49 protein-coding genes (2 of these 49 cut by a window edge) are annotated in these 57671 nt (G+C 47.7%); 34 read left to right on the top strand and 15 right to left on the bottom strand.

The annotated features are described in order from the left end of the window. On the bottom strand, positions 1-2054 hold the 5' portion of the coding sequence (gene dinG / locus W04_RS11880) for an ATP-dependent DNA helicase DinG (RefSeq protein ID WP_053910973.1). 19 nt of this gene lie to the left of the window's left edge; 2054 of the gene's 2073 nt are visible here — the first part of the coding sequence; it begins with the start codon at positions 2052-2054; its stop codon lies off the left edge, out of view. Between the two features lie 147 nt (positions 2055-2201). Between dinG and W04_RS11875 the strand changes: the two genes are divergently transcribed. The 3 genes from W04_RS11875 (at position 2202) to W04_RS11865 (ending at position 9339) form a co-directional block, all read left to right on the top strand. Then, entirely contained in the window at positions 2202-4502 is a 2301-nt protein-coding gene (locus W04_RS11875; protein ID WP_231658128.1) for a DNA polymerase II, read from the top strand. A 245-nt stretch (positions 4503-4747) separates the two neighbouring features. After that, positions 4748-7609, top strand: a complete 2862-nt coding sequence (locus W04_RS11870) for a TonB-dependent receptor domain-containing protein (RefSeq protein WP_053910972.1) — start codon at positions 4748-4750, stop codon at positions 7607-7609. Positions 7610-7704: 95 nt separating this feature from the next. Continuing rightward, the gene (locus W04_RS11865; RefSeq protein WP_197275962.1) at positions 7705-9339 is read left to right on the top strand and encodes a sulfotransferase; all 1635 of its coding nucleotides are present in this window, start codon (positions 7705-7707) and stop codon (positions 9337-9339) included. Positions 9340-9345: 6 nt separating this feature from the next. Here W04_RS11865 and W04_RS11860 read toward each other — a convergent pair whose 3' ends face one another. Further along, positions 9346-11130 carry a putative 2OG-Fe(II) oxygenase gene (locus W04_RS11860; protein WP_053910970.1) on the bottom strand — a complete coding sequence of 595 codons (1785 nt, stop codon included), beginning with the start codon at positions 11128-11130 and terminating at the stop codon, positions 9346-9348. 58 nt (positions 11131-11188) lie between these two features. Beyond that, positions 11189-12394, bottom strand: a complete 1206-nt coding sequence (locus W04_RS11855; RefSeq protein ID WP_053910969.1) for a DUF547 domain-containing protein — start codon at positions 12392-12394, stop codon at positions 11189-11191. 439 nt (positions 12395-12833) lie between these two features. Between W04_RS11855 and W04_RS11850 the strand changes: the two genes are divergently transcribed. The 7 genes from W04_RS11850 to W04_RS11820 all read left to right on the top strand — a co-directional run bounded on the left by W04_RS11850 (position 12834) and on the right by W04_RS11820 (position 18871). Continuing rightward, positions 12834-13604 (top strand): DUF3450 domain-containing protein, encoded by a 771-nt coding sequence (locus W04_RS11850; protein WP_053910990.1) that lies wholly within the window; start codon positions 12834-12836, stop codon positions 13602-13604. Positions 13605-13610: 6 nt separating this feature from the next. Continuing rightward, entirely contained in the window at positions 13611-14975 is a 1365-nt protein-coding gene (locus W04_RS11845) for a MotA/TolQ/ExbB proton channel family protein (protein ID WP_022946737.1), read from the top strand. After that, a complete protein-coding gene (locus W04_RS11840) occupies positions 14975-15499 on the top strand; it encodes a MotA/TolQ/ExbB proton channel family protein (RefSeq protein WP_045979764.1) in 525 nt (174 codons plus the stop codon). The genes W04_RS11845 and W04_RS11840 overlap by 1 nt, the downstream gene beginning before the upstream one ends. Positions 15500-15513: 14 nt before the next feature. Then, positions 15514-15915 carry a biopolymer transporter ExbD gene (locus W04_RS11835; protein WP_053910968.1) on the top strand — a complete coding sequence of 134 codons (402 nt, stop codon included), beginning with the start codon at positions 15514-15516 and terminating at the stop codon, positions 15913-15915. Then, positions 15915-16532, top strand: a complete 618-nt coding sequence (locus W04_RS11830; protein ID WP_022946740.1) for an energy transducer TonB — start codon at positions 15915-15917, stop codon at positions 16530-16532. The genes W04_RS11835 and W04_RS11830 overlap by 1 nt, the downstream gene beginning before the upstream one ends. Before the next feature lie 12 nt (positions 16533-16544). Further along, entirely contained in the window at positions 16545-17810 is a 1266-nt protein-coding gene (locus tag W04_RS11825; RefSeq protein WP_022946741.1) for a lipopolysaccharide assembly protein LapB, read from the top strand. A gap of 80 nt (positions 17811-17890) precedes the next feature. Then, a complete protein-coding gene (locus W04_RS11820) occupies positions 17891-18871 on the top strand; it encodes a hypothetical protein (protein ID WP_053910967.1) in 981 nt (326 codons plus the stop codon). Here W04_RS11820 and W04_RS11815 read toward each other — a convergent pair. Together W04_RS11815 and W04_RS11810 are read right to left on the bottom strand one after the other, a co-directional pair. After that, a complete protein-coding gene (locus W04_RS11815) occupies positions 18840-19211 on the bottom strand; it encodes a TraR/DksA C4-type zinc finger protein (RefSeq protein ID WP_053910966.1) in 372 nt (123 codons plus the stop codon). The genes W04_RS11820 and W04_RS11815 overlap by 32 nt on opposite strands. Before the next feature lie 103 nt (positions 19212-19314). Beyond that, positions 19315-20271: a tRNA-dihydrouridine synthase gene (locus W04_RS11810; protein ID WP_053910965.1), complete on the bottom strand. Its 957-nt coding sequence runs from the start codon at positions 20269-20271 to the stop codon at positions 19315-19317. 188 nt (positions 20272-20459) lie between these two features. Between W04_RS11810 and W04_RS11805 the strand changes: the two genes are divergently transcribed. From W04_RS11805 to W04_RS18900, 4 genes are all read left to right on the top strand, one after another. Continuing rightward, entirely contained in the window at positions 20460-20984 is a 525-nt protein-coding gene (locus W04_RS11805) for a hypothetical protein (RefSeq protein ID WP_053910964.1), read from the top strand. 80 nt (positions 20985-21064) lie between these two features. Further along, the gene (locus W04_RS11800; RefSeq protein WP_053910963.1) at positions 21065-21910 is read left to right on the top strand and encodes a DUF692 domain-containing protein; all 846 of its coding nucleotides are present in this window, start codon (positions 21065-21067) and stop codon (positions 21908-21910) included. Positions 21911-21912: 2 nt separating this feature from the next. Beyond that, on the top strand, positions 21913-22656 hold the full coding sequence (locus W04_RS11795) for a DUF2063 domain-containing protein (RefSeq protein WP_053910962.1): 744 nt from the start codon (positions 21913-21915) through the stop codon (positions 22654-22656). 18 nt (positions 22657-22674) lie between these two features. Continuing rightward, entirely contained in the window at positions 22675-22836 is a 162-nt protein-coding gene (locus W04_RS18900) for a hypothetical protein (protein ID WP_022946748.1), read from the top strand. A 52-nt stretch (positions 22837-22888) separates the two neighbouring features. On the opposite strand, the gene W04_RS11790 is transcribed toward W04_RS18900, so the two are convergent. The 4 genes from W04_RS11790 to map form a co-directional block, all read right to left on the bottom strand. Continuing rightward, the gene (locus W04_RS11790) at positions 22889-23938 is read right to left on the bottom strand and encodes an LD-carboxypeptidase (protein ID WP_053910961.1); all 1050 of its coding nucleotides are present in this window, start codon (positions 23936-23938) and stop codon (positions 22889-22891) included. Between the two features lie 122 nt (positions 23939-24060). Then, positions 24061-24885, bottom strand: coding sequence for a 2,3,4,5-tetrahydropyridine-2,6-dicarboxylate N-succinyltransferase (gene dapD, locus W04_RS11785; protein WP_026111377.1), 825 nt, complete (start codon positions 24883-24885; stop codon positions 24061-24063). A gap of 22 nt (positions 24886-24907) precedes the next feature. Further along, entirely contained in the window at positions 24908-27538 is a 2631-nt protein-coding gene (gene glnD, locus W04_RS11780; protein ID WP_053910960.1) for a [protein-PII] uridylyltransferase, read from the bottom strand. A gap of 18 nt (positions 27539-27556) precedes the next feature. Beyond that, a complete protein-coding gene (map, locus tag W04_RS11775; RefSeq protein WP_022946752.1) occupies positions 27557-28345 on the bottom strand; it encodes a type I methionyl aminopeptidase in 789 nt (262 codons plus the stop codon). 304 nt (positions 28346-28649) lie between these two features. Here map and rpsB point away from each other — a divergent pair, with 304 nt between their 5' ends. From rpsB to lpxA, 13 genes are all read left to right on the top strand, one after another. Beyond that, on the top strand, positions 28650-29378 hold the full coding sequence (rpsB, locus tag W04_RS11770; protein WP_022946753.1) for a 30S ribosomal protein S2: 729 nt from the start codon (positions 28650-28652) through the stop codon (positions 29376-29378). A 111-nt stretch (positions 29379-29489) separates the two neighbouring features. Continuing rightward, positions 29490-30341, top strand: coding sequence for a translation elongation factor Ts (gene tsf / locus W04_RS11765; RefSeq protein WP_022946754.1), 852 nt, complete (start codon positions 29490-29492; stop codon positions 30339-30341). Positions 30342-30552: 211 nt separating this feature from the next. Then, a complete protein-coding gene (pyrH, locus tag W04_RS11760) occupies positions 30553-31299 on the top strand; it encodes a UMP kinase (protein ID WP_026111378.1) in 747 nt (248 codons plus the stop codon). A gap of 13 nt (positions 31300-31312) precedes the next feature. After that, entirely contained in the window at positions 31313-31870 is a 558-nt protein-coding gene (frr, locus tag W04_RS11755; protein ID WP_022946756.1) for a ribosome recycling factor, read from the top strand. 99 nt (positions 31871-31969) lie between these two features. Further along, the gene (gene uppS, locus W04_RS11750; protein ID WP_275441730.1) at positions 31970-32737 is read left to right on the top strand and encodes a polyprenyl diphosphate synthase; all 768 of its coding nucleotides are present in this window, start codon (positions 31970-31972) and stop codon (positions 32735-32737) included. A 16-nt stretch (positions 32738-32753) separates the two neighbouring features. Beyond that, a complete protein-coding gene (locus tag W04_RS11745) occupies positions 32754-33620 on the top strand; it encodes a phosphatidate cytidylyltransferase (protein ID WP_022946758.1) in 867 nt (288 codons plus the stop codon). Continuing rightward, positions 33617-34822 (top strand): 1-deoxy-D-xylulose-5-phosphate reductoisomerase, encoded by a 1206-nt coding sequence (gene ispC, locus W04_RS11740; RefSeq protein ID WP_053910959.1) that lies wholly within the window; start codon positions 33617-33619, stop codon positions 34820-34822. The genes W04_RS11745 and ispC overlap by 4 nt, the downstream gene beginning before the upstream one ends. Next, a complete protein-coding gene (rseP, locus tag W04_RS11735) occupies positions 34815-36167 on the top strand; it encodes a sigma E protease regulator RseP (protein WP_053910958.1) in 1353 nt (450 codons plus the stop codon). The genes ispC and rseP overlap by 8 nt, the downstream gene beginning before the upstream one ends. 202 nt (positions 36168-36369) lie before the next feature. Beyond that, entirely contained in the window at positions 36370-38841 is a 2472-nt protein-coding gene (gene bamA, locus W04_RS11725; protein ID WP_022946762.1) for an outer membrane protein assembly factor BamA, read from the top strand. A gap of 17 nt (positions 38842-38858) precedes the next feature. Then, positions 38859-39377, top strand: a complete 519-nt coding sequence (locus W04_RS11720; RefSeq protein ID WP_022946763.1) for an OmpH family outer membrane protein — start codon at positions 38859-38861, stop codon at positions 39375-39377. Then, positions 39377-40402 carry a UDP-3-O-(3-hydroxymyristoyl)glucosamine N-acyltransferase gene (lpxD, locus tag W04_RS11715; protein ID WP_197275964.1) on the top strand — a complete coding sequence of 342 codons (1026 nt, stop codon included), beginning with the start codon at positions 39377-39379 and terminating at the stop codon, positions 40400-40402. The genes W04_RS11720 and lpxD overlap by 1 nt, the downstream gene beginning before the upstream one ends. Positions 40403-40423: 21 nt before the next feature. Next, positions 40424-40876, top strand: a complete 453-nt coding sequence (gene fabZ / locus W04_RS11710) for a 3-hydroxyacyl-ACP dehydratase FabZ (protein WP_022946765.1) — start codon at positions 40424-40426, stop codon at positions 40874-40876. A gap of 2 nt (positions 40877-40878) precedes the next feature. After that, a complete protein-coding gene (gene lpxA / locus W04_RS11705; RefSeq protein WP_022946766.1) occupies positions 40879-41649 on the top strand; it encodes an acyl-ACP--UDP-N-acetylglucosamine O-acyltransferase in 771 nt (256 codons plus the stop codon). A 55-nt stretch (positions 41650-41704) separates the two neighbouring features. On the opposite strand, the gene cydC is transcribed toward lpxA, so the two are convergent. From cydC to W04_RS11680, 5 genes are read right to left on the bottom strand one after another with little or no spacing between them, the layout of a single operon-like run. After that, on the bottom strand, positions 41705-43417 hold the full coding sequence (gene cydC, locus W04_RS11700) for a thiol reductant ABC exporter subunit CydC (RefSeq protein WP_053910956.1): 1713 nt from the start codon (positions 43415-43417) through the stop codon (positions 41705-41707). Then, positions 43410-45176 carry a thiol reductant ABC exporter subunit CydD gene (cydD, locus tag W04_RS11695; protein WP_053910955.1) on the bottom strand — a complete coding sequence of 589 codons (1767 nt, stop codon included), beginning with the start codon at positions 45174-45176 and terminating at the stop codon, positions 43410-43412. Before cydD ends, cydC begins: the two co-directional genes overlap by 8 nt. Before the next feature lie 3 nt (positions 45177-45179). Then, complete coding sequence (gene cydX / locus W04_RS11690) at positions 45180-45305, bottom strand: cytochrome bd-I oxidase subunit CydX (RefSeq protein ID WP_022946769.1); 126 nt, start codon at positions 45303-45305, stop codon at positions 45180-45182. A 9-nt stretch (positions 45306-45314) separates the two neighbouring features. Next, a complete protein-coding gene (gene cydB, locus W04_RS11685; RefSeq protein ID WP_053910954.1) occupies positions 45315-46454 on the bottom strand; it encodes a cytochrome d ubiquinol oxidase subunit II in 1140 nt (379 codons plus the stop codon). Next, a complete protein-coding gene (locus tag W04_RS11680) occupies positions 46451-48025 on the bottom strand; it encodes a cytochrome ubiquinol oxidase subunit I (protein WP_053910953.1) in 1575 nt (524 codons plus the stop codon). Before W04_RS11680 ends, cydB begins: the two co-directional genes overlap by 4 nt. Positions 48026-48288: 263 nt before the next feature. On the opposite strand from W04_RS11680, the gene lpxB reads away from it, so the two are divergent. From lpxB to W04_RS18895, 6 genes are read left to right on the top strand one after another with little or no spacing between them, the layout of a single operon-like run. Then, positions 48289-49443 (top strand): lipid-A-disaccharide synthase, encoded by a 1155-nt coding sequence (gene lpxB, locus W04_RS11675; protein ID WP_022946772.1) that lies wholly within the window; start codon positions 48289-48291, stop codon positions 49441-49443. Next, the gene (rnhB, locus tag W04_RS11670) at positions 49433-50029 is read left to right on the top strand and encodes a ribonuclease HII (protein WP_053910952.1); all 597 of its coding nucleotides are present in this window, start codon (positions 49433-49435) and stop codon (positions 50027-50029) included. Before lpxB ends, rnhB begins: the two co-directional genes overlap by 11 nt. Further along, the gene (gene dnaE, locus W04_RS11665; RefSeq protein ID WP_053910951.1) at positions 50029-53520 is read left to right on the top strand and encodes a DNA polymerase III subunit alpha; all 3492 of its coding nucleotides are present in this window, start codon (positions 50029-50031) and stop codon (positions 53518-53520) included. The genes rnhB and dnaE overlap by 1 nt, the downstream gene beginning before the upstream one ends. 16 nt (positions 53521-53536) lie before the next feature. After that, positions 53537-54493 carry an acetyl-CoA carboxylase carboxyl transferase subunit alpha gene (gene accA, locus W04_RS11660; RefSeq protein ID WP_022946673.1) on the top strand — a complete coding sequence of 319 codons (957 nt, stop codon included), beginning with the start codon at positions 53537-53539 and terminating at the stop codon, positions 54491-54493. A gap of 48 nt (positions 54494-54541) precedes the next feature. Further along, positions 54542-55861 carry a tRNA lysidine(34) synthetase TilS gene (gene tilS, locus W04_RS11655; RefSeq protein WP_053910950.1) on the top strand — a complete coding sequence of 440 codons (1320 nt, stop codon included), beginning with the start codon at positions 54542-54544 and terminating at the stop codon, positions 55859-55861. Further along, positions 55834-56181: a hypothetical protein gene (locus tag W04_RS18895; RefSeq protein WP_157576425.1), complete on the top strand. Its 348-nt coding sequence runs from the start codon at positions 55834-55836 to the stop codon at positions 56179-56181. Before tilS ends, W04_RS18895 begins: the two co-directional genes overlap by 28 nt. Here W04_RS18895 and W04_RS11650 read toward each other — a convergent pair. Next, positions 56106-57083 carry a GGDEF domain-containing protein gene (locus W04_RS11650; protein ID WP_082342223.1) on the bottom strand — a complete coding sequence of 326 codons (978 nt, stop codon included), beginning with the start codon at positions 57081-57083 and terminating at the stop codon, positions 56106-56108. The genes W04_RS18895 and W04_RS11650 overlap by 76 nt on opposite strands. A 142-nt stretch (positions 57084-57225) precedes the next feature. On the opposite strand from W04_RS11650, the gene W04_RS11645 reads away from it, so the two are divergent. Beyond that, on the top strand, positions 57226-57671 hold the start of the coding sequence (locus W04_RS11645) for a monovalent cation:proton antiporter-2 (CPA2) family protein (RefSeq protein ID WP_053910949.1). 1522 nt of this gene lie beyond the right edge of the window; 446 of the gene's 1968 nt are visible here — the first part of the coding sequence; it begins with the start codon at positions 57226-57228; its stop codon lies off the right edge, out of view.

The following is a 57671-nucleotide window of genomic DNA, read 5'->3' as shown; positions in this document are numbered from 1 at the left end:
TTAAAGGGCGGCAAGGTATCGAGCATGGCTTTACCATAACGCTTGGTGATTAAGCGACGGTCGAAAATGGTAATCACACCACTGTCTCTTTCTTTGCGCAGCAGTCTACCACAGCTTTGTACTAATTTCTTGGCGGCGTCCGGTACGGTAATGGATAAAAATGGGTTGCCTCCTTTTTGCTCTACAAACTCTGCTTGCGCTTCTTCAATCGGTGAGGTGGGCACCGCAAACGGGATTTTTGTGATCACTAGATTAGTCAGGTAATCGCCTGGCAAATCGAGGCCTTCAGACAAACTTTGGGTGCCGAACAGCACACTGCCTTGGGCATCATCAATACGGCGCTTATGGCGTCGGATCAGTGTATCCCGAGATAGCTCGCCTTGCATTAAAATGTCCCACCCTTGTTTACGCAAACGTTCGGCGACATGGTGCATTTGCCAATAGGAAGCAAACAACACCAGATTGGCTTTGGATTTATCTAGGGTATTGGGCAATGCTTTGGCAAGGTAATCGCTAAACGCTTTGTCGGTTGGCTCACACTCGGTTTTGGGAATATGCAGCTGCGCTTGATTGGGGTAATCAAACGGTGAGGGCACCTTGATAAACTTAACTCCTTGCTCTGAGCGTAGCCCGCTTTCATGGGCAAAATGTTCAAAGGAGCCCAAGGCGCTGAGCGTGGCCGAGCACAATACCGCTCCTGCACACTCGCGCCATAATTTATCTTTGAGGTAAAACCCCACTTCAATAGGGCAGTCACTCAGGAGGTAGTCATGGTGGTTTTTATACTCCATGCGCTTTATCCACCTGGCATGGGGAACGCTTTCGCTTTCTTTAGCATAACTTTGCCACAGCTTTTGTAGCGTTTCTAAACGGGCTATATATTGCCCACTTTCAGCTAAAATAGGGTCAGCAATAAACGGCTTCACATCGCCATCATTTACGTCACTACTGAGCGCTTCGTGCATCTTGTTGAGGGTGCGTAGCGCCGTTTTACTGGCTTCACTGATATCTTTGGCTTGCACTGTGAGCTGTTGCGGCAGCACTCCGTGTGAGAAACGATAGGTGTCGTCTTCGGTGTATTGAAAGTCTGCACTATCAAGCATACTCAGCACGGCTTTCATGCCTCTGGCCACATCATCAAGGGCATCATTGAGTTTAAACTGGCTACCTGATGCGCTGGCGCTAAAAATGGTTTGCGCCATTTTGCCGCTGAATTTGAGTAGTTTCTCGAGCCAATCCTGAGTCCCTTTTAAGGTGGCTGCTGCAGATGAAAAGTCGCGAGTGATATGCGGTAAGTGGTGCGCTTCATCAATCACATAAATACAGTTCTCTGGCTCCGGCAAAATCACGCCACCGCCGAGCTCCAAATCGGCTAACAATAGACTGTGGTTGGCCACTAACACATCCATTTGCGCTATTTTTTGCCGCGCAAGATGGAAAGGGCAGGTTTGGTGTGCTTTCATCTGCCGTTGGCAGGCATGCTTATCACAGGCAATAAGGTGCCATACGCGATCTGGGATCACGTCGGCCCATGAGTCTCGGTCACCTTGCCACTGTTTGTTTTGGTAAGCATCATGCAGCTGATGCAGGCATTTTTGCTCCATGTCACTCAAAGGAGAGCTTAAAGTGGGCATCAACGCGAGTTGCTCTTGCTCGCCATTGACGGCGTTATGGAGCTTATGGGCACAGATATAGCGTCCCCGGCCTTTGACCAAATCATAACTAAAAGTAAGACCGCTGTGCTGGGCAAAAAAGGGTAACTCTTTATAGAGCAGCTGCTCTTGCAAGGCCACTGTAGCGGTTGCAATCACCAGCTTTTTATTACGTTTGAGTGCCAGTGGTAGGGCACCTAAGCAATATGCCAAAGATTTGCCGGTTCCGGTACCCGCTTCGACCACGCAAATGCGCTGCTTTTTGTCGTATTCACCAGCGAGTGTTTTTGCTATTTCTGCGACCAAGTAGTTTTGGCTAGCACGAGGGCGATAATCGTCCATGCTTGAAGCTATCCGCTGATGAGCGTTTCGGATTGTTTTTTTCAGCGGATCGGATAGCATGGTGTATCAACTTATGTATATATTTACAGTGCGACCATTTTAGAGTGTGGCTGCATATGACTCAAGTGACAATTCACTTATGTTGTGATGCTTGGGCAAGACATAGAAAACAACGCGCTGTATTTACTCACTTCTATAGGTATTCGGTTGGCTCCAATAGCAGGGTTTATCCTTTCCGCGCAAACACGGCAACTGAGCGATGGTATCAGTCATGTCTTTTGGCTGGCCACAGACAACGGCCCAGTTAAAGCACAAGCTGTCGCTGAGTCTGCGGTATTTTTCGTTGCCCAATCGCAGCAGCAGCGAGTGATAAAATTACTCCAAGCCGCTAACTTACCTTGTGATATCCGCGCAGTAACGCTGCACTCTTTTGCCGGTAAACCCATGGCAGGGTGTTATTTTACGCACTTGAATCAGTTTTATGCGGCGCGAGAACAGCTTAAAGAGCAGGGGATTACGTTATACGAAGATGATATCCGCGCGCACGACCGTTTCTTAATGGAGCGATTTATTCGCGGCGGCGTTTGGGTAGACGGCACCTTCAGTGCTAATGGCTCCTTAGTCCAAGCGCGGTTTAAAAGCCATCCCCACTACCGGCCCACTTTGCGGGTTTTATCGCTGGATATTGAATGCAGTGGCGATGGTGTGCTTTACAGTGTTGGCTTGGTAAGTGAACGGTTTAAAAAGGTGCTGATGGTTGGGCGTAGCACCGAAGAGCGTCCGTGGCTTGAGTATGTTGAGGATGAGGCCGCTTTGCTCGTGCGGTTACAAGAGCACATACACCATATAGACCCTGATGTGATCGTTGGTTGGAATGTGGTCGACTTTGACTTTCAGCTGCTGTGCTATCGCGCTCAACAATTGGGTATTCGTCTTAATTTAGGACGCAATAACGAGGCGGTTGTGTGGCGCGGAGGAAAAGTCGCTAAGCTTATAGTTCCCGGGCGCGCTGTACTTGATGGCATTGATATGCTTAAAAACGCCACATATTACTACCCCAGCTTTGCGCTTGATAATGTTGCCCACGAAATCCTTGGCGAGCGAAAGCTTATCGGAAATAAAGACAAAGTTTCCGAGATTTCCCGGCTTTTCAACGAAGATAAACTGCAACTTGCTGAATATAACTTAAAAGACTGTGAGCTTGTATTAGCCATCTTTGCTCGTCTTGAATTGGTCGACTTTGCTATTGTGCGGACCCAGCTTACAGGGCTGCCATTGGAACGGCTAGGAGGGTCGGTGGCGGCGTTCACCAACCTTTATTTGCCATTGTTACATCGCAGTGGTTATGTGGCTCCTAATTTAGGCGATCATGGATTGACCTTCGACAGCCCAGGCGGTTATGTGATGGACTCGGTGCCCGGTCTTTATCAAAATGTTGCAGTTCTTGACTTTAAAAGCCTTTATCCGAGTATTATTCGTACCTTTTGTATCGATCCCATGGGCTTAATAGAAGGGCTCAATGCTCCTGATGACGCAATTGCTGGGTATCATGAGGCATTTTTTTCTCGCAGCAAACATCATCTTCCTGATTTGGTTGCCAGCCTCGCACAGGCCCGTCAAGAAGCCAAAAAGCACCGTGACCCTCATCTTCAGCAGGCCATCAAGATTATCATGAACAGCCTATACGGCGTGCTTGGCTCAAAAGGCTGTCGCTTTTATGACCCAAGATTAGCCAGCTCGATTACCCTGCGCGGGCACGATATTATGCAAACAACGCGACAGTGGCTGATTGAATACGGCGTTGATGTGATTTATGGCGATACCGACTCTACCTTTATCGCACTACCCGAAGAGCTTAGTGACGAACAAAGTCATACGTTAGCCAAAGAGTTAGTGACAAAAATTAACGACCGTTGGCGACAAACACTTGAACAAAGCTATGGAATACCTAGTTATTTGGAGCTTGAATACGAAAGCCTATATCGACCTTTTTTTATGCCCAAGGCAAGGCATAAAGACGTGGGAACGAAGAAACGTTACACCGGTTTATTGGTCCAGAAGCACCGCGAGCTCGTTTTTAAAGGCATGGAGTCGGTGCGTAGCGACTGGACGCCACTGGCGAGAAAGTTTCAAGGTGAACTGTTTCAAGGGTTATTCACTGGTGCAAATCTGCAACATATCATTGATAGTTATGTTAACACTTTACAGAAAGGGGACAATGATCAGCTTTTAACTTATGCGAAACGCTTAGGTAAAAACCCTGATGAATACACCAAAGCAACCCCCCCTCATGTGAAAGCTGCACGAAATAGTACTCAAAGTTACGCTAAAGGTGATTGGGTTGAGTACGTTATAACAGTTGATGGTCCTCGCTGCACCCCTAGCAGTAGGCCACTGGACTTAGCACATTACCTTGAGAAACAGCTAAAACCCATCATCGATGATATTGCTGATGTGTGCGATGTATCGCTTCACTGCCCTCTAGATAGTCAATTCACATTAATTTAATCTAAAAACCCCTTTGTTTACAAAAGCATCCCCATTGTTCCTTTTTTTGATCTAAGTGTTGGGATTTTATATTTATTAAGCGTTATTTGTTATAGATATAGTTGTTTTGTTAATTTGGTGTTGACCGATAATTCCATAATTGTTTATTATCACAATCAAAGTGCATTACTTAGTGCATTTAATTACAAGCGGTTAACAGCCGCGATAAAAACAATCACGTCTACAAGTGATCCAGGGAGAATCTAATGTTAAATAGCAAAATCGCAAAATCAGTGCGCTTAGCACTTGCTTTTGGTGCTGCTTCAACAGCAGGCATTTCGGCAAATGCCATCGCTGCTGAAGAAGGTGCTGATGATGTTGAGCGTATCGAAGTAACCGGTTCGCGTATCAAGCGTACTGATCTTGAAACAGCTACTCCAGTACAAGTAACCTCTGCAGAAGATATCGCTATGTCGGGCTTTACCCGCGTCGAAGATATCATGAATAACCTACCGCAAATCGAAGCATCACAAACTGCTTTCCAATCAAATGGTGCAACCGGTACAGCAACACTTGACCTTCGTGGTATGGGTGCTCAGCGTACGCTAGTACTTATCAACGGTCGTCGAGCACAGGCTGGTGGTATTTACACGCAATCGGCTGATATTAACCAAATTCCAGCTGCGTTAATTAAACGCGTTGAAGTAATGACCGGTGGTGGTTCAACAACTTATGGTGCCGATGCGGTAGCGGGTGTTGTTAACTTCGTAATGAATGATGACTTCGAAGGCTTCCAAGTTGATATTGGTGGCTCTGCGTACCAACACGATAATGACAATGAGTACATCCAAGGGTTGATGGATGAGAAGGGCTTCGAATATCCAAGCGGTAGCGACGGTTTTGATGGCGCGGCGTTTGATTTCAGTGCAACACTTGGCGGCACCTTTGATGGCGGTAAAGGTCATGCGGTCGGCTATGTTACCTACACTAAGCAAAACGAGCTGCGTCAAGGTGCACGTGACTACTCTTCATGTGCATTAGACGCTGCAGGTACTGCGTGTGGTGGTTCTGGTAACGCGGTTATTCCTAACTTCTACGTATCACTTCCGACCGAAACCGGTGGTGTAGATTTCGGCGAAGACATGTATGAGTACTGGACACTTACGCCAGACAGTGGCTTCACCGATTCAGTAGGCAATGTGTATAACTATGCACCAATTAACCACTTTATGCGCCCAGATGAGCGTCATACATTTGGTTTATTTGCTAATTATGAAATTAATGAACACTTCAACCCTTATGTTGAAACTATGTTCATGCGTGACCGCACTACAGCGCAAATCGCGGAATCAGGCACCTTCTTCGATACCAGTTATGTAATGGATTTCGATAGCCCACTTATCTCTGATGCACAACGTGAAGCGCTAGCAGATCGTTTCGGCATTGGCTCTGGTGATCAGTTCGCAACCTACATTGGTAAGCGTAACGTAGAAGGCGGTCCTCGTTCAGATAAGCTTGAGCACAACTCATTCCGTATGGTATTGGGTACGCGCGGTGAGCTGAGCGACCTTTGGACGTATGATGTGACTGCTCAATACGGCTCAACGTCGTCGTCGTCAGCATATATTAACGACTTCTTTGGTCCACGTATCACCACAGCGCTTTCAGCGAATGGTGAAAGCTGTGCAGACAGCGATGGTTGTATTCCATACGAAGTATTCACCTACGAGGGTGTAACTCCAGAAGCGGCAGGAGCGCTTACAGGTACAGCTATCTTGAACGGTGTTACAGAGCAAATCATCCTAGGTGGTTTCGTCTCAGGTGAATTCGATTACACGCTACCGAGCTCAGATTACCCAATCGCAGCGGTATTTGGTGCAGAGTATCGTGAAGAAAACTTTGAACGTACAGCCGATGAAGTATACGCGCAAGGCCTTCTTTTAGGTCAAGGTGGCACAACTAAGAGCTTGGAAGGTAGTTACGATGTAACTGAATTCTACACAGAGGTAAGCCTACCGATTGTAGAGGGTAAAACAGGCTTCGAAAACTTCACCCTTGATTTAGCCTACCGTTGGTCAGATTACAGCACCTCAGGTTCAGAGCCTACTTATAAAGCAGCCATTAACTGGGATGTAACGTCTGATTGGAAAATCCGTGCAAGCTATAACCGTGCAGTACGTGCTGCAAACAACGGTGAGCTCTTCGCACAGCAAAGCTCTGGTTTATGGCCAGGTGTAGATCCATGTGCAGGCGATGAGCCAGAACTTACAGCCACACAATGTGCGAACACAGGTGTATCTGCTTCCCAATACGGTAGCGTAGGTAAGAGCCCTGCGGATCAGTATAATGGTTTCTTCGGTGGTAACCCTGACTTGACACCTGAAATCGCGGATACCATTACCCTAGGTCTAGTGGCTGAGCCAATTGAAGGGCTTAACTTCTCACTCGATTACTGGGATATTGAACTTGAAGACGCGATTGGCAATATCGACCCTGAAGTCATTGTTCGTCAGTGTGGTATTACTGGAGACCCAGCAGTATGTGATAACGTTCAACGTACACCAGGAAGCGGCAGCCTATGGGTAGGTAGCGGTCAAGTGGTAGCGACAGATATCAACTTGGGTCAATTGCATTGGGAAGGTATCGACCTTTCTGCAAACTATGACTTTGAGGTTGCAGGCGGTACGCTTTCAACTAACTTAATTGGTTCATATTTCATCACCAAAGAGTACGATAACCTCCCAGGTATTACTGAGGCGTATGACTGTGTAGGTACACTTGATAATGGGTGTTTTGCACAGCCTGAGTGGCGTCACGTGTTCACTATGAACTATGACACTGGCAGCTTCTGGCGTGCTACGTTGAAATGGCGTTACTACGGCGAAGTTAGTGACTACAGTGGTGATGATACGCTTGTTCAAGATGGCATCAGCTCACAAAGTTACTTAGATCTTAAAGGTAGCTTCACTATCAATGATTACACTAGCGTATTAGTGGGTGTTAACAACATCATGGATAAAGAGCCACCATTGGTAGGCGGTTCGCTTTCTACCAACGGTAACGCGATTGCTGGTTTCTACGACACATTAGGTCGTTATTTCCACGCAAACGTAACATTCAAGTTCTAAACTTGTTTAATCCCTGAAAAAGCGAGCCTCGGCTCGCTTTTTTTGTTGCTAAATTTTAATATTAATAATCCTATCTTATGGTTTTTGGAGGTCGCTTGACTAGCTTGCAACATGCCGCAGCGCTATTAAAAGAAGACAATAAAAGGCAAGCCATTACTCTGCTCCAAGAGTTAGCTAAAAAAACCGACACAAAAGAGCCTGCGCTTCGCCAATTACTGCGCTTAGCCTTAGCAGAGCAGCGCTGGGAGGAAGCCAAAAACTATGTTGTGTGTTTACAGCAACTAAACCCGAGTAGTCGCGAGTATCGTCAAGTTATTACTGATATTGGTGAGCATTTAGAAGACTTTACTTTTATTTGCGCTGGATATGAGCGTTATTTGCAGTGTCATGACACCGACGACACAGCACATTTCAATTGCGGGTATTATGCCCGCAAAGCAACGCGCCCAGAAATAGCGATAACGCACTTTGAGCGAGCCTTAGAGCTCGGCATTGAAGACCCTCATGAGGTGCACCTCAATTTGGCATTGGTGTACTCTGAGCTGTTACTCGACCCAGAAACCGCGCAACAGTGGCTAGGTAAAGCTCTGGAGCTAAAACCAGATTATGTTGATGCTCTCTTTAACCTCGCTGCGATTAAAGAGTTTGCCGGAGACAAATGCGCTGCAAAGCAATTATTTGAGCAGGTACTGACCATTGACGCGCAGCACCCATTGGCACTGTCGCGCCTTGCTGACCTTGATCAGTTCAATACTGAGTCGGCGCACAATTATGTGACTCGATGCCAAGATGTGATGACTAAAATGCCCGCGCAACGAAGGTGTGATTTACATTATAGTTGTGGCAAAGCGCTCGATGATGCGAAGCTATATAAACAGGCGTGGAGGCATTACTATCAAGCTAATTCTCTCAATAAGCAATCTCTTGCACCATTCAATGTTGCTTCACTTGAGCGCATTGAACAAAATATTTTCGCCCGCGCCGAACATATATCTCAGCTAGCCGCGCAAGACTCGCCATCAGTCCAGCCAATCATCATTTGTGGTATGTTCCGCTCGGGTTCGACCTTATTAGAACAAATATTAGGTGCTAGCAGCTATATTCAGGCTGGTGGTGAGTTGGAGTTTGTACATCGCCAGCTTTTTGAGCTCACCAACAAACCAATCCAATTGCTAAATAAAGCAGGGACGCCGGGTTTCGCTCATGCGTATGATGACTTGTTAGTGAGTGTGGCGAAAGGGCACGATTGGGTTACTGATAAGCGGCCCGAAAATTACCTCTATATAGACATATTAAAGCAGCTCTACCCCGGCTTAAAAGTGATATGGACGCAACGTGATGTAAGAGATAACGCGCTTTCGGCTTATTTTCAGCGCTTGGGGCCGAGCCTTAACTATGCAACGGACCTTGATAACATTCGCCATATGTATGAACATCAACAGCGCCTCAAAGCGCACTGGCATCAGCAGTACGGCAATGACATTATGACTGTCGAGTATGAACAACTAGTAGCGCAGCCGGAGCAAGTGCTCACGACATTGTTTTCTCAGCTAGGTATTCAGTATGACGGTGAGGCAGAGCGCTTTCATAATCAGCGCTCACATGTCAGAACTGCAAGCGTATGGCAAGTTAGAAAGCCTTTGTATAGCTCATCCGTCGGCCGTTTTAAGCACTATAAAGAGGCGATTTTAGCGCAGCGCGCATTCCCTTATTTCAGTGAACTGCTGTGAGCCGGTTCAAGCGGTTGGCATAATGTCCGTGGGCAAGGTGATACGCGGTTGTTCGCTGGTGATAGGGTAGGTGCCATGCCACAGATAGCTTGGGAAAATAATAATTTGCCCCGGCTGAGGGCAAATGAGTTTATCTATCTGCTCTCGCTCACCTAAATCCAAACAGGTTTCTCCAAGTCGCAGCCACCCACTTCGTGTAGGATCATCCTTATGCATTGACTGCGGTACTTGAATATAAGCCGGGGCTGAAATCCATCCAGAGGGATGGATATGGTTGCGATGATAACCGCCTTTTCCAAGCTGTACCGACCAACTGCCATTGACTTTAAACTGGCCATAGTTACGTCTATAAAGGGGGTGTGAACGATCGGTTGGTAGAGATGCTAAATATTCGGTAATGGCTAGGTGCAATGCCCATTTGTATTCTTTTATGAGCACATGATTAGAAAACAGCAAGTTACCTGAAGTTTGTGTGCCTAATTCAACGCTTTGATCTAATGGTTGCTTGGTCACTTTACGGTGCTTAGCTGTTAACAGCGCTGAGAGTTCAGATAAGAAGTCCGACAATTGAGAAAAACGAGCAGGCGTAGGTAATGATTTAACCTTAACCGTGTGCTCGTAGTCGCACAGCCACTGCCATCGCTCATCGCCCTTCAAGCGCCATATTGTGCTTAAATAAGCCCATAGCTCTTGATTGTCTGGGGCGTAATCTAGCGCTTGTTTTATGAGTGTTTCGGCAGTGTGATAATGACTCAGCTCAAGTTCGCAGTTCGCCAAATCAATTTGGTAACGTGTGACACTGGGGCATAAATTGGCAGCTTCTCGGAACAAGGAGTAAGCCTGCTCGCCATTACCTTGTTTATCTAAAATCAGCGCTTTTGCATGCACAAACCGAGGGTCGCCATTGAATTTTCCAAGGCCTTGGGCACATAGCTGCTGAGCTTCATCTATATGGCCTATGCGTATTAGTTGTTCGATGGCGGACAACACTAAATCTGGGTGCCAGTCATAATGATGCAGTGTCTGTTTATAACTGCTCATATAGTGTTGTTCTTGCTCGGTGTGCCAGTAAAGCTTATTTAAACTTTCGTGTGCGGGAATATAATTCGGAGCTAAGCTGAGGGTGTGAAGTAATGCTTGCTGCGCACTACGATAATCACCGAGTTCGTAAGCGCAACATCCAACCACATAGCTCAACTCGGGCAGTTTTGGCTGCTGTTTTTGTAAGTCGATAAAAAGTGCTTTGGCCTTTTCAGTTTCACCTACATCACGGTACAGGCAAGCTAATTTATATTGTAAATGAAAGTTATTGTGGTGTTGGTTTAGTAGCTGATGAAGCAACTCACTGGCCTCCAGGTAATGCCCAGAGGCAAGCTCATAGTCCACATCCAGCAAGTGCCAATGTATCGCCTGCTCGGTAGAGCGTTTACTCTGTAGTAATAAGGTTTTGGCTTCGCGTAGCTGTAAGGTCCGTATCAGCGCGTCGATATAGAGTAAGTTCGCGGCTTCGTTGCGCTTTGAATTAGCCAATGTGGTAATACATTCACAAAAGCTTTGTCGTTTAAATTGCAACTTAGCGAGCTCAAATTGGGCCCCTAAATTTGCAGGTTCAATACGCAAAAGTTCTTGAAGGACGCGTTCAGCATCAGCACCTTGATTCAAGGAAATCAAATTAGCCGCTTTGAGTAATAAATCCTGTGGGCTCTGTTCAGCGGCCTTCTCTAAGGCGCTGAGTGATTGGGAAAACTGACCTTTTTGATAAAGCGCGAACGCGATTTGATAATGTTTCATTACAGCATTGAAATGTTAACTTTACCTTATAGTAACATTTCAATGCTGCATTTGAATGTTAGTTTTCCGACTTTTCCTTTTTCTCTTTATCGATATCTTTGATTTCCACAGAGCCGGCTGCTATTTCCTGCTTTTCTCTTATCTTACGCAGAATTTCTGCCTGTTCAGGAGTAAAGCGACCGAAGTCTGCAGTGCGCGTTTGCATAGTTTGTGATACCACGCCTACGTTTTGCGCACCTAAACCACCATCCGCGCCCGCCATCCCCGCAGCTTGTCCACCAGAACCATTAACAACGGCATCGAGCATACCAGCTTGATTGCTCGCGACGCCGCCGCCAATTTGGCGGGCCGAACCAGTTAAGTCGGCGAGTGTGTAATCTTCAATTTCAATCTCAACTTTTTCAACGTTACGTAGGTCATATTCGAATTGGCCTTTAGCATAAATAGCAATATGGCGTTTCAAGTCATCTTGAAGCTGAGGGAAATAAAATGTGGCTTGTCGGTAATACTGTGACACTTCAAGTATTTCATCATCAACTTGAGCGCCGCGATTTGAATTAATGAACTCTTCTGCGCGTTTTTCTAGTTGCTTATATACAGTGGCCCCTTTAAACGCTGCGGGGTGAAGGCTGGGGCTGCCAATGTAACCTTGATAGAAGCCATAGATGACATTCGGCTTTTCTGAGAAATTGGGATACACAATACGTTGCTGGATGTCATTGAGTGAAAGTGGGTGGCCCGCAACGGTAATGAGTTTAGCGTCAAGGAGCCCTTCATCTTCAATTTCATCATCTAATGAGTGTAGCGGATAACGCTTAACCAGCTGCTCTAACAGAGTCATGTTATAAAGATTGAGCCAATAGGCGAGCTGCTCTTTCTTATTAAGCTCACTTAGGGGCATTTCTTGCGGTAAGTTTTCCAGGCTTTCTCTTATTTTAGTGAGTACGAGCTTGAGATCAGACTTTTTGACTCCTTCGAAATAAAAGCGATTAGCTTCGAGCGCTGTTGCTTTATTACGACCCGATGTCATACGCGTGCCGATAGTTTGCTCGCTTTTTAAGCGCGAGCGATCCGACATTCCCGTGTTAACAACGGTCATCGCTAACAGTTGGTCAATATCATCGTATGCGACTTCAAATTGGGAATTCCATTTGAAACCACCGAAGGCCTGCGCCAATGATTGCTCCTGATCTTGCTGAGCCAAGCTTGGGGCACTGCATACAAATATAAGCACGGTGGTGAGCACAGTGGTGAATTTAAACATAAAAGGTCCTTGTTGTTTATTGTTATATATAGTTGCCTTATGTTGATTGCGAGCAACACAGAGTAACTAACCTTTCCCTACCGAGTAGGTATGAGACTACTTATAAAAGGTACAAATGGCTGATACAGACTGACTTAGTAAGCTACTTACCGCTAATACCTCACTTACTGTAAAAAAAAAGAAATTTAACTTTTCATTTCCAAATTATGTCAATGCCCAGTATAGCGGCTTATAAGTAGAATTGATTTGTTAAAAATATGTTTAAACCAAAAAAGTAAGACGAAATCAAGGAAAATTGCGATAAACATCAAGTTGACAGCACTGGAACCTTTTAGCATTATTGGCAAGTTGGTATCAGTAGAAAGATACCTAGGTTGGTTTGTCACAAGGCAAGCTAATTAAAATTCAAAAAGTAACATTACTTAATTGGTTGGGAACTATGTCTGTTAAAATCAGAAAGAGTCTTGTAGCTTCTGCGTTGGTTGGCGCAGCTGCACTTGCAAGCAACAATGTGATGGCAGATCCGTTGAATGACATCCACAAAGCGGGTGCAACTATCCAAACGGCTGCTAAAAAGTCTCAAACTAAAATCGATAACATCTATGGTCAAACGCAAGAGCTAATCGCTGATTACCGCGCGACTGTTGATGAAACTGAAATCATGAAGGTCTATAACGACCACGTTCAGCGTCTAGTTGATGATCAAAATTCACAAATTGAATCACTAGAGCGTCAGATTGCAGGTATCGACAAAACTAAACAAAACGTTGTGCCTTTGATGTATCGCATGATCGATACGCTTGAGCAATTCATCAAAGCGGACGTTCCGTTTAATACCGAAGATCGCCTAGCTCGCGTTGAAAAACTACGTGAAATCATGAGCAGTGCTTCTGTAACGACTTCAGAGAAGTTCCGTCAGGTACTTGAAGCATACATGGTTGAGAAAGACTACAGCACGACAATGGTTGCTGACCAAGGTAGCCTAAATATCGACGGTCGTGACATCTCTGTAGACTTCGCACGTCTAGGTCGTATTGCCTATGTTGCGCAATCATTCGACCAGAAGAATGCTTGGGTGTGGAACAACAACACTAAGCAGTGGGAAGCTTTGGGTGAAGAATTCCTAAAGCCTGTTAAAGAGACAATCCGTATGGCCCGTAAACAGGCTGCACCGGATCTTGTTAAACTTCCAATCTTCGGCGCGGAGTAATAGAGAATGAAGAAACTATTTAAAGGTTTTGCTGTTGCAGCAGTACTATCAGTTTCTGCCGGTGCTGCGCTTAACGCTCATGCAAACACAGAAGTACTTGACCAGATCCTTGATCAAGTTAAAAAAGAGCGTATCTCTGAAGGCAAACTAAACAAACAGCGTGAACAAGAATTCTTGTCTGCACGCGCTGACAAGCAAGCGTTGCTTAACCAAGCAAAACGTGAACTTGCAGCAGAAAAAGCACGTGGCGAGCGTCTGCAAAAAGAGTATGCTCAAAACGAAGTAACCCTAGCGGAAAAAGAGCAAGCGCTTGAAAACGCAAAAGGTACACTAGGTGAGATGTTCGGTGTTGTACGTCGTGCAGCGCAAGAAACCATTGGTTCAATCGAAGCGTCACTGGTTAGTGCTGAAAAGCCTGGCCGTGCTGAAATTCTTCGTTCACTAGCGGCAGCGAAAGAGCTACCAACTACACGTGAACTAGAAGAGCTTTGGATTGCCCTACAAACTGAAATGACTGAATCTGCGAAAGTATCTTCTTTCGAAGCTGAAGTTTCAGAGCTAGACGGTTCAACATCAACTAAGCAAGTAACTCGTATCGGTAACTTTAACCTTATTACCGACGACGGTTATTTAGTTTACTCTGCTGAAAACCAAGCAATTCAACCGCTAGGTCGTCAGCCAGACGGTTTCGTACTTGATTCAGCGAAAGACCTAATCGGTACTTCAGCAGACCAGTACACAGGCTTTTACATTGACCCAACTCGTGGCTCAATCCTGCGTCTGAACACGCAAAAAGCAACACCTGAAGAGCGCTTCCACCAAGGTGAAGAAGTAGGTTACATCATCGCTGTACTACTAGTGATTGGTCTACTTATCGCTGTTGTGCGCCTAATCGACCTAACTATCGTTTCAGGTAAAATCAAGAGTCAGCTTAAGAACACCAGCTCACCTTCAGAAGGTAACCCGCTGGGCCGTATTCTTAAAGTTTACCACGACAACAAAAACCAAGACGTTGAAAACCTTGAGCTTAAACTAGACGAAGCGATTCTACGTGAAACGCCACGTATCGAAGCGGGTATCAACATCATCAAGATCTTAGCTGCTATCGCGCCGCTACTAGGTCTACTTGGTACCGTTGTAGGTATGATCAACACCTTCCAACAAATTACCTTGTTCGGTACAGGTGATCCGAAGATCATGGCTGGTTCAATCTCAATGGCTCTAGTAACTACTGCTCTAGGTCTAATTGCGGCACTACCGCTAATCCTAGTTCACGCTATTGTTGCTGGTCGCAGTAAATCAATCATCCACGTTCTTGATGAGCAAAGCGCCGGTATTATCGCTGCTCACGCGGAGAAGGAGAAAGCCTAATGCTAGTCCTGATGGAGATTTGGGAATCTATCAGGGATTTTGTTGGCACAGGCGGCCAGGTATTATACGTGGTCGCGATAGCACTCTTCCTCATGTGGGTTTTAATGATTGAGCGCTATTGGTTCCTACTCTCTGAGTTCCCGAAAATGAAAAAGGGGATTGTAGCGAAGTGGGACGCCCGCCAGGACACTACGTCTTGGTACGCACACAGAATCCGCGATGCATGGATTTCTGAAGCGTCTGAAAAATTAGATGAGCGCATGTTGTTGATTAAGACATTGGTAGCTGTATGTCCACTTATTGGTCTATTAGGTACTGTAACTGGGATGATCGCGGTTTTCGAAACCATGGCAACTCAGGGCACAGGTAACCCTCGACTAATGGCATCAGGTATTTCAATGGCAACAATCCCAACAATGGCTGGAATGGTTGCGGCACTATCGGGTGTATTCTTTAGTACACGTCTTGAAGCACGTGCAAAAATGGCTAAAGAGAAGCTCGTCGATAGCTTGCCTCATCACTAGAGAGAGATTTGAATATGGCACGTAAACAACGTTTTCGTGAAGAAGAAGAAGCAGCCGTCGATATGACGCCGATGCTGGACATCGTATTCATCATGCTTATCTTCTTTATCGTAACTACTTCGTTCGTTAAAGAAGCGGGTATTGATGTAAATAAACCGGAAGCAGCGCAAGCGACTAAGAAGAAGAATGCAAACATCTTCATCGCTATTCGCTCTAACGGTGAAATTTGGATGGATAAGCGTCAGGTCGATGTCGAGCGTGTTGCTGCAAACATTGAACGTCTATTGGCTGAGCAGCCTACCGAAATCGTAATTATCCAAGCGGATAAAGATGCGAAGCACGGTGTGGTTGTAAAGGTCATGGACCAGATTAAAGCTGCAGGTATCGATAAGATATCAATCGCTGGAGATAAGTAATGATTCGTTTTCTGTTTTCACTGATTGCAGGTGGGGCAGTTACTTTCGGCTTATTCTTTTTCATGGCTTACCTAATCTCCGGTGGAGATAACAGGGCAGCCAACGAGAAAGAGAAGATCGTTGTCGAAATTATGACGAATCCACCTGAATCCAAGGTGCAGGAGCGTAAGCGTGTACCGCCGCCGCCTCCACCACCGCCTAAGCAGCCGCCTAAACCGCAGCCGCCACAGCCTGAGAATAGTAACCCTAATCCAGGTTCACTCGGTTTCAATATGCCAAGTGTTAATGTCGGTAGCTCAGCGGGTGGTCTAAGTGGCCCAGGTGCATTTGGTCGAGATGGTGATGCAACACCTCTTGTTCGAATTGAACCTAAATACCCGGTGCAAGCCGCGCGTGATGGTAAAGAAGGCTGGGTACAGCTTTCATTCACCATTAACGAAGTGGGCGGTGTAGAAGATGTAGAGGTAATCGATGCAGAACCTCGTCGTATCTTCGACCGTGAAGCTAAGCGTGCCTTGCGTAAGTGGAAGTACAAGCCAAAAGTAGTTGATGGCAAGCCGGTTAAACAGCCTGGCATCACTGTTCAGCTTGACTTCAAACTTAACCAAGACCAGTAAGGAGAGTGTAGTATGAAAAATCTATCTAAAGTGACTGCACTCGCTCTGCTTATCTCGTTGTCTGGTAGTGTAGTGAGTACTTCGGTATTCGCTGCGCCTAACTACGAAGAGATAGAAAAGCGCAAAAACGCTAAGACCAAGGTCATGAGTGAGCGCACTGGTAAGAAGGTCATGAAAGCGTTTGAGTTTGTTGATGCAGAAGACTTCAACGGCGCAATCGCAGTTCTTAAAGAACTCGACCCGTCTGATGAGTTTGACCGTGCGACTATTGATCGCTACTTAGGTCAGCTATATGCCCAAGTAGACAACTATCAGTTGGCTATTAAGTATACACAAGACGCAATCAAGCCAGATGAGCTTAACTTTAACGATCAAGAGCAGGCGATGAAGCTGCTTGGTGACTTGTTGGCTAATATCAAGAAGTACAAAGAAGCAAAGCAAGCGTATATCGACTGGATGGACTTCACAGGTGAAGAAGATCCCACTGTATACACGCGTATCGCACAAGCGAGTTATGAGCTTGGTCAGTTTAAAGATGTGGTAGAGCCTGCTGAGCGTGCTATCGAGCTCAATGCTAAAAAAGAGCCAAAGAAAGCACCGTTTCAGTTATTGATGGCAGCTCACTATGAAGCAAAAGAATTTGATAAAGCAGTTAAAATTCTTGAGCGCATGGTGAAAACCTGGCCAACAGACGGCAAAGCCTGGGTTAACCTTGGTAAGTTCTATATGCAAGTAGAAGACTATGAAAAAGGTCTCACTACGATGGATATTGCTTACGACAGTGGTTTCTTTGAATCAGAAACTGACTATAAAGTGTTAGCACAGCTCTACTCATTTGTAGGCGTTCCTTACAAAGCCGGTTTCCACATGGAGAAGGCTATCACTGATGGTAAGGTTAAGCGCATTAAGCAAAATGTCACGGCAATGGCGAGCTACTTTCATAATGCTAAAAACATTAAGACAGCAGCAAAGTATTACGAGGAAGCCGCAGAGTTTGATAACGATGCAGAGCTATTTCGTAAAGCCGGTGCCTTGCGCTTACAAGAGGAACAATTCGATAAAGCAGTGGTTTTATTGAAGCGTGCTCTTGATGAAGGCTCTGATAAGAAAGGGACTATTTACTCTGACTTAGCAGAAGCTTACCTACAGCAAGAAAAGTATAAGCAAGCCTACGCTGCGATTACTAAAGCAGCAGAAGATCCAAGCACGCGTAAATTCGCGCGTAGTTGGAAAACCTTCATTAAAGATAAAGCACAACGTAATGGTGTGAGTCTTTAAGCTCCTTATGCAATAATAAAAGGCCCCTCATTGGGGCCTTTTTTATTTCCACGCAATGCTTATTTAAGGAGCCATACGCGGTGCGCATACACAGCTTAATCTTGCTTGCTTTATTAACAACAGGGTGCTCTGAGCCTCAATCTATTTCAGCAACGACCTCGCAGCAGGCCTTAGCACAATTGAACGCCAAGCTTACAGGCGATTTAACCAGCCCCTTAACGCCTTGGCCTTATTCTGATGCGTATCTCAAGCAGCGCCATGACCTATATCAGCAGTTTGATAGAGCGGCGCTCAGCAACGCACAGCGCGCAACCTTGGACTATTTAATTACCGAGCAAAGGTATGTACGTCGCTATCAACCTTGGCCGCTAAGCAGCGCTATTTTTCGCTCTGAGCAGGCATTGCAAGATAGTCAAACGCAAGAACAAGCAGCGCAGTGGCTTGAGTTAGTGAAAAGCCGCTTGCAACAAGGTGAACAAAGCCAAATTTTTGTTAATCGCTATGAATTAGCAATGATGCAAGGTGAAGTAGAGCGGTTAATCGAGCTCGCTGATAACAGTAAACTCAAAAGTGCAGCGACCCAACTACAACAGTATTTAGCTAACTATCGCCCTCGCAACCAGCTGGGGCTAAGTCAGCTGCCAAATGGCACTCAGTGGTATCAAGCAAAACTAAATTACTACACTGATCAGGTGCAGGCGCCGATTAAATGGCTTATGCAAATTCAAAGCAAGCTGGCTACACTTTCTGATTATGGTATCGCGCCCCTGCGCCAACCAGACAATGACCAGGGGGATATAGGGCTAGATTGGCGACAAGGCTATGTGAATAAGCGCCTGTGGGCTCAGCAACAGAGTTTGAGTGTGGAACAAACGCGGTTAGCGCTTTTGTATATGGAGCTTGATATAGGTATTCACAGCCAACTTTGGACTGAGCAAATGGCGCTAACGTCGCTAGCCAAACAGGGGATCAGCGAGCGACGAGCAAAGCAAATGGTGTATGAGGTGGTTGCTTATCCAGCAATGAGCTTTATTTATGGCCATTTGATTGCGCGCGACTGATACTGTCGCAGCGCGCGCAGCGCTGCGTCGTCACATCTTTTTCTAAACGGTGTGGCTCTATGGGCTCTTCACAGTCAGAGCAAAAGCCAAATAATCCCAAATCAAACTGGCACTGAGTCGCTTCTAAGCGCTCTAGCCGGATAATCAGGTCTTTGTATTCTGGGCCTAAATGTTCGCTCAGTAATGCCACCCAGTCGCTTTCCGGCTCGTTGGTAAGCTTTGCATGCAGCCTTCTTTCATGGACTTGTGAAGCTTGTTGTAGCTTTGCCAAGAGTTGTCTGCGCGCATCCGCAAGCGCCTGAGAAACCTGTTGCTCGAAGTCATGGGTGAGGATACTCATAAATCGCCCCGTGTTTGCCTTGAATAGACTTTTATTGTGGCCAATATTCAAACTTGGGAACATGACAAGGATCAACCTTGGCGAATTTAGCAGACATTTTTTATCATCGTTGAGTGTGGTGCTGTAATTGCGCGAGTACTTCGTCCTTATCATGTAGCCGACGAATATCATCAAATAGCTGATCTGCTTGATGGTAAGTTCGTCGTAGATACCCTAACCACTGTTTAGTTCTGTTGGCAAAATAACGCTTCGCTTTGGTGTCGTCATCGTGCATAGATGAGTGAATAATATGGTAAAGCACATCGTGCCATGTCATTTGCTCATGTGCTTTGTTCTGGTCTGCGGCTTTGATCCAAGCCGCTAAGTCTGGCATTGCAAGCGCGCCGCGACCGAGCATCAGGTGTTGGCATAAGCTTTGATTTCTCGCACTACGAGCATCGTCGAGGCTCCAAATCTCTCCGTTTGCAACAATTTCAATATCAGCCTTACGCTGCACCAGCGGTGCCAGCAAGTGCCAATAAGCGGGGGGGCGATAGCCGTCGCGTTTAGTACGGGCGTGGATAGCAATACTGTCTGCGCCTGCTTGCACAACAGCATCAAAAATTTCACTACTACGTGAGGTATCGTCAAAGCCCAAGCGTACCTTAGCGGTTACTTTGTGTTCCTGTGCTACTGCTTCACGTACTGCTTTAACGATTTGATAAAGCTGTTCGGGCTCTTTGAGTAGTACGGCGCCGCCTTTACTTTTATTGACCGTTTTTGCTGGGCAGCCAAAGTTAAGGTCAATGCCATGAGAGCCGAGCTCTATAGCCTTAATCGCATTTTCTGCCAGGCACTGTGGATGCTGTCCAAGTAGTTGAATCCTCACGGGCGTTCCTGCACGCGTATAACCACCGTTGAGTAGCTCAGGGCAATAGCGCAAGAACACTCGGCGCGGTAATCGCTGATTGACTACCCGCACAAACTCGGTCACACAGAGATCAAAGCCGCCAATATCGGTAAGTAGTTGGCGCATTTTAAAATCAACAACGCCTTCCATGGGGGCTAAAATAAGTTTCATATATGACCTTCACTGCTAGCTGGGCGCGTATTCTAACCCGTTCGTCGCTATTGATAAAATACCTATATCGCGCCATAGTTATTCTGGTAATCGATATACCACATAAAAATTTAAAAATAATTTGAAAGGATCCAGGATGCATTCGGGTCTGATCTGTTGAATGCTACCAACCGAGAGAGAGCTAAAGCATGAATAATTTAAAAAAGAACTCCATCGCCTTAACCTTAGGTGCTGTTGTTGCATCGGGTGCGGCTGTGACTGCAACTGATGCGCAGGCCAACCCATTTGAAATGCAAGAGATGGTTGCAGGATACCAGCTTGACGCAGCAGAGGGTAAATGTGGTGAAGGTAAGTGCGGCGGCGAAGCCAAAGGCAAAGAAGGCAAGTGCGGCGAAGGTAAACGCGGCGGTGAAGCCAAAGGCAAAGAAGGCAAGTGCGGTGAAGGCAAATGTGGCGGTCACGGTCATGCCAAAGGCAAAGAAGGCAAGTGCGGCGAAGGTAAATGCGGCGGTGAAGCCAAAGGCAAAGAAGGCAAATGCGGTGAAGGTAAATGCGGCGGCGAAGCCAAAGGCAAAGAAGGCAAGTGTGGCGAAGGTAAATGCGGCGGCGAAGCCAAAGGCAAAGAGGGCAAGTGCGGCGAAGGTAAATGTGGCGGTGAAGCCAAAGGTAAAGAAGGTAAGTGTGGTGAAGGCAAATGCGGTGGTCACAGCTAATTAGCCGTGAACTATCGTTAATTACCCGTAGTACCTAACAAGCCGCCGTTGAGCGGCTTGTACACTTTAAGGAGTGCAATATGTTGCAGCAGTCAGCGTCATTAGCTAATGTGGGCCTGGGTCTACGTCGTGAAATGCTGAGCGATATGCTTAATCATATTCCTAAGCAAATTGGCTTTATGGAGGTCGCCCCTGAGAACTGGTTGCGTCTAGGTGGTAAGCTTGGCAAGCAGTTTCGTGCGCTCACAGAGCGTCATCCGTTCATTTGCCATGGTTTATCTTTATCATTGGGCTCGCCCGATCCTTTGGATGTGGCGTTTTTAAAAGATCTGAAGCAGTTTTTTGATGTGCACGATATTCGCCTTTACAGCGAGCACCTCAGTTATTGTTCCGCCGATGGTCATATGTATGATTTGATGCCCATTCCTTTCACAGAGGAGTCGATAAGCTATGTCGCTGCGCGGATCCGCCAGGTGCAAGATGTATTAGAGCGTCCTTTAGTCATTGAAAATGTGTCTTACTATGGTGCGCCAGGGCAGCAGCTTACAGAACTTGAATTTACTCAGCGTATATTGGCAGAAGCCGATTGCCAGTTGCTGCTTGATGTTAATAATATTTATGTGAACTCAGTGAATCATGGCTATGATGCCGAGCAGTTCTTGGCCGGTCTCCCCAGCGAGCGGATCGCCTACATGCATGTGGCTGGGCACTACAACGAGGCTGAAGATTTAATCGTCGACACCCATGGCGCTGATGTGATCGACCCCGTCTGGCAGCTGCTCAGGCGAGCTTATGAGTTGCACGGTGTACAGCCAACGTTATTAGAGCGGGATTTTAATATTCCACCGCTTAGCCAACTACTTAAAGAAATCGATACCATTGCTGATATCCAACAGCCTTTTTTAGCCCAACAGCAAAGAGCCTGATCATGCAGTTTCAACAACTACAGAAGCAATTTAGCGCCCATATTCGCGACCCCGAAGCTAATCCGCGCCCCGCAGATGTTGAAGACCGGCGAATGAAAATTTATCGTGAGTTGTTTTTCAATAACGTCAACGGCTTTTTAGAAAGTGGCTTTCCTGTGCTGCGAAGCTTGTACGATGATCAGCGGTGGCAGCAGTTAGTACGTCGATTTTTTGCTAGCCATCACGCCACATCTCCCTATTTTTTAGATATTTCTAAAGAATTTGTGCTGTTTTTGGCACAGCAGTATGAGTTACAACACAGCGATCCGCCTTTTTTACAAGAGTTAGCCCATTACGAGTGGGTGGAGTTGGCAGTGTCTACTGCACAAGACAGTGGCCAGTTAAAGCCGCTTTTTAATGTGCAAAAGCAACCTTTGTATATGAGTGAAACCGCGCAAGTAGTGTGTTATCACTTTCCTGTACAAACCATCTCGGTGGATAACCAGCCGCAGCAAGCGGATGAACAGCCCAGCTATATTTGTGTTTATCGCGACCAACAAGATGAGGTGCAGTTTCTCGCCTTAAACATGATGACCGCGTTATTGCTTGATACGCTTTCACAGCAACCAGGCATGACCTTAGCGCAAGTATGTGAAGCGTTACAGCGCCAGGTGCCGCAATTTAATTATCAGCAGCTTTATCAGGGAGCCCTACAAATTGCAGAGCAACTGGCGCAGCGTCAAGTACTGCAAACGCTGGATTGTTAACCTCGATTCGATTATTATATGCGCCGTTTTATCGTGCTTAAAGAGGTAATGAAGATGGCGCAAAAAGGTGATTTTAAAGACCCTTTCAACTTTAAATATTTCGTCGCGTTTATCGCTGTATTTGCTGGCATTGGTTGCTTAAATGCCATTCTAGGTTGGGCCACGTCTTTGGCCGCCTAATCGCAGTATATACAAAGAAATTGAAGCCCCGTGTTATTCGGGGCTTTTTAGTTTAACTAAACACCTCTTCTAAAACACGGAGACTGCCTTGGTCCGCGTCAAGCATAACTTGGGCACCGACAGGTAAAATAAATTGGCGATCAATATGGCCGATCATGGCTCCGTGATAGGCTGGAATGTTCAGCGGGGCAATGTAATCAGCCAAGATTTGTTCCAGTGTTAACGACCCATACCCACTGCCAGGTTGACATTGGTTGCAATCACCAAACACGAAGCCGTTAATCTTATCCAATGCGCCCATGAGCTTGAGTGTACTCATCATCCGGTCAATGCGATAAGGCGCTTCATCAATGTCCTCTAGAAATAAAATCGCGCCTTCAAAATTGGGTAAATAGTCACTGCCGGCAAGTGCCGACAGTACCGATAAATTACCGCCGATAAGGTGTCCTTGCGATTGTCCTGAGGTAATGGTTTGGGTGAGGTAGTGACGATTAACAAGCTCATCATCTGCTTTGTCTAAATTTTGGTATAGCACTCGCTCGCGGTGAACAAATACCTGTTTAAATTGGTGTACATTAAAGGGATTCCACTGGCTTGTGGCGTTGGGACCATGGAAGCTGATCAACCCAGTTTTAGCAAGCAAGGCGTTGTGCAGTGCGGTGATATCAGAGTAGCCCAGTAAGGGCTTAGGGTTAGCCTTGATAATTTGGTAGTCGAGCAGTGGCAAAATACGTGCAGCGCCAGAACCGCCACGCAAGCAGACGATGGCATCAACATTGGGGTCGGCAAAAAAGCCGTTAAGGTCGTCGGCGCGCTGTTGATCCAGACCCGCTAAATGCCCACGCCGCGCCATGATATGGGGGCTGAGCTTGACGCTATAACCCAGTGCTTTGATTAATTGCTGCGCTAATATGATGTCTTTATGTTCAGCTGTGGCTGCCGACGGACTAGCTATACCTATGGTTGCATCAGTAGGCAAGGCTTTGGGTTTCAGTGTCGCTAAGGTGCTTTGTTGTGGCACACCAATCGCCTGAGCGGCAGGAGCGAGTAGCGCGCCGGCTCCGAGCACAGTACAGCTTTTTAGGAAGTGACGTTTATTCATGGTATTGCCTCATCGTTTACCCTATAGGTAACGTAATGAAGCAATTATTTCAAATAAAATAGTTGGCAGGAATAAAATAGTTTTAAGACAGCCCTCAAAGTGATCTGAAGGCTGCTTTACAGTTACTCTACACCACGAAGTAGGGCGTTGACGCCAACTTTCTCGCGTGTCTGTTGGTCCACCTTCTTGACAATAACGGCGGCATACAAGCTATGGCTGCCATCTTTGCTAGGAATGGACCCAGGCACTACAACGGCTCCGGCTGGAACGCGACCGTAATGAATTTGCCCGGTTTCACGGTCAAAGATACGCGTGCTTTGCGAGATGTACACACCCATAGAAATGACCGCGCCTTGCTCGACAATAACGCCCTCAACAATTTCAGAGCGCGCACCGATAAAGCAGTCATCTTCAATGATAGTAGGGTTAGCCTGCAGGGGTTCCAGCACGCCGCCGATACCGACGCCCCCCGAAAGGTGCACGTTTTTACCAATTTGTGCGCATGAGCCCACTGTGGCCCATGTATCGACCATGGTACCGTCATCGACATAAGCGCCAATATTAGTGTAAGAAGGCATCAGAACGACGTTCTTACCAATATAACTGCCTTTGCGTGCAACTGCGTTGGGTACTACACGCATGCCTTCACGTTGAAATTGCTCGCTGCTGTAATCGCTAAATTTAAGCGGCACTTTATCGTAGAACTGATTAACGCCATCGCTAATAGGCTGGTTGTCACGGATCCGAAAAGACAACAGCACCGCTTTTTTAAGCCATTGGTGCACCACCCACTCACCCGAGAGCTTTTCAGCCACCCGAGCATCACCTTTATCCAAACGCTCCAATACCGTATCTATCGCGTTTTTTACATCAGCATCAACCGTACTTGGGCTAATCGCGTCACGGTTTTCCCACGCGTTTTCAATAAGGGTTTTTAAATCTGCCATGGTGTCCTCATTTGTTAGCCAATTAAGCGGTGGTCGCTTCATTATCGGCATTTAGTTTTTTCCGAAGTGCCTGATGGATTTTAACTTGTTCTTCATCCGTCAGAGCTTGGTAATCATTATTTGAGACGACAAAAAAGTCTTCTGCGCGCTCACCCACCGTGGTAATGCGGGCAGCGTGTATATGTAAGCGATGGCGCTGAAAAACCTGCGCTATTTTTGTTAACAGGCCAGGAATATCCACCGCTTGAATTTCAATTAAACTGCGGTCTTTACGTGCGTGCGGCCGCAAAACAATTTTTGGTTTAATATTAAAGTCTTTAAAACGCTGCGAGCGATTTTTCTTGATCCGGATCTTCTTCTTCGGATCCTGCATTATTTGCTCAAGGGCACGGCGCATGCCGTTGCCGCGACTTTTACTTAATGGCTCGCCATTCACCTCAAGAACAACAAAACTGAAAATGACATAGCCATCTTTGGTGGTCATTACTTGAGCATGCTGAATTTGTGCTTTTTTAGAGCCTATGACGCTAACCAAACGTGCAAATAAGCCGCCGGTATAAGGGCTATAGGCAAAAACCTGAGTGCCGCCATGCATAGCACAATCGGAAACGGTGACACTTGGTGCGGATAAGTCCTGTGCATTGAGTAAGTGTTCACAGTGCCAAGAGATTTGCTGTTCACTAAAGGCGGTGAAATAGTTGGCTTTAAAGCGGCTCCAAAGCAAGTCGATGTGACTCTCATCATACCCCAGATTGATTAACCGCTGCTTAGCTTGCTGCTTCTTATCGCGAATTTGGTCGCGCATATCCATGGGGTTTTCTAGCCCTAAGCGCAATGCCCGCTGAGTATGCAAATACAGCTCGCGCAGCAGGGTGTTCTTCCAATCATTCCAAAGGTTATCGTTGGTGGCACGAATATCAGCCACGGTTAGGCAATAGAGGTAGTCCAGCTGGCGCTCATTTTTCACCTTAGAAGCGAACTCGTTGATCACATCCGGGTCGTTAATATCTTTGCGCTGCGCCGTGACCGACATTAATAAGTGATTTTCCACTAACCAAGCAATCAATTTGCCATCGGATATAGGTAGGCGGTGCAGCTTGGCGAATGCAAGCGCATCGACTGCTCCGAGTTCGGAGTGATCGCCGCCGCGACCTTTGGCAATATCGTGAAAAATAGCCGCTAGATATAACAGTTCTGGCTTATCCATGCGGGTGACAATCTCACTGCACAAGGGGAAGTCGCTGACCTTGGATTTATCACTGTACTGATAGATATTGTTAATCAGCTTGTGAGTATGCTCATCTACGGTGTAAGCGTGAAATAAGTCGAACTGCATTTGTCCGAAAATATTACGCCACTGGGGGAGATACGCAGCAATGATGCCGTGTTTGTGCATTAAGGTGAATGCACGGCCCATACCGTTGGGGTGTTTTATCAAGCGTAAAAATGCATCGCGACAGGCGGCATAATCTTGCAAGTCACCAAGTAGGCGCCGACGGACTTGGCGCATAGTGCGAATGGTGCTGGGATAAATATGAGTGATTTGCGGGTTACTGGCGATGTGCTCGAACAGCACCAATAGTTGATCGCGGCGGAAAAACACGGAAGGGTTTTTAACGCGAATTTGATGACCAATGCGCTCAAAACTGCGGTCCAATTCAACCACGGGTAAATCCCGATGATCCGGTAAAATGGATTGCTCAAAATAAGACAGCAGCATTTGGTTGAGTTCACGAACCCGACTCATAATCCGAAATAAGCGCTTCATCATACGCTCGACCGAGGCCTTACCATCGCTACCAAAGCCGAGAATTTCTGCGGCATGGGGCTGGTAGTCGAACAACAAACGGTTCTCGCTGCGCTCGGCGGCCAAATGCAGGGCAAAACGAATATTCCATAAATTTTCTAAGCACTCGAGCAGCTCTTGGTATTCCTCATGGGTGAGATATCCATGGTTTATGAGCTCTTCTAAGGTTTCGGCATGAAAGTGTTTTTTCGCCACCCAAATGATGGTTTGTAAATCACGCAGACCGCCCGGATTCTCTTTGATGTTCGGCTCGAGATTGTAGGCGGTGCCGTGGCATTTACGGTGTCGTAGGTCTTGCTCTTGGCGCTTTGCAATAAAAAACTCGTCAGAGCGCCACACCGGGGTTTGTAAAATATGCTGTTTGAGCTTTTCAAACTCGATGTGGTTACCAAAAATAAGCCGGCTTTCCAGTAAGCTTGTGGAAAAGCTGACATCTTCACGCTTTTGCTCAATCACCTGCTCTATGGTGCGTACACTGTGGCCAATTTCCAAATTCAAATCCCACAGCAGGGTCACAAACTGGCCTATTTTTTCACGCAACTCGGCGTTCGGCTCTTCGCTAACCAGCAACAGAAAGTCGATATCGGAGTAGGGGTGTAGTTCTCCTCGGCCGTAGCCGCCTACGGCAACCAGAGCCAGCTCAGGCTCATGGGCAAGGTTGCAGCAGTGAAACAGCTTGATCAATAAGCGGTCAATATATTCCGCGCGCGCACGGATGAGTGACCCTACCGGTTGTTTATCAAATTGGTTGCCCAGCCACTTATAAAAGTATTGGCTACAGGCCTTATATTCTTCCAACTCGTCAGCCTGCTCAAGCAGGTCTTTTAATTTATTCGGTAAGGCCACAGGTTTGCCCCTTTTTAATTAGCTGTGTTCAATCACGCGAGGAAGCTCTTCATCACTGCGTAGAGTTAATACTTCTACGCCATTGTCGGTCACCAATAAAGTGTGCTCCCATTGTGCTGATAGGCTACGGTCTTTAGTGATCACCGTCCACTCGTCTTTGAGCAGCTTACATTGGCGCTTGCCAGCATTGACCATGGGCTCAATGGTTAAACACATACCGGCTTTAAGTGTCTCGCCAGTGCCTGGGCGACCGTAGTGCATGACTTGCGGCTCTTCGTGAAACTCTTTACCTATACCGTGGCCACAGTATTCGCGCACAATCGAGTAGCTAAAGCCTTCTGCGTATTTTTGAATGGCGGCACCGATATCGCCTAAACGCACGCCAGGTTTCACCATTTTTATGGCCAGATACAAGCTCTGTTGGGTAATCTCACACAGGCGCTTACCTTGAATAGTTGGTTGGCCTACATGAAACATTTTTGAGGTATCGCCGTGGTAACCATCTTTAATCACGGTGACATCAATATTAATGATATCGCCTTCTTTTAATGGTTTGTCATTGGGGATGCCATGACAAATAACATGGTTAACCGAGGTACAAATTGATTTTGGGAAACCATGATAATTTAACGGCGCCGGAATAGCCCCTTGCTCGTCAACAATGTAGTTATGGCATAGGGTGTTGAGCTCATCAGTGGTCACCCCAGGCTTGACATGTGGGCCTATCATTTCCAATACGTCTGCGGCCAAACGGCCGGCTACGCGCATTTTTTCGATTTCTTCCGGGGTTTTGATCACTGCAGTCATTGATGCTCCAATTGTGTTCTTTAAATAAGTTAAGTGCGCACAAATAGTGCACAAAAGATTGAGTCTTCACGGCCAATATGGTATAAAGCGCGCCGTCTTTTTACAAATTAAAATCACTTGCTTGTTGTTGGTGTTCACCTATAACAGTGAAGTGCTTTATCTGTAACGAAGACACATAACCATTTAATATTAACACACACACATATCGACACATACACTTGGGTGCATCGCGGAATAACTTCTAAGGTGTTGGTGCTATGGGATATGTGGAGGCCTAACCCTAAACATTAGAGGAAAAAATACCATGGCAAACGTTTCAATGCGCGATATGCTTAAGGCGGGTGTACACTTCGGTCACCAAGCTCGTTACTGGAATCCAAAGATGAAGCCGTTCATCTTCGGTGCTCGCAACAAAGTTCATATCATCAACCTTGAGCAAACTGTACCTATGTTTAACGACGCGTTGACTTACCTGTCAAACGTAGCGTCTAACAAAGGCAAAATCCTTTTCGTTGGTACTAAGCGCGCTGCAAGCGAAGCAGTAAAAGAAGCGGCAGTTAAATGTGACCAGTTCTACGTAAATCACCGTTGGTTAGGTGGTATGTTGACTAACTGGAAAACTGTTCGCCAGTCAATCAAGCGTCTTAAAGATCTTGAGACTCAAAGCCAAGACGGCACGTTTGAGAAGCTAACTAAGAAAGAAGCGTTAATGCTTACTCGTGAAATGGCTAAGCTTGAAAAAGGCCTTGGCGGTATCAAAAATATGGGCGGTCTTCCTGACGCGCTTTTCATTATTGATGCAGACCACGAGCACATCGCGATTAAAGAAGCAAACAACCTGGGCATCCCAGTAGTATCTATCGTTGATACTAACTCTAACCCAGACGGTGTTGACTACGTTGTTCCTGGTAACGACGATGCAATCCGTGCGATCCAGCTTTACACTAACGCAGTTGCTGATGCAGTTGTTGAAGGCCGTGAAAGCAACATCGCAGTGCAAGCTGAAAAAGACGATTTCGTTGCCGCTGAGTAATTGCAACTCGCTTGTCATCAAGTCTTCATCCTAGTGCGATGAAGACTTGATATTCTTATTTCAAAGTGACCTTGGTCACTTGCTCTAACACATTGATTTGAGGAAATTCCCATGGCTGTAACTGCTGCCCTAGTAAAAGAATTACGCGAGCGCACTGGCGCTGGCATGATGGATTGTAAAAAAGCATTGACTGAAACCAACGGTGACATCGATGCAGCAATCGAAAACATGCGTAAAAACGGTCAAGCGAAAGCTGCTAAAAAAGCAGGTAACATCGCTGCCGAAGGTACTATCATCATCAAAGAAGCTGATGGTGTTGCTGCGCTTGTTGAAGTTAACTGTCAAACAGACTTCGTTGCTAAAGACGACAGCTTCCTAGGTTTCGCTAACACAGTAGCGGACGCTGCAATTGCTGAAAAACTAAGCATTGAAGAGCTTCAAGCTAAGTTTGAAGAAGACCGCGTAGCGCTAGTTGCTAAAATCGGTGAAAACATGAACATTCGTCGTGTTGAGTACATCGAAGGTGCAAACCTGGCTTCTTACCGTCACGGCGAGCGCATCGGTGTTGTTGTTGCCGGTGATGCAGACGCAGAAACGCTTAAGCACGTTGCTATGCACGTTGCTGCTTCTAAGCCTGACTACGTTAACCCTGAAGACGTACCAGCAGACGTAGTTGAAAAAGAAAAAGCAGTACAAGTTGAGATCGCGATGAACGAAGGCAAGCCTGCTGAAATCGCTGAAAAAATGGTTACTGGCCGTATGAAGAAGTTCACCGGTGAGATCTCACTAACTGGTCAAGCTTTCATCATGGAACCAAAGCAAACTGTTGGTGAAATGCTTAAAGAGCGTGGCGGTTCTGTTGCAACCTTCAAGCGCCTAGAAGTAGGTGAAGGTATCGAGAAGAAAGAAGAAGACTTCGCTGCAGAAGTTGCGGCTCAAGTAGCTGCTGCAAAAGGCGAGTAATCGCTTAGGTTGGAATTTAACCATGTTGTGTTGGCATTATAAGCAACTTGTTCAAGGCTTCGCGGGTAGCGGGTTTATCCCTCTATTTACGGGGTTGAAGCGATGATTTGCTTTTGCGTCAGACAGCAAAATTAATTAGAATAACCGCGCTCTTATGTACTCACATAGGCGCGGTTATTTTTTATCTCAATTCGTTATTGGCCAGGAAAATATGAATATTAATCGCAAACCTATTTTTAGACGTGTTCTTCTCAAGCTCAGTGGTGAAGCACTGATGGGAGATGAAGGCTTTGGTATAGACCCGAAAGTCTTAGATCGTATGGCTCAAGAAATTAAAGAGCTGGTAGAACTCGACGTAGAAGTGGGTTTGGTGATCGGTGGTGGTAACTTTTTACGCGGTGGCTCGTTAGCAGAGGCGGGTATGAACCGTGTTGTTGGTGACCACATGGGGATGCTGGCCACAGTGATGAATGGCTTAGCGATGCGTGATGCACTTCACCGTGCATTTGTAAATGCTCGCCTCATGTCGGCGATTCCTTTAAACGGTGTATGTGACGCGTATAACTGGGCAGAAGCTATTAGCCTGTTGAAGTCTGGCCGTGTCGTTATCTTCTCGGCGGGCACCGGTAATCCTTTCTTTACCACAGACTCAGCAGCCTGTTTACGTGGCATTGAAATTGAAGCAGATACCGTGATTAAAGCCACTAAAGTGGACGGGGTATTCAGTGATGACCCAGTGAAAAACCCAGATGCCACGCTTTATCGCCATCTTGCCTATAATGAAATTATTGAAAAAGAGTTGAAGGTGATGGACTTAGCGGCATTTACTTTGGCCCGCGACCACAAAATGCCTATCAGCGTCTTTAATATGAATAAACCTGGCGCGCTTAAGCGCGTGATCATGGGTGAAGAAGAGGGAACTTTAATTTCCTCAGAAGCCTCAAGCGAGACAAAATAAGTAGGATACTAGCGTGATAAACGATATTAAAAAAAGTGCGCAAGAGCGCATGCAAAAAAGTGTCGCTGCTCTAGGCAGCCAACTATCTAAAATCCGTACCGGTCGTGCTCACCCAGCATTACTTGACGGCATTACTGTCTCTTATTATGGCGCCGATACTCCGCTTAACCAAGTAGCTAACGTAACAGTTGAAGATTCACGTACACTGGCAATCAGCGTATTTGACAAATCGTTAGCGCAGGCAGTAGAAAAAGCGATCATGACCTCTGATTTGGGTCTTAACCCAGCTGCAGCGGGCACGGTTATTCGGGTACCTCTTCCTCCTCTTACGGAAGAGCGTCGTAAAGACCTTATCAAGGTCGTGCGTGGTGAAGTAGAGAGCGGCCGCGTAGCTGTGCGTAACATCCGTCGTGACGCGAACAGTGAAATTAAAGCCTTGCTAAAAGACAAAGATATTTCTGAAGATGAAGCGCACCAAAGCGAAGATGAAATTCAGAAGCTAACAGATAAGTACATCAAAGAAATGGACGCGCAACTAAGCGCTAAAGAAGAAGAATTGATGGAAATCTAACGCCCAATTTATGGGCATATTGCTCATAAATTGCCATTAGGCTTGTAACGCCGTCTAGGGTATACTAGGCGGCGTTTTTTTGTGGATAATGTGAGTTTTATGGCTTTAGACGCACAGCAAATAGCACAACAATCGCTACCTAAACATGTCGCGATTATCATGGATGGCAATGGCCGCTGGGCACAGGCGCAAGGGCGTCCTCGTGTGTACGGACATAAGAAGGGTGTTGATGCGGTTAAAGATGCAGTGAAATTTTGCTCTAAGCTAGGCATCGAGTCATTGACTCTGTTTGCCTTTAGCAGCGAGAACTGGCGTCGTCCTGAGGAAGAGGTCAGCACGCTCATGGAGCTATTCATGATGGTACTGGGCCGCGAAGTTAAAAAACTCCATAAAAATAACGTTAAATTATCCATAATTGGCGACATGAGTCGCTTTTCTAACAAGTTACAAGAAAAAATAGCTGCAGCTGAGTCACTAACTGCTGAAAACACCGGGTTACGCTTAAATATCGCCGCCAATTATGGGGGCCGATGGGATATAGGGTATGCCGCACAACAGTTAGCGAAGCAAGTACAAGCAGGCGAATTATCAGCGGATGACATTGACGAGCATTCGTTGGCAAAGCATATTAGTCTTAATGAACAAAGTGAGCTGGATTTATTGATCCGCACTGGTGGTGATTTACGCATCAGCAATTTTTTACTTTGGCAGGCGGCCTATGCTGAGCTTTATTTTACGCCGACGTTGTGGCCAGACTTTAACGAGTCGGCTTTTGCTGACGCGATCGCTTGCTACGTATCGCGAGAGCGCCGGTTTGGATGTACTGGTGAACAAATAAAACAACTACTCTGTACAGCTCAGCCCTAAGTTGAAGGTATAACATTTGCTAAAACAACGAATTTTAACGTCTTTAGTGTTAGCGCCACTGGCCTTGGTGCTGGTATTTTTAACACCGTTAGACTGGTTTAGTTATTGTGCAGGCGCAATCGTCTTATTAGGCGCCTATGAATGGTCTGCACTAATGGGGATTTGTAAGCGTGTACAGCGCCTAGGCTATGTTGCCTTGGTCGGCGTATTGGTGGCATTGATGCAGTGGCATTGGCCAGTCGATAGTTTATGGCAGCAAGGCCAATTGCTGGCAGATGCTAATTATGTGTTCACCTTATCCTTCGCCTGGTGGCTAGTGGCCACCATCTTGGTCATTCGTTATCCTAGATTCAGCGATGCCTGGTCACAAGGTCTGGTAATGCGCGGTGTGGCCGGGCTGTTGACTTTGGCTCCATTGTGGCTGGCATTAAACGTATTGCGCAGTGCCAATTACACCGATTCCAGCCAATTTGGCTCATTTCTTATTCTTGCCGTGCTCGGCATCGTATGGAGCGCGGACATCGGCGCCTATTTTTGCGGTAAAAACTTTGGTAAACACAAGCTGATGCCTAAAGTGAGCCCAAACAAAACAATTGAAGGCTTCGTCGGTGGTCTCGCAAGTGCTGCTCTTTTTGTCGTGGGATTTTGCTATTTCAATGGCATCGACCCCAGCTTATGGCTTATCTACGGCGCTATGGCGGTGATTGTGGCGGCGTTTTCAGCCATTGGCGACTTACTTGAGAGTATGTTTAAACGCGAAGCAGGTATGAAAGACAGCGGTAAATGTCTCCCTGGCCATGGCGGCATTCTTGACCGTATAGACAGCCTAACGGCAGCCGCGCCTATTTTTGTGGTGTTCTACGCATGGACCATGACACTATGAGCAAAAAGTGGGTCACTGTATTAGGCTCCACCGGCTCAATTGGGCAAAGTACATTGGATGTTGTTAGCCGTAACAGCGAGCGTTATGGCGTCTTCGCCCTTGTCGCTGGCAGCAATGTGACGCAAATGGTTACGGATTGCCAGCGCGTTAATCCAAAGTTTGCTTGCCTTAGTGACGATGTCGCCAATCAGGCGCTCGCAGCAGAGCTCAATCGCTTGCAACTGCCCACCAAAGTGATCGATTACCGAACAGACCTCGCTATGGCCTGCCAAGACAGCGAGGTCGATATGGTGATGTCCGCTATTGTCGGAGCCGCTGGGCTATTACCAACACTGTATGCTGTGGAAGCTGGCAAAATTGTGTTGTTAGCGAATAAAGAGTCCTTGGTGATGTCGGGGCAGCTGTTTATCGACAAAGTAAAAGCGCATGGGGCGACGCTACTGCCGATTGATAGCGAACACAATGCTATTTTCCAAAGCATGCCCTCTGGTATTCAAGGGCACAGCGATCAATGCTTGCGCCACCATGGGGTGAGCAAAATTTTATTGACTGGTTCGGGTGGCCCTTTTCGTGAACGGCCATTATCGACCTTTGATGATATTACTGTTGCCGAAGCCGTTGCCCACCCAAATTGGTCTATGGGGCAAAAGATTTCTGTAGATTCCGCCACCATGATGAATAAAGGGCTTGAATTTATTGAGGCAAAATGGCTCTTCAACGCAGAGGTCGACGATATTGAGGTGGTTATCCACCCGCAAAGTATGATTCACTCCATGGTGCAGTACGTCGATGGCTCAGTGCTTGCGCAAATGGGACAACCCGATATGCGTACACCTATCGCTCATGCCATGGCTTATCCCGAGCGCATTGATGCCGGCGTAGCACCGCTAAACTTTAGCCAAATGAAAGACTTTAGCTTTCACGCTCCTGACTTTACCCGCTACCCCAACTTAAAACTGGCGATGGATGCATGTCGTGTAGGGCAAAATGCCACCACCACCATTAATGCTGCCAATGAAGAGGCCGTGGCGGCGTTTTTACGCGGTCAGATCCGTTTTCCTGATATCTACAGTATTAATGCTGATACTTTATCAGCGCTGACGCTTACGTATGATGCCAGCCTCGAGGGCGTGTTAGCTTGTGATGCGGATGCACGAAAAACGGCGCAGCAATTAATTACAAAGAGGGCGGTTGATGTTTGAATTTGTGTGGCACCTAGGCTCGTTTATTCTCGCTCTGGGCATTTTGGTTACCGTTCATGAATATGGCCACTTTTGGGTGGCGCGCAAAGCGGGCGTTAAAGTGCTCCGCTTTTCTATTGGTTTTGGCAAGCCACTGGTACGCTGGCATGATAAATATGGCACCGAATATGTGCTGGCAATGATCCCCTTGGGCGGTTACGTGAAAATGCTCGATGAACGAGTGGATGACGTACCGCAAGAACAAAAGCATTTATCCTTCAACAGCAAATCAGTGTATTGGCGTATTGCTATTGTCAGTGCCGGCCCATTGGCCAACTTCCTATTTGCAATCTTTGCGTTGTCGTTGATGTATGTCATCGGCGTGCAGTCAGTCAAGCCCATCGTCGGTGATGTGACAGAGCAAAGCCGCGCTGAAGCGGCGGGTCTGCAGGCGGGCGAACAATTGCTGACTATTGATGGCAAACAAACTCAAGATTGGCAAGAAGTCACACTGGCATTGATGCAGCACCTAGGAGATGACGAGGTGAATGTCAAAGTGCAAGCTGAGTCTGGTTCTCAGGCAGTGCGCACCTTAAATTTACAAGGCTGGACGCTGCAGCAGCGCGATGAGTCGCCCCTGACGTCGATAGGTATTAAGCCTTACCGACCCGATGCAACGCTGACGCTTGCGATGGTTGCTCCAGACTCGCCTGCACACAGTGCGGGGCTCAAAGAGGGCGACGTGTTGGTCAGTGTTGAGGGTGAGTTTATCAAAAGTTGGCAGGCCCTGGTCAATCGTATTGAGCGCTCAGCAGGGCAAGCATTGAACTTTTATGTTATGCGCGGTGCCCAAGGCCTTGATGTGACCATTACCCCAGCTAACAAGCCTACTGAAGATGGCTTCTCTCGAGGTTACTTGGGAGTGGTGCCGGTAGTTGAGCCTTGGCCAGAAGAGGCCATTTCAACACGCAGCTACAACGTGATTGATGCAGCTGGCCTGGGCGTGGCAAAAACATGGCAAATGATTAGCCTGAGCTTTGAGATGATAGCTAATTTAGTCACCGGGCAAGTGTCAATCAAAAATATCAGTGGCCCGGTGGGCATTGCAGTCGGGGCTGGAACTAGCGTAAGCTACGGCTTCGTTGCCTTTTTGAGCTTTTTAGCGTTAATCAGCGTCAGCCTAGGGGTGTTTAATTTGCTCCCCTTGCCGGTGTTAGATGGCGGGCATTTAATGTATTACGTAATTGAACTAATTCGTAAAAAGCCAGTCTCTGAAAAGACACAAGAAATTGGCTTTCGCATCGGTGCCATGTTGTTGTTAGCGCTTACCGCGTTTGCATTACTGAACGACATAGCAAGATTGTAAACAGGTACACCATCCGCTTAACGCGTCAACTGCGTGTTTTTTGAGCGTGATGTATAAAGAAACAGCTGTGTAAGCCAAACAGCAATGATAAGATGGCAGCCAATGATGCAGCCAACGGCCTACTCACCCAGCCAGCCGTGCGCAAAACGGGAATGAGGGTGAGCTGGGTGAAGACACTGTAGTAAAGGACAAAGATAATAAAATGGCTATAAAAAAACATTTGGCAGTTACGAGTTTATTAGGGGCAAGCTTTGCAGCCCTAGGCCAAGAATCCTTTATCGTAGAAGATTTAAAAGTAGAAGGGTTGCAGCGTGTTGCACTCGGTGCAGCGCTGACACATATTCCAATTAACGTTGGCGATCAGGTAGACACCTACACTGTGTCAAAAACCATCAAGTCGCTTTACAAGTCTGGTCACTTCGATGATATCGAAGCGTATCGTGATGGTGAACGCATCGTGTTCAAAGTGACCGAGCGACCCACGATCAGCTCTATCGAATTCGATGGCAACAAAGATATTAAAGACGAGCAGCTCAGTGAGAGCTTGAATCAACAAAATATCCGCCAAGGCGAGCCACTCGACAGAACTGTGCTTGATAGTGTTGAGAAGGGGCTAATCGACTTCTTCCACAGTATTGGTAAGTACAACGCCAAAATCGACCTTGAAATCACTCGCCTACCACGTAACCGGGTTCGCTTAAAGTTAAACTTCGATGAAGGTGATGCCGCTTCAATTCGCCAGATTAACATCGTCGGTAACGAGTTATTCCCTGATGAAGAACTACTGAACCTCGCAGAGTCTAAGCAAGATTTGCCTTGGTACATGTTCATGTCGTCGGATCGCTACCAAAAGCAAACCATTGAAGGGGACTTGGAGAAAATCCGCAGTTATTACCTCGACCGTGGTTACCTGCGCTTTAATATTGACTCAACCCAAGTATCAGTGAGCCCCGAGCGTGAATCAGTCTATGTCACTGCGAACGTCACCGAGGGTGAGCAGTACATGGTTAAAGGCTTTGATTTCATCGGCGACTTGTTAGGCCGTGAAGAGTTAATTAAAAGCGTTATCCCGCTCAAAACAGGTGAGTTGTATAATGGCTCGGTGGTGACGTCTTCAGAAGAATTCATTAAGAGCTTTTTAGCCCGTTTTGGATATGCCAATGCTGAAGTGCGTACCATCCCTGAAATCGACGATGAAAATAAAGAGGTGCAATTAACCTTGTCAGTTGACCCTGGCAAACGTGTTTATGTGCGCCGTATCGATATTTCTGGTAACCAAAACACCGCTGACGAAGTATTGCGCCGGGAAATGACGCAGCTTGAAGGTGCGTGGTTATCAAACCAAAACCTAGAGCGCTCAAAGCTGCAAATTCAGCGTCTTCCCTACATGGAAAGTGTTGAATTTGATGTTACCCCGGTGCCCGGTATTGATGATGAAGTCGATGTTGATTTCACCGTAAAAGAGCAGTCAGCAGGTAGCTTCACCGCCGGTCTGGCTTATGGTTCTTATTACGGCCTGCAATTTAACATTGGTGTCAGTGAGTCAAACTTCCTAGGGTCAGGCAACCAGGTGTCGTTTAATATCAACACCTCGCGCGGCTCCGAAAGTGTGAGCTTGTCCTACACCGACCCATATTTCACACCAGATGGGGTATCTCAGGGTTCAAGCATTTTCTATCGTAACTACGATGCCAGTGAGTTCAGCTTGATTGACTATAAGTCAAAGAGTTATGGCCTTGGTACCAACATTGGCTTCCCAATTAATGCCAATAACCGAGTTAATTTCGGTATTCGTTGGATTGAAGAAGAGCTCTCAGACTTAGCCGAATACGAGCAAACTCGAGTGTTGCGTGAGACCTTCTTAGATCCTGAAAATCCGGATGCGGGTTTTGAGTTCACTAAATTTGAGCTCTCAACCGGTTGGTCTCGGGTGACCGTGAACCGAGGGTTATTCCCAACAGCGGGTTCACGTCAGTCGCTTAACTTGACGGCAACCACGCCGAACTCTGACCTTAACTACTACAAAGTGAACTATAACTCGCGTTTTTACTGGCCTATCAGTAATGACCATCGCTGGGTATTCTCAACCCGTGCAGCGCTAGGCTATGGTAATGGTTATGGCTCTACCAACGGCTTTGACCAAGTATTACCAGTGCAAGAATTCTTCCGAATCACGGAACAAGAGCTTCGTGGATTCGATAGAAACACCATCTTACCGCGCGCAGTGGTAAGAGCACCTCAGAACATTCCTGGCACCACCTTGCCAGATGGCACGCCAGCTGGCAGTATCGGTGGGGCAGAAGAGTTTGACACCTTGCGCCTTGCTGGGCGTATTGGTGGTAACGCCAAGGCCGTGGCTGGTATGGAAATGATTGTGCCAACGCCATTCTTGGACGAGGAAAATACCAGTTCCGTACGTACCAGCTTCTTTGTTGACGCAGCTAACGTATGGGATACTGAGTTTAACGTAGATCGTTATCAAAATTTACAACCTGATGAACGTGCTCGCTTAGATGACTATTCAGATCCGTCACGCTTTAGGGTGTCGACAGGTCTATCCATTCAGTGGATTTCACCTATGGGGCCGATGTTAATTAGTTTTGCGTATCCGTTGAAAGAACAAGAAGATGATGATACCAAGACCATTAGCTTTAACATCAGTAATACTTTCTAATTCTTAAGGAGTTTTTTGTGAAAAAATTATTTAAAAGTACGGCTATGGCGGTACTCGCTGCACTAACAATGGGTACTTCAATGAGCGCTTTGGCGCACAAAGTGGGCATTGTTGATATGCAAACAATCTATGCGCAAGTGCCGCAAACCGCAGCCATTGAGAAGACCTTGCAAAGCGAATTTGCTGAGCGTCGTCAGGAACTAGAAAAGCTACAAGGCGACATCCGTTTTGAAACTGAGAAGTTCCAGCGTGAAGGTACGGTGATGAGCGATGAGCAGAAGCAAGAGCTGCGCGCGAAGATCCAAGGTATGCAAAAGCAACTAATGGAGAAAGGTCGCCCGCTTGAGCAAGAGATCAAGCGTCGCCAAAACCAAGAGCTAGGCAAATTGCAGCAAACTATCGTAGCAGCGATTCAAGAAGTAGCCAAAGAAGGCGACTTTGACGAAGTTAAAGTGAAAGATGGCACTATCTACTTCAACCCAAGTGAAGTGACCGACCTATCTGAAGACGTTATCGACGCTGTTAGTAAGAAGTAATAATGACAACAACACTAGCGAACATTGCTCAGCACTTAGGTGCTGAGCTAGTTGGTGACCAGGGCCTGCAGATTGACGGTATTCAAACACTGGAAAAAGCAGGCCCTAAACATATCAGTTTCCTCGCCAATAAAAAGTACCGTAGTGCGCTGAACACCACCCAAGCTGGTGCGGTGATCCTCAGTGCGGATGATGCCGAGCATTATGATGGCAACAAGGTTATCTGTGCCGATCCTTATGTCGCCTATGCCAAGTTAGCACAGCTATTAGACACTACGCCGGCAGCAGCACAGGGGGTGCACCCCAGTGCGGTGATAAGCAGTGAAGCAACAGTCAGTGAGAGCGCCAACATTGGCCCTTTCGTGGTTGTTGAAGCCGGTGCTCACATTGGCGAACATGCTCAAATAGGCAGTCATTGCTTTATAGGTGCTAATGCGCGTATTGGCGCAGGTACTAAGTTATGGAATAACGTCACTGTTTACCACGAAGTGAATATAGGCGCGCAGTGCTTGATTCAAGCAAATACCGTGGTGGGTGCCGATGGTTTTGGTTATGCCAACGAACAAGGGCAATGGGTTAAGATCCCGCAGCTTGGATCTGTTATAATCGGCGACCGTGTTGAGATTGGTGCCAGCACTACCATCGACCGAGGCGCCATTGACGACACCCTTATCCACGACAATGTGATTATCGACAACCAATGCCAGATAGCACATAACGTTGAGGTTTGTGAAGGGACCGCTATCGCTGGTTGTACCGTGGTTGCAGGCAGTACTAAAATTGGCCGTTATTGCCAAATTGGTGGCCTAAGCGCCATTACCGGTCACGTGGAAATTTGCGACAAAGTGGTACTAACCGGCATGAATATGGTTACCAGTGGCATCAATGAGCCTGGTATTTATTCATCTGGTGTTCCGCACAGCAAAAACAAAGAGTGGCGCCGCACCATCGCGCACTTACGAAATATTGGTGACATGCACAAGCGTATCAAGTCCATTGAAGCGCAGCTGAAGTCGCAAGAGTAAATTAGTTTTAAGGAAAATAAGTTGGCTAATCAGTTAAATAGCTTTGATATTCAAGAAATATTAAGCCTGCTACCCCATCGTTACCCTATGCTGCTCGTTGATCGTGTTATTGATTACACGCCCGGTGAGCGTTTGCATGCGATTAAGAATGTGACCGTGAATGAACCGATTTTTACCGGCCACTTTCCCGATCAGCCCATATTCCCCGGGGTGATGATTCTCGAGGCCCTAGCCCAAGCAACTGGTTTACTCGGCTTTAAAACCACGGAAAATCGCGGTGACAATGAGCTATACTTGTTTGCAGCTATTGATAATGCACGCTTTAAGCACCCAGTAGGGCCTGGCGATACCATGCATTTGCATGTTGAGTTTTTAAAAGAGCGTCGCAATTTATGGAAGTTTTATGGCGAAGCACGCGTCGACGATAAAGTCGTGTGCAGCGCCGAATTGATGTGTGCTAGAAGAGAGTTTTAATCGTGATTCATCCGACCGCAATTATCGAACCGGGCGCAAAGCTTGCCGACGATGTGCAAGTAGGTCCATACAGCTACATCGGCAATGATGTAGAAATCGGTGCAGGGACAATTATTGAGTCGCATGTGGTAGTTAAAGGGCCATCTACTTTAGGCCAAAACAACCACATCTATCAATTCGCATCGGTTGGCGAGGCCTGCCAAGATAAAAAGTACAAGGATGAACCAACGCAGCTGATTATTGGTGACAACAATGTGATCCGCGAATGTGCCACCATCCACCGTGGTACCATTCAGGACCAGGGGATTACCAAAATCGGTAGCAACAACTTATTTATGGCTTATACCCATGTTGCTCACGATGCCGTGATTGGTGATAACGTTATTTTTGCCAACAATGCCAGTGTGGCGGGGCATGTACACATCGGCAATTGGGTTATTTTGGCTGGCAACTCGGGTGTACATCAGTTTTGCAAAGTAGGCGATCATGCCTTCATCGGTATGTACTCTGGGGTGAACCAAGATGTGCCGCCGTATGTTACCACCATTGGCACGCCGGCACGCCCTGTGGCAATTAATACTGAAGGACTCAAGCGTCGTGGTTTTGAGTCTGATGAGATTATGGCCCTTCGCCGCGCGTACAAAACCTTGTTCCGTAAAGGTTTAAAAGCCGATGAAGCCGTGGCCCAATTAACTGAAGATGCGCAGCAATTTCCAGCCATTCAGCCAATGATTGACCTCGTTCAACAGTCTGAACGCGGTATCATTCGCTAGACTCGATATTTTGAGTGAATAATAAAAAGCGCCTTGAGGGCGCTTTTTTTGTGGCTTAGTTAATCACACTGGTTAGGCGGACATAATCACGGTGCTTTTGCAGTTGCTGATGTGTGCCCGTGGCCCTAACACGGCCCTGCTCGAGCCAAACCACCTGGTCCATACGGTTTAACAGCGTGCTTTCATGGGTCACGGTGATCACGGTACGAGTGTTAAACAGTGCCATTAAGGCGTCAATAACCAGCTCTTGGTTGCGGTTATCCAGTCCGCGTGTGGGCTCGTCGAGTAACAGCACGCGTGGGTCGCGTAATAATTGCTGGGCAATGTGCAAACGTCGTGCTTCGCCTCCAGATAGAGTCCGCCCGCCAGTGCCCACGAGTGCATCGAGCTGATGCTCGGTTGTCGCGACAAAATCCTTCAGCTGCGCTTGAGCAAGCGCCTGCCAAAGTTGCTGCTCGTTGGCATCGTCTTTCGCCAACAGCAAATTGTTCTTAATACTACTACTGAACACATGGCATTGTTGCGACAACATACCCAAGTGCTGGTAAAGCCAATGCGTGTTAAGACTCGAAAGCGGGCGAGAAAAACACTCTAGGCTGCCGGAGCTCGGCTGCAGCTGGGCACTGAGTAATGCCAGTAGGGTGGACTTGCCAGCACCGCTGGCACCAACAATAGCCACTTTTTCGCCTTGCTTAATGGTGAAGCTGATATCCGTTATGCCGTTACTGCTATCGGGGTAGGTGTAATTCAGTGCGTCCAGGGAGTACACCTCTTGGCTAGTGAGCTCGCCTATCTCCTTAGCTTGACTGTGCTTGGGCTGCGCCACCAATTGGCGCAGGCGCTCGCTGCTTGCCAATGTCAGTTCGAGTTTAAGCATAGCATCAGGGAGTGTTAGCACAATTTCAAAGCCCCCGAGTACCAGTAACATCAACATCGCCAAGTTGACGTTAACCATAGCGCCACTGGTGACCATGGGGATCATGACGATAAGCACGAAAATAATGGTCAGTTGACTAACAAATAATGACAACCCCTGATGACGCGCATACCAATTTTGTGAGCGTTGTTGCTCGTTAGCTAAAGCGTGTTGGGCATGATCGATGTGCTCCCAGTAGCGCTCACAGGCGCCAGCCAGTTGTAGCTCTTTTAACCCCCGGGTCGCTTCCACCAAGCGCTCATTAAGTTGTGTGTGAGCCGCTTGGGTGTGAGTGCCAATGCTCTTTAAGTTGCGGCTTAACCACCAGGGTAACAGTACGCCGCACAGCAGCAGTGCACTGACGCTGACCACCATCAACATTATGCTATACAGGCTTAATACCCAAGCGAACAAAGGCAGCGCAACAAGGGCAAGTAAAATCGGTAGCAGCACACCAATGTAAAACTCATCAAGGCGCTCAACATCGTCTTGCAATTGCGATAGCTGTTGGCCAATACTGCTGAATTGTTGCAAGGGCACTTTGGTGAGTGCTGCAAACACGCTCACTCGCAAGGTTTTGAGCACCAAAAACGTGGTGTTGTGATTGACCAAGCGTTGACCGTAACCACTGGCGGTGCGCACCACCGCCAAAAAACGAATAATGCCCGCTGGGGTAAAATAGTTCATGGTGATCCCTTGCAGCCCGGCACTGGCCATAGCTGCAAGAAACCAACCGGAGATCGCCAGCAAAGTAACATTCGCTATTAAGGCGCACAGCGCCAGTGCCAAGCCAATGACTGCCCACTTTAGGTGGGGGCGCAATAACGATAACAAAAACTGCCAATTAGCCATGTTCGACCGCCGCTCCTTGGAGTAAGTGGTTGAGTGCTGAGTGGGGTTGCTGTATCAACTGTGAGTAATTACCTTGCTCAGCGATACGGCCATGCTCCATGACCACCACCTGTTGTGCATCGCTGATGGTATGCAAACGATGGGCAATAACGATAATTAAGCAGTGTTTGCTGAGCTGCTCTAAACACCGCTGCACATGCGCCTCACTGTGCTTATCAAGGGCCGCTGTGGGCTCATCTAAAAACAGCACTTCGGGTTTGCCTAACAGTGCACGGGCCAAAGCTAGGCGCTGTATTTGCCCTCCGGATAACCCTTTACCGAGCTCGCCTATGGGCGTGTCATAGCCTTGCGCGAGGGTCATAATGTAATCATCCAGGGCAACGTCTTTACAGACCGCGCGAATGACACCCAGTGGTGCGTCTGGTTGCGCCAAGGCGACATTTTCGGCGATGCTGCCACTAAAGAGTGTCGGCGATTGGGCAACCCAAGCGATGCGCTGTTGATATTGCTGGATGTTTAAAGTGCTTAAGGCGTGGTCGTTTATTTTAATGGCTCCGGCGACACTGGGTTTTAGGCCCATCAAGCAATCCAGTAATGTGGACTTGCCGCTGCCGCTGGCGCCGACAATGGCATGCATGCCGGGGCCGCAGAACTTAAGCGATAGCTGCTGTAAGGTGTCGTGCTGGGCGTCGTCAAAGCGCCAGCACAGATTCTCGGTGCTTACTGTATGGATAGGGGTATGGTCCGCTAACTGCTCACCTTTAATAGTGTCGGTGTCTGCTTTTTGTAGCAGCGACAGCATTGAGCTGGCACTGGCTAAGCCTTTGAGCTTGGCATGGTAGTGCTGACCTAACTGGCGCAGCGGCAGATAAAACTCCGGCGCCAACAACAGCACCACAAAACCGGTGGCAAAATCTAACGAGCCAAAGTAAAGGCGAAAGCCAATAATCACAGCCACTAAGGCGATACTGATGGTCGCCAAAAATTCCAGTGCTAAGGTGGATATAAAGGCAATGCGCAGCACCGAGAGGGTGGTGATGCGAAATTTATCGGCCATCAGCGCGACATTTTCAATTTGTTGGCGTTCGTTATTGAATAGCTTCAGCTGCACTAAGCCTTGTAGGCGGTCCATAAAATAATGGCCAAGACGCTGGAGCTGCTGCCAGTTTTGCTCATTGAGCGCCTCGGCTTTATAACCGATTAAAATCATGAAAAAAGGAATGAGTGGCGCCGTAACAAGAAAGATTAACCCAGATTGCCAGTCGATAGGAAACACCACCGCGATAATAGCGAGAGGGATAAAGCCCGCGTAAGCGACAGCGGGAATGTATTTGGCGAAGTAATCGTGCAGTGATTCCACGCCTTGGTTAAGGGTGTTGACCAGCTGCGCTGGGCTGTGTTCAAGCTGACCTTGGCGCTGTTTTGCGACCATGGCTTGCCAAAGTGCGTGGCGCATTTGCTGTTTTAGGGCGATGGCGCAGCGCTCACTGACATAGCGACTAACGCCACTGCACAGCGCTCGCAGGACTACTATGGCGGCCAGTATGGCTAACTGGGTGTGCTGTTGCGCTAAGTGCTCATCTGCAAACATCACCGCATGGCAAATGTGTGCTAATAAGTAACAGCTCACTATCATCAGTAAGGCATTGACGATACCCAAGGAAATGCTTATCAGCATCGCGCCATTTTGTGAACGTGAAAAGTTTTTTAAAAAAACGCGCAGCTGGTTTTGCTGCGCGCGGTTGGGGCGGGGGGTCATGTATTAATCATGCTCCTTGTGATCGTCGGCCACACAATCATTGTGCTGGCCCATTTCATACCACATGACGTTGATCACGCCGAAGGCAACAGCGAATAATACCCCTAAAATCCACGTAAAATACCACATAGTGCCTCCTTAATAGCTGCCATGGGTGTTGTTTTCAATCTCTTCACTACTTACTCGGCGCCACATCTTCACATAACACCAAGTGGTGTAAGACAGTACTATGGGGAGCAATATAGCGACCACAATAAACATGATATTCAAAGTCATGTGGCTGGAAACGGCGTCCCAAATGGTTAAGCTCATATTGGCATCATGGCTGGAGGGCATAATGAAGGGGAACAGGGATGCGCCAAAGGTCATAATAATGCCTAACAACATGATGCTCGAACAGATGAAGCCAAAACCAGGTCTACTCTTAAGTGAGCACAACAAGGCCAACAGACCTCCGGCAAACGCCAAGATTGGGAAGGCGAGGGTCCAACTGCGTTCGCTGTAATTGTTCAACCATAGACCGGTCGCAGTGGTCACTGTTTTTGCTAATGGGTCGGCATGGGCATTGGTATCGGCCATAGTGACAATCTGCATGCCGTCGATTTGCGTCAGCCACGCACCGGCCAAGGCAAAGCCAGCGAGGGCGACAACCAGCGCGATGCGACCGAAACGGGCGCTACGTGAAGCGACGGGCTCAGCGGTGCGCATTTGTAACCATACGCCACCGTGGCCAACCAGCATGGCTACACTGATCACACCGCATAACAGTGCAAAAGGATTCAACAGCCCAAAGAAGGAGCCGTGATAGCTCACCCGCATGAGATTATCGATATGAATAGGCACCCCTTGCAACAAGTTACCAAAGGCCACCCCGAAAATCAGTGCTGGAATGAAACTGCCGCAGAAAAGCGCCCAATCCCAGCGGTTACGCCATGTGGGGTTATCCAGTTTGGAGCGATAGTCAAAGGCCAAGGGGCGGAAAAACAGCGCAAACAACACCAGCATCATGGCAAAGTAGAAGCCTGAAAAGGCAGCGGCATACACCATTGGCCAAGCGGCAAAGAGTGCACCGCCTGCGGTAATAAGCCAGACTTGGTTACCGTCCCAGTGTGCACCTACGGTGTTGATCACTACTCGGCGCTCGACATCCTGTTTGGCAACGAAAGGTAACAAGGTGGCAGCGCCCATATCCATGCCGTCAGTAATGGCAAAGCCAATGAGCAATGCGCCAATAAGCACCCACCAGATAAGTTTTAGCGTTTCATAATCAAATATCATGATTTGCTCTCCTGTAGTTGCTGTTGACGCTCGAAGTAATACTTCCCTGTATGCAGTGAGCTTGGCCCCTGCTTAATAAAGTGCAACATTAACCAGATTTCGATAATGGCCAATACGGTGTAAAAGGTAATAAAGCCAATCAAGGAGATAAGTACATCATTAAAGGTCAGACTCGAGGTGGCCATAAAGGTCGGTAATACCTCGGAAATAGCCCAAGGCTGGCGGCCATACTCAGCCACAAACCACCCTGTTTCAATGGCAATCCAGGGCAGTGGTATGGCAAATAACGCCGCTTTGAGTAGCCAACGTTTTTGTTCGATTTGGCGTTTAGCATTGTAATAAAACGCGGCGGCAAAGATCAGCAGCATCACCATGCCACAGGCAACCATAATACGAAATGCCCAAAACAGTGGCCCTACTTGCGGGATAGAGTCTTGCACCGCTTTTTGGATTTGCGCTTCATCGGCGTTATACACGTCATCCAAATAACGCTTTAATAGTAAGCCGTAGCCTAAATCGTCTTTGTACTGATTGAATTGACGAATATTTTCTGGTGTTTCCTCGCCATTACGCAGCTTTTCCAAGTAGCGATAAGCCACCATACCACTGCGGATACGTTGTTCATGGTTCTGTTGCAACTCTTTAATGCCGGTGACTTCCTCATCCAGCGAGCGGGTAGCAATAATGCCCATGACATAGGGGATTTTCACCGCCGCATGGGTTTGTTGTGTTTCAGAGTCTGGAAAACCAAATAATGTAAAAGCGGCTGGGGCAGGCTCAGTTTCCCACTCCGCTTCAATCGCCGCGAGTTTCACTTTTTGCACCTCGCCGACCTCGTAGCCGGACTCATCACCGAGCAGAATAACGCACAATACCGAGGCTAAGCCAAAACTACAGGCAACCGAAAACGAGCGTTTAGCAAAAGCAACATCACGGCCGCGAAGAATATAAAAGGCACTGATCCCAAGCACAAACATAGAGGCGGCAACATAGCCGGCAGAGACGGTATGAATAAACTTAACCTGTGCCACCGGGTTAAACACCAATTCGGCAAAGCTTTGCATTTCCATACGCATGGTCAGGTAGTTAAACTCTGAACCCACAGGGTTTTGCATCCAGCCATTGGCGACTAGAATCCACAGCGCGGAGAGGTTGGTGCCCACCGCCATAAAGAAGGTCACCCCCAAGTGCTGCACTTTACTGAGCCGATCCCAGCCTAGAAAGAACATGCCGACCAAGGTAGACTCTAAGAAAAATGCCATTAGCCCTTCAATGGCAAGGGGCGCACCGAAGATATCACCAACGTAATGAGAATAATAAGACCAGTTGGTACCAAACTCGAACTCCATAGTCAGTCCGGTGGCCACCCCTAAGGCGAAGTTAATACCAAATAACTTTCCCCAGAATTTCGTCATATCACGGTAAATTTCGCGCCCTGTCATTACATAGACAGACTCCATTATCACCAAAATCCATGTCATCCCTAACGTGAGCGGCACGAACAAAAAGTGATAGAAGGCAGTGATTGCAAATTGTAGACGGGAGATGTCTACAAAGGATTCATCTATCATGGAACACCCCTTAATGTAATCTTGTTTAAAGTTTCAGTAATTACTGAAACTTTCGTTAGTATCCAGACTACTGCTTACGAAGTCAACACAATATTAGCAACATCTAATTTAAAAGAAAGGCACACTGGAAAAATATCAACCAGCTCATCAAGCTAGGCCGTAGAAGGATTGTGCATTTAATAGCAACGAGGTTTTAAGCGCATCGCAAACAGGGTAGACTAGGCGGTTAATAACAACAGCCCAAAGTGGAACCTGTCCCCAATATGAGCGCCACTCAACCTCTTCGCATCGGCATCGTTGCCGGTGAAATGTCCGGTGACATTCTTGGTGAAGGCCTAATAAAAGCCATTAAACAACGCCACCCTGATGCCCAGTTCGTCGGTATTGGCGGTCCCCGCATGAACGCCCTCGGGTGTGAAAGCTTGTTTGATATGGAAGAGCTCTCGGTAATGGGACTCGTTGAGGTGCTCTCGCGCTTGCCTAGGCTGTTAAAGATTCGCAAAGGATTGGTGCAGCACTTTATCGACAATCCCCCTGATGTATTTATTGGTATTGATGCGCCCGATTTTAATTTGCGCGTTGAGCTGCCATTGAAGCAAGCGGGGATCACCACTGTGCATTATGTCAGCCCTTCGGTGTGGGCGTGGCGACAAAAACGTATCCATAACATCGCCAAAGCCACCAATTTAGTACTGTCGCTGTTGCCTTTTGAGAAGGCCTTTTATGACAAGCACCAAGTGCCATGCACCTTTGTCGGCCATACCTTGGCCGATGATATCGCTGTAGAGCAAAGCAACCAGCATGCGCGGGCGCAACTAGGGCTCAGTAGCGACGATAAAGTGCTGGCGCTGTTACCGGGTAGTCGTGGCTCGGAAGTGGGGCTACTGACACCCACCTATGCGCAAACGGCCGAGCGTCTGCAGCAAGCTAATCCAGACTTAAAAGTTGTGGTGCCCTTGGTGAACGAAGCGCGCAAAGCGCAGTTCTTAGCGTTGCAACAACAACATGCACCGAAGTTAAACGCGCTATTACTTGATGGTCAATCGAGCTTAGCGATGCAAGCCAGTGACGCGATTCTACTGGCCTCGGGAACTGCCTCACTAGAGGGAATGTTATATAAGAAACCTATGGTGGTGGGTTACAAGCTCAAAGCCATGACCTATTGGATGGTGCAGCATGTGTTTACCTTCACCATCAAATACTTCTCGTTGCCTAATTTATTGGCCGACGAGGAGCTGGTCCCTGAGTTTTTACAGCACCAGTGTAATGTCGATAACTTATGCGCCGCGCTTGAGCCTAAGTTATACGGGGATAATCAAGCCTTGATTGCGCGTTTTACGCAAATCCATAAAGACATTCGCTGCGATGCCAGTGCTCAAGCAGCCAAAGCCGTGTTGGAGCTTATTGATGCAAATTAATCGTCCCGATGTTCAGTATATTGCCGGTGTAGATGAAGTGGGGCGTGGCCCGCTGGTGGGAGATGTGGTGACCGCAGCGGTGATCCTTGACCCCAATAAACCGATAGCCGGACTGAGCGATTCAAAAAAGCTGAGCGATAAAAAGCGCACCGCCTTAAGTGCTGAGATAAAAGAAAAGGCATTGAGTTACTGTATCGCCCGTGCCAGTGTCAGCGAGATAGATGAGCTCAATATCTTGCACGCGACCATGCTGGCCATGTCGCGAGCTGTGGCGGGGCTTGATATTACTCCTGACTTTGTCTTTGTTGATGGTAATCGCCTACCGCAACTCGATGTGGCTGCACAAGCCGTGGTCAAAGGCGACGTGCTGGTGGCTGAAATCAGCGCCGCTTCGATTTTAGCTAAGGTGGCGCGGGATGAGGAAATGATAGCCTTGGATGTGCAATTCCCCGAATATGGTTTTGCGGGCCATAAAGGCTACCCAACTAAAGCTCATTTTGCGGCATTGGCCGAACATGGAGCCACCGAGTTTCACCGCAAGAGCTTTAAACCGGTGCAGCGTGTACTCGCCGAGCGGGGGCAATAATGGCCGCACCTGAATTTGTCCATCTGCGCGTTCACAGCGACTTTTCCATGGTTGATGGCTTGGCTAAAACCAAGCCTATTGTCAGTGCGGCGCAAGCACAGCAGCTCAGCGCCCTAGCTATTACCGACCAAATGAACCTGTGCGGTCTGGTGCGTTTTTATGGTGCCGCCCATGGCGCTGGGATAAAACCCATTGTCGGCGCCGATATTTGGCTCAATAGCCCGGAGTTTCCCGATGAGCCTTGTCGTTTGGTGGTGTTGGCAAAGAATAACGAAGGCTATAACAACCTCACCTTACTGATTTCTAAAGCCTATTTGCGTGGCCATGTGATGCACCGTGCTATGGTTGACCGGCAGTGGTTGGCGGAGCACAGTGACGGGTTAATTTTACTCAGTGGCGGCAAGGACGGTGACTTGGGCAAGGCGCTGCTTAAAGGCAATGCTGGAGTGATTGAAGAGATCAGCCAATTTTACCGCCAACATTTTGCCGACAATTTCTACCTTGAATTAATGCGCACCGGGCGCGCTGATGAAGAAAGCTACTTACATTTGGCCGTTGAGCACGCGACAGCTCACCAGTTACCTGTGGTGGCAACCAATGAAGTAGTGTTTCTTGAGCAGCAAGATTTCGAGCCCCATGAAATTCGTGTCGCCATCCATGACGGCTACACCTTAGAGGATAAGCGCCGACCGAAGCGCTTCTCCAGCGAACAGTATTTAAAAACCCCAGCGCAAATGGCCGAGCTATTCAGTGATATCCCTGAAGCGCTCGCCAATACCGTTGAAATCGCTAAGCGCTGTAACGTGACCGTGCAGCTAGGCACTTACTTTTTGCCAGATTACCCCACCGGTTCGCTGAAAATAGACGACTTCTTGGTTAAAGTCTCTCGTGAAGGTCTCGAAGAGCGGTTGCAATTCCTGTTTCCCGATGAGCAGGTACGCGCTGAGCGTCGTGGCGAATATGACGAGCGCCTGCAAATCGAGCTCGATGTTATTAACCAGATGGGCTTCCCCGGTTACTTCTTAATCGTTATGGAGTTCATCCAGTGGTCCAAGGATAACAATATCCCGGTGGGCCCAGGACGTGGCTCTGGTGCCGGTTCACTGGTGGCGTATGCCCTGAAAATTACCGACTTAGATCCACTGCAATTCGATTTGCTATTCGAGCGCTTTTTGAACCCCGAGCGGGTCTCGATGCCGGATTTCGATGTCGACTTTTGTATGGACCGACGGGATGAGGTGATTGATCACGTTTCCAAGTTGTATGGTCGTGATGCAGTATCACAGATCATCACCTTTGGTACTATGGCCGCAAAGGCGGTGATCCGCGATGTGGGGCGGGTACTGGGCCATCCCTACGGGTTTGTTGACCGTATTTCCAAGTTGGTACCTGGTGACCCAGGCATGACCTTAGAAAAAGCTTTTGAGGTCGAGCCGCGACTGCCAGAGGCCTATGACGGCGATGAGGAAGTGCGCGATCTTATTGATATGTGTCGTATTCTTGAAGGCTGTACGCGAAACGCCGGTAAGCACGCCGGGGGCGTGGTGATATCGCCGACCACCATCACTGATTTTGCGGCGCTGTATTGTGATGAGGAAGGCAAGTTCCCGGTCACGCAATTCGATAAAAATGACGTGGAAACCGCCGGCTTAGTGAAGTTTGACTTCCTCGGTCTGCGTACCTTGACCATCTTGCAATGGGCACTGGATATGACCAACGAGCGCCTAGCCCGTGAAGGCAAGGAGCCGGTGGACATCAATGCCATTCCCCTCAACGACCGCGCCAGTATCGACCTGCTGTTACGGGCCGAAACCACTGCGGTCTTCCAGCTCGAATCGCGCGGGATGAAGGATCTTATCCGCCGCCTGAAACCGGACTGCTTTGAGGATATGATAGCCCTAGTGGCCTTATTCCGACCCGGTCCCTTGCAATCGGGCATGGTTGATAACTTTATCGACCGTAAGCACGGACGCGAAGAAATCTCCTACCCAGACTCGCAGTATCAGCATGACAGCTTGAAACCGATTTTGGAGCCCACTTATGGGGTTATCCTTTATCAGGAGCAGGTCATGCAGATTGCTCAGGTGCTCGCGGGCTACTCACTCGGTGGCGCAGATTTGCTACGTCGAGCCATGGGTAAGAAAAAGCCAGAAGAGATGGCGAAGCAGCGTTCAACCTTTGCCGAAGGGGCGCAAAGTCAGGGAATTGACAGCGAACTGGCGATGAAAATTTTTGACTTGGTGGAAAAGTTCGCTGGGTACGGATTTAACAAATCGCACTCCGCTGCCTACGCCTTGGTGTCTTACCAAACCCTGTGGATGAAAACCCATTACCCCGCTGAATTTATGGCGGCGGTGATGTCGGCGGATATGGATAACACTGATAAAATCGTGACCTTGGTTGATGAGTGCGAGAATATGAAGCTCGCCTTGTTGCCACCGGATGTTAATGCCGGTCTCTACAAGTTTACGGTGAATCGCCAAGGTGAGATTGTGTACGGTATCGGCGCCATCAAAGGCGTGGGTGAAGGGCCCGTTGAAGCCATTATCAGTGCTCGTGAGCAGGATGGTCCGTTTAAAGATCTCTTTGATTTTTGTGCACGGGTGGATTTAAAACGCCTGAATAAACGGGTGATTGAAAAGCTCATTATGTCGGGTGCCATGGATAAACTTGGCCCAGACCAAGTACAAGGTGGACGTGCTATTTTAATGGCCTCACTGCCCGAAGCGATTAAATCAGCCGAGCAGCACAACAAGGCCGAGCAATTAGGCCAAGGCGATATGTTTGGGCTCTTGGCTACCGAACCCGAGGAAGTCAAACAAGCCTTTAAGCGGGTGCCTTATTTTACCGATAACCAATGGTTGGATGGCGAGCGCGAAACGCTCGGGCTGTTTTTAACTGGCCACCCCATTAACCAATATCGCAGCGAGCTTAAACATTACACCAGCGGCAAGTTGGTGGATTTAGTGCCCACAGAGCGTGATGTGCAAACCACAGCGGCCGGACTGGTGATAAATGCACGTACCTTGGTCAATAAAAAGAATAAACGTTGGGGATTGCTGACCTTAGATGACAAGAGTGCGCGAATTGATGTACGCTTATTCCCAGAACAGTTCGAAACTTTCCAAGAATTGCTACAAATCAACAATATCTTGGTTATAACCGGACAGGTCAGCTTTGATAACTTCTCTGGCGGCATTACAATGACCGCCAGAGACGTGTGTACACTCGCTGAGGCCCGTGAAAAGCGCATTAAAGCGATGAAAATGACGGTAGATATGGCGCAAATTGATGCTAACTTCTTCGAAAAGTTAGAGAAAGTGCTGGAACCATATAAGTTCGGTACGTGTCCGATAAAAGTCGTTTATCGCCGGCCGGACGCCTTAGCCGAGCTAGAACTAGGAACACAATGGTGTGTGACGCCAGCGGATGATTTGATTCATAAGTTATCCTTACTGACGGCGCAAGATATCGAATTAGAATTTAATTAAGTGGGTTAATTAGAGCATGAGTCTCAATTATTTGGATTTCGAACTGCCAATTGCCGAATTGGAAGCGAAGATTGAAGAGTTACGCACAGTGAGTCGTGCTGGCGAACTAGATTTAGGGCTGGAAGAAGAAGTCAGCCGTTTAAAAGAGAAAAATGTCGAACTAACTGAAAAGATTTTCTCTGAGTTAGGCGCATGGCAAGTTTCGCAGTTAGCGCGTCACCCTTTGCGTCCTTATACGCGCGACTACATTGAACGTATTTTTACCGAATTTGATGAACTAGCGGGCGATCGTGCCTTCGCTAACGATCCTGCTATTCTCGGTGGTGTAGCCCGTTTAGACGGCGAACCAGTGATGGTGATCGGTCAGCAGAAGGGCCGTGATACGGCAGAGAAGATCAAACGCAATTTTGGTATGCCTAAACCGGAAGGGTATCGCAAAGCGCTGCGCCTAATGGAAATGGCCGAACGTTTTAAAATGCCTATATTCACCTTTATCGACACCCCTGGAGCCTATCCAGGCGTGGGTGCCGAGGAGCGCGGCCAAAGTGAAGCAATTGCTCGTAATTTGAAGGTCATGGCGGCATTAAAAGTGCCAACGGTATGTACCGTGATAGGTGAAGGTGGCTCGGGTGGTGCATTAGCCATTGGTGTTGGCGACCGAGTGAACATGTTGCAATACAGCACTTACTCAGTGATCTCCCCTGAAGGCTGCGCATCGATTCTATGGAAAAGTGCAGAAAAAGCGCCCTTGGCAGCCGAGGCGATGGGTGTGACCGCGCAGCGAGTGAAAGAGCTTGATCTCATCAATACCGTAATTGAAGAGCCTTTAGGCGGCGCTCATCGTAACTACGATGCCATGGCGAAAAGCCTTAAAGCACAGCTTAAGCGCGATTTAGCCGAGCTGCGTGAACATAGCGTTGACGAGATGCTTGATGCTCGCTATCAGCGCTTAATGAGCTTTGGTTACTGTTAAGCCATCGCTAGTAAGGCCGATATTTGTCGGCCTTTTTATTGCCTACCTATGCAAGATACCTTTTCCTCAGAGCTTGATGCTTTACTAAAATGTGCGCCAGACACAAAAGGATTGGCGGTGGCCCTAAGCGGTGGCCTCGATTCTATGGTGCTTTTAGAGTTGGCTTGGCGCTATGCTCAGCGTGAAAATCTAGCGCTGTGTGCTATTCACGTTCATCATAACTTGAGCGCTGATGCCGATCAGTGGTTAGACTTCTGTGCACAGCAGTGTGAGCAGCGTGAAATCGCGTTTTTCAGCGAGCATGTCCACATTGGCACACAAACGCGCCGTGGTATTGAAGATAAAGCTCGGCAAGAGCGATATCAAGCACTTGATAGCTGTGCGCCGGCGGGTTATGTGTTGCTACTTGGTCAGCACCGCGACGACCAAGTGGAAACCTTCTTTTTACGCCTTAAACGTGGTGCAGGGTTGAAAGGGCTTGGTGGCATGCAGGCGTTGAGCTATTGGCATCAACGGCCGCTATTACGGCCCCTGTTGGGTTTTTCTCGCGCCGAGCTTAACGATTATGCAGAGCGTCAGGGCCTGCTTCATATTCATGATGAATCAAACGATGATAACGGCTTTGATCGTAATTTTTTACGCAATCAAGCATTACCGCTGCTCAGTGCGCGTTTTAACGGTTTTTATAAAAAAGTCGCGCAGAGTATGGCAATCATACAACGCCAGCAGCGGTTGTTGGATGAAATTGCGCACGATGATATTGCTAACGCCCACGCCCAGAGCTCACTTAATATAACATCACTACGTAAGCTCAGCGACGCGCGCTACCACAATGCGTTACGTTATTGGTTACACAGCCATGATGTGGTGATGCCCAGTGAAAAGCAATTACAGGACTTAGCTCAGCAGTTATCGTGCGCTCGCGCTGACAGCCAGATGCAAGTGCCATTGAAGCGTTTGCACGGCTTGTCATGTGTATTACGCCGATATCAAGACCATGCTTATTTGTGCACGGAGCAACCGAGCTTGGAAGCGCAGCGTTTAAGCACTGATTGTACGAGTGTGACGTTGAGTGATGGCACAGTACTGAGTGCTCAAGCAGGCGAAGGAGTGCGCCCTCTAGAAGGAGCAGAGCAATTGAGCGTGCGCTTTGGACAGCTAAGTAGCGTAATTCGTCCTCATAATAAAGCGCACTCTAAGAAGTTGTCACAGTGGTTTAAAGCCCTGCAAGTGCCTCCGTGGCAGCGTCAACGCGTGCCGCTTATTTACTACGATGATGTCTTGGTGGCCGTGGTCGGCTATTTCTATAATTATGATTATTTCAGCAAAAACGGAGTGCAATGGCAGTGCAGCGAACGCCCCAAGTAGGTTTATCTTTAGTAAACAAAGCCCCTGCGGCACTAGCCGTTACTTTCACGTTATTAGTGGTGGCGCTGCTGCTGAGCACATTACATGTCAATGTATTGGCATATGCAGGGTTTAGTGGCGTATTATGCGGTGCTTTGTTACTCGCTTACTGGCTAGGCAAGGGCGGCATGTTTTTCGTGATCGGGATACTGGCACCGCTGGTGAGTGTTATTGCCATTGATATACCCAGCTTTACATCCTTGTTTCAGCTGATTTTGGCATTCTTCTCTGGGTTTTGGCTGCTATTGTGTGTGTTTAAGTTAGTGCGCTCTAAAGCGTGACTGTTAGCCTCACCATAATGGGTATCGCGGCCTAAGTTCTTCGCTTGATATAAGGCTTTGTCGGCCCGGGCAAATAAACTCATACTAGAGTCTTTGGCCTCAGCCAAGGCATAACCAATACTGCTTGTCACACCATGACGAGACATCAACGCATTGGCATGCACCGCCTTTTGCACTCGCTCGGCGACAACTTGGTTGGTATCAAAATCGTCGTCGTCAATCAGCACCGCGAACTCATCGCCGCCAAAGCGAAAGACCGAGTCGGTACCGCGTACTGAACTTTTTAGGATCATGGCAAACTCTTGTAGAGTTTCATCGCCTACTTGGTGGCCCTGTTGGTCGTTAACCTGCTTAAAGTTATCTAAATCCAATAACATCAAGCTGAAAGGACGGTTCTGACGGCGGCAAACCTCGAGCTTCTTTTCCATGCCAATATTGAAGTCGCTGCGATTATTCAGCCCCGTTAATGGGTCGCGCGTGGCTAGGCGTAACACCCGGTTGTAAGTGAGGGCATTGCGCAGTGGGTAGCTGAGTATTTGGTGCCATTGTTTTAGCTGCGTACAAAGCTGATCGCTAAACGGGCTGTGGCTGTAGTACACCAGTTGCCCGAGATGCTCTTGTTCAACGTCAATATCGAAGCGATTGGCGACACTGGTGTTGCGGCTGTTGCTCATTTCACTGACGCCCAAACTACTGTGTAATTGCAGGCCATCAAAACTGGCATAAGGCGCCACAAATTGCGCGAACGTATCAAGCAACACCACCACCTCCAGACTACGCTGAAGTTGCTGGGTTAACGCCACGACATTGACCGCAGATTGCGGGCGGCAAAACGATGCCGCTTGCTGCTGATCATGGCTTGATTGTGTATTGGCATAAGTCAAAATGTGGACATTATCCATCTATTGCACTCCCAGACTAAATTCGTAGTGTTTATAAGCGAAAAACATGCCAAATTTTTAAACTGGATATAAAACAAGCCCTTGCTATAGTTAATGGTAAAGTATTAGCCCAGAGTCAGGTCTTTGACGCCAAAGGAGTGCCATGCAACAGCTGTTTATTGAATTGATGGGTCTATTACTCAGTGCGGTGATCTTAGTGTGGATGTTTAAACGCCTTGGATTGCCGCCTATTTTAGCGTACTTAGCCACAGGGTTGTTGGCCGGACCGCATGGATTTGCCTGGCTTGCCAATGGCCATGAAATGCATGGTATCGCTGAGCTTGGCATTGTCTTTTTACTATTCAGTTTGGGCCTCGAATTCTCCCTGCCACGCTTGATTGCCATGCGCAATATCGTGTTTGGTGTTGGCTTACTGCAAGTGGTGCTCACTTCTGCGGTGTTTTTCTTGTTGTTGTGGGGTTTTGCGTTTGACGCGTTGAGCGCGTTTGCCATCGCAACGCTAATGGCGTTGTCCTCTACGGCGGTAGTGGTTAAATGCTTGAAGGACACCGGGCAGCTGCAGAAACGGCGCGGTCAACTCGCTGTTGG

Origin of the sequence: Pseudoalteromonas sp. SW0106-04, assembly GCF_001293805.1 — a bacterium.
Taxonomy (GTDB): Bacteria; Pseudomonadota; Gammaproteobacteria; order Enterobacterales; family Alteromonadaceae; genus Pseudoalteromonas; species Pseudoalteromonas ruthenica.
The sequence above is the reverse complement of the archived record's forward strand: the minus strand, read 5'-3'. Positions and strand labels throughout refer to the sequence as shown.

Coding starts and splice junctions, on each gene's coding strand:
- cydB (WP_053910954.1), bottom strand. CDS start 46,454: ATGATATTTGATTATGAAACGCTAAAACTTATCTGGTGGGTGCTTATT.
- W04_RS11680 (WP_053910953.1), bottom strand. CDS start 48,025: ATGATAGATGAATCCTTTGTAGACATCTCCCGTCTACAATTTGCAATC.
- dapD (WP_026111377.1), bottom strand. CDS start 24,885: ATGGCAGATTTAAAAACCCTTATTGAAAACGCGTGGGAAAACCGTGAC.
- W04_RS11840 (WP_045979764.1), top strand. CDS start 14,975: ATGCTAGTCCTGATGGAGATTTGGGAATCTATCAGGGATTTTGTTGGC.
- W04_RS11805 (WP_053910964.1), top strand. CDS start 20,460: ATGAATAATTTAAAAAAGAACTCCATCGCCTTAACCTTAGGTGCTGTT.
- W04_RS18895 (WP_157576425.1), top strand. CDS start 55,834: ATGGCAGTGCAGCGAACGCCCCAAGTAGGTTTATCTTTAGTAAACAAA.
- rnhB (WP_053910952.1), top strand. CDS start 49,433: ATGCAAATTAATCGTCCCGATGTTCAGTATATTGCCGGTGTAGATGAA.
- W04_RS11810 (WP_053910965.1), bottom strand. CDS start 20,271: ATGAAACTTATTTTAGCCCCCATGGAAGGCGTTGTTGATTTTAAAATG.
- cydD (WP_053910955.1), bottom strand. CDS start 45,176: ATGACCCCCCGCCCCAACCGCGCGCAGCAAAACCAGCTGCGCGTTTTT.
- W04_RS11800 (WP_053910963.1), top strand. CDS start 21,065: ATGTTGCAGCAGTCAGCGTCATTAGCTAATGTGGGCCTGGGTCTACGT.
- W04_RS11870 (WP_053910972.1), top strand. CDS start 4,748: ATGTTAAATAGCAAAATCGCAAAATCAGTGCGCTTAGCACTTGCTTTT.
- W04_RS11790 (WP_053910961.1), bottom strand. CDS start 23,938: ATGAATAAACGTCACTTCCTAAAAAGCTGTACTGTGCTCGGAGCCGGC.
- dnaE (WP_053910951.1), top strand. CDS start 50,029: ATGGCCGCACCTGAATTTGTCCATCTGCGCGTTCACAGCGACTTTTCC.
- W04_RS11850 (WP_053910990.1), top strand. CDS start 12,834: ATGTCTGTTAAAATCAGAAAGAGTCTTGTAGCTTCTGCGTTGGTTGGC.
- bamA (WP_022946762.1), top strand. CDS start 36,370: ATGGCTATAAAAAAACATTTGGCAGTTACGAGTTTATTAGGGGCAAGC.
- accA (WP_022946673.1), top strand. CDS start 53,537: ATGAGTCTCAATTATTTGGATTTCGAACTGCCAATTGCCGAATTGGAA.
- lpxB (WP_022946772.1), top strand. CDS start 48,289: ATGAGCGCCACTCAACCTCTTCGCATCGGCATCGTTGCCGGTGAAATG.
- ispC (WP_053910959.1), top strand. CDS start 33,617: ATGAGCAAAAAGTGGGTCACTGTATTAGGCTCCACCGGCTCAATTGGG.
- W04_RS11845 (WP_022946737.1), top strand. CDS start 13,611: ATGAAGAAACTATTTAAAGGTTTTGCTGTTGCAGCAGTACTATCAGTT.
- W04_RS11825 (WP_022946741.1), top strand. CDS start 16,545: ATGAAAAATCTATCTAAAGTGACTGCACTCGCTCTGCTTATCTCGTTG.
- uppS (WP_275441730.1), top strand. CDS start 31,970: ATGGCTTTAGACGCACAGCAAATAGCACAACAATCGCTACCTAAACAT.
- W04_RS11650 (WP_082342223.1), bottom strand. CDS start 57,083: ATGGATAATGTCCACATTTTGACTTATGCCAATACACAATCAAGCCAT.
- W04_RS11795 (WP_053910962.1), top strand. CDS start 21,913: ATGCAGTTTCAACAACTACAGAAGCAATTTAGCGCCCATATTCGCGAC.
- tsf (WP_022946754.1), top strand. CDS start 29,490: ATGGCTGTAACTGCTGCCCTAGTAAAAGAATTACGCGAGCGCACTGGC.
- W04_RS11830 (WP_022946740.1), top strand. CDS start 15,915: ATGATTCGTTTTCTGTTTTCACTGATTGCAGGTGGGGCAGTTACTTTC.
- map (WP_022946752.1), bottom strand. CDS start 28,345: ATGACTGCAGTGATCAAAACCCCGGAAGAAATCGAAAAAATGCGCGTA.
- pyrH (WP_026111378.1), top strand. CDS start 30,553: ATGAATATTAATCGCAAACCTATTTTTAGACGTGTTCTTCTCAAGCTC.
- W04_RS11815 (WP_053910966.1), bottom strand. CDS start 19,211: ATGAGTATCCTCACCCATGACTTCGAGCAACAGGTTTCTCAGGCGCTT.
- W04_RS11835 (WP_053910968.1), top strand. CDS start 15,514: ATGGCACGTAAACAACGTTTTCGTGAAGAAGAAGAAGCAGCCGTCGAT.
- cydC (WP_053910956.1), bottom strand. CDS start 43,417: ATGGCTAATTGGCAGTTTTTGTTATCGTTATTGCGCCCCCACCTAAAG.
- rseP (WP_053910958.1), top strand. CDS start 34,815: ATGTTTGAATTTGTGTGGCACCTAGGCTCGTTTATTCTCGCTCTGGGC.
- tilS (WP_053910950.1), top strand. CDS start 54,542: ATGCAAGATACCTTTTCCTCAGAGCTTGATGCTTTACTAAAATGTGCG.
- W04_RS11860 (WP_053910970.1), bottom strand. CDS start 11,130: ATGAAACATTATCAAATCGCGTTCGCGCTTTATCAAAAAGGTCAGTTT.
- cydX (WP_022946769.1), bottom strand. CDS start 45,305: ATGTGGTATTTTACGTGGATTTTAGGGGTATTATTCGCTGTTGCCTTC.
- rpsB (WP_022946753.1), top strand. CDS start 28,650: ATGGCAAACGTTTCAATGCGCGATATGCTTAAGGCGGGTGTACACTTC.
- W04_RS18900 (WP_022946748.1), top strand. CDS start 22,675: ATGCGCCGTTTTATCGTGCTTAAAGAGGTAATGAAGATGGCGCAAAAA.
- W04_RS11855 (WP_053910969.1), bottom strand. CDS start 12,394: ATGTTTAAATTCACCACTGTGCTCACCACCGTGCTTATATTTGTATGC.